This is a genomic window from Leisingera aquaemixtae (genome assembly GCF_001458395.1).
Taxonomy (GTDB): domain Bacteria; phylum Pseudomonadota; class Alphaproteobacteria; order Rhodobacterales; family Rhodobacteraceae; genus Leisingera; species Leisingera aquaemixtae.
Window position 1 is genome coordinate 56,499 of the sequence record NZ_CYSR01000020.1, and the last position, 45,240, is coordinate 101,738.

The following is a 45,240-nucleotide window of genomic DNA, read 5'->3' on the forward strand; positions in this document are numbered from 1 at the left end:
TGGCGTGCTGGCAGTGACCTCTGCCGACCGGCTGAACTCCGGCTGGACCGCCGCCCAGCGGGCGCGCTCGCGCGGCAACGCCGCGGCGCAGTCCCATGCCGAAACCCTGATGGGTGCCCTGCCGCCGCACTGCAAGCTGATCACCGTGATCGACGGCCACCCCGCCACCCTGTCCTGGCTGGGCTCGGTCGCAGGCCATCAGACCATTCCGATGGGGGTGGAGCATTTCGGCCAGACCGGCACCATCGGCGACCTCTACCGCCACCACGGCATCGACGCCGCCGCCATCGTCGAAAAGGTGAATGGCCTCACCGCGGGCAAGCGGGCCGCCCGCGGCGCCTTTGCCGCGATGGCGCGCAGCTGAGGCCTGAAAAAAGCGGGGGCCATCTGCCCCCGCCCCACGCTTTTACAGAACCGCGCCGCTGAACTGCGCCAGCCCGACGCCGCTGTCCTGCAGCGCGCGGCGCACATCGGCGGCAATGGCCACCGCGGCCGGGGTGTCGCCATGCAGGCAGATGGTGTCGATCCGCGCCGGGATGCGCTTGCCGCTGGCGGTGATGATGGCGCCCTCGCGCACCATCTCGACCATCCGCCGCCCGGCCTCTGCCGGATCATGGATCACCGCGCCGGGCAGGCTGCGGTCTACCAGCGTCGCATCGTCGTTATAGGCACGGTCGGCAAAGATCTCGCAGGCGGTCTTGCAGCCCAGCTCCTGCGCGGCCTGCTGCTGCGCGGTGCCCGCCAGCACCATCACGATGATCTCCGGGTCCACCGACAGCGCCGCCTGATAGCAGGCCCGCGCCATCGCCAGATCTTCCGAGGCCATATTGGCCAGCGCCCCGTGCAGCTTCAGATGCCGCACCGCGCCGCCCGCCGCGCGCGCCATCGCCTGCGCCGCGCCCAGCTGGTAGCGCACCATGTTGCCCAGCGTCTCATGCGGCACCGACATCCGGCGGCGACCAAAGCCCTGCAGGTCGGGAAAACCGGGATGCGCGCCGATGCCGGTGCCCTTGGCCACCGCGTGTTTCATCGTCGCCGCCATCACATCCGGGTCGCCCGCGTGATAACCGCAGGCGATATTGGCCGAGGTCACGATATCCAGCAGCCCGGCATCATCGCCGAGGCTCCAGGCGCCAAAGCTTTCGCCCATATCGGCATTCAGATCGACAGTTCGGGTCATGTCATCTCCTCACAAGACATCTTCTTCACCGGCAATCGCGCCGCTGATCAGCTGATAAGACAGCAGGTTGGACATGCTGCGCGGGTCGCGGATCAGCGGGAAGCACTGGCTCCGCAGGCCCGCGCGCCGCTCCGCCTCTGCCCGCTCCAGCTCCACCGCCTCCTCCAGCGGGATAAAGCGGAAGCGCAGCTCCGCCCCCGCCGCCGCCTGCGCCAGCAAGGGCAGGTCGCAAGGAAGCACCGTGCCGATCCGGGGATAGCCGCCGGTGGTCTGGCATTCCGACAGCAGCACATAAGGCGTGCCGTCGCCGGTCACTTGGATGTCGCCGGGCACGATCACCTCAGACACCACCGTGCGCGCGCCGTCGGGGCGGAAGCCTTCGCCATCGCTCTCCATCGGAACGCCCATCCGGTTGCCGCGCGCCCCGCGGCGGAAGGCGGTGCCTTCGAACCGCTCCAGCTCCGCCTGCGGGAACAGCGCCGTCTGCAGGCTCGCCACAACCCGCACGGTGCCGCCCTCAAACCGGTTCTCCGGCGTCAGCCCCAGCCCGCTGCCTTGGCCGCCGTCCGCGCCGGTCTCCAGCACATCGCCCTGCGCCAGCGCAGCACCAATGCCCGCCGCCAGATGTGCCGAGCGCGCGCCCAGATGCACCGGCGTCTGAAAGCCGCCGCCGACGTGCAAATAGCCATAGCTGCCGCTGCGTGCCGCGCCGATCGTCAGCCGCGCCCCCGCGGGCAGCAGGTGGCTGGCGTTCCAGGCCGCGGCGGTGCCGTCGATGCTGGCCCGCATCGGCGCGCCGGTGAGGGCGATGCGCAGATCGCTGCCCGCCTGGAACTCGCCGCCCAGGCCGGCCATCTCGACCGCCGCCAGTTCCGCCCCCTGCCCCAGCAGCGCCGCACCCTCGGCCAGCGCCAGCCGGTCGGCAGCACCGCCGCGCGACACCCCGTATTCCAGCCAGCCCGGACGGCCAAGGTCCTGAACCGTCATCCCGGGTCCTGCGCGCAAAATGGTCAGCGAGCCGCTCATGACAGATCCTCCGCCCTGGCGCCGCCCAGCGGATCGCGCCGCAAGCCCTGCAGCTCCTCCGGCGTTATCGCGTTGAATTGCACCTCATCGCCGAGGCGCAGCAGGAACGGCTCCTCCGCGTCGGGGCGGAACAGGCGCACCGCGGTCTGGCCCGCGTGCATCCAGCCGGTGGGCGTCGCCACCGAAAACAGCACCAGCTGCCGGATCGCCACCGCCAGCGCGCCCTCGGGAATGCGGGTGGTCAGCTGGCTCTGGCGCGGGATGTCCCAGGCCTCCGGCAGCTCACCCAGATAGGGCTGGCCGGGGGCAAAACCGATGGTCTGCACCCGCACCCGCGCCGCCGACAAGGAGGCCACCGCCTCCGCCTCGCTCATGCCCGCAGCCGCTGCTGCCTGTGGCAGCTGCGGCGCCAGCTCGGTGCCGAACACCGCCGGAATGCGCCACAGGCGGCGCTGGCCGGGCAGCGTGGCGGCGTACCAGTCGCGCTGCGCCAGCAGCCCCTCCAGCCGCGCCCGCAAGCCCGCATGGTCCAGATGCCGCAAATCAAACCGCACATAGGCCGACACCAGCGAGGTCGAGACCTCCTCCACCCCGTCCCAGCTTCGCGCCGCCAGGGCGGCGCGGAACGCCAGGGCGGCGCGGTTGGCCGGCTCGCTCAGGCGGCTGCCAAAGCTCACCAGCATCCCGTCCACCCCCACCGTGCGGATGTCGGGGGCAGGCGGTGCTGCGCGCTCCTCAGCCATCACATCTGCTCCGGCAGGAAGGTCACGATGGACGGAAACAGCACGATCAGCACCAGCGCCAGGACCATCAGGAAGAAGAACGGCAGCGCCGCCTTGGCCACGGTCAGAATGTCCCGCCCGGTCAGCGACTGCAGCACAAACAGGTTGAACCCGACCGGCGGCGTGATCTGCGACATCTCCACCACGATCACCAGGAAGATGCCGAACCACAGCGGGTCAATCCCCGCCTCCAGCACCATCGGCATGATCACCGAAGCCGTCAGCACCACCACCGAAATCCCGTCGAGGAAGCAGCCCATGATCACAAAGAAGATTGTCAGCGCCGCCAGCAGCGTGAAGGTCGACAGGTTCAGCGAGCCGATCCACTCCGCCAGGATGCGCGGAATGCCGGTGAACCCCATCGCCACCGTCAGGAACGACGCCCCCGCCAGGATAAAGGCGATCATGCAGGAGGTGATGGTCGCCCCCATCAGCCCCTCGGTAAAGCTCTGCCGGGTGAGCGAGCCGGACTGCCACGACAACAGCAGCGCCAGCACCACCCCCACGGCCGCCGCATCGGTGGGCGAGGCGATGCCCGCATAGATCGAGCCGATCACCCCGCCGATCAGCAGCACCACCGGCACCAGCCTGCGGGCGCGTTTCAGTTTCTCGCGGAAGGTGGCGGCAATGTCCTCGGTCGGCAGCTGGCTGCGGTTCAGCAGCGCCCAGATCACCACATAGCCCACGAACAGCCCGACCAGCAGCACGCCCGGCAGCACGCCCGCGACAAACAGCCGGGCAATGGACTGCTCGGTCGCCACGCCATAGACGATCAAAATGATCGACGGCGGGATCAGCAGCCCCAGCGTGGCAGAGCCCGCCAGGGTGCCGATCACCAGCTTTTCAGGATAGCCGCGGCGCGACAGTTCGGGGATCGACAGCTTGCCGATGGTGGCCGCCGTGGCGGCAGAGGACCCCGACACCGCGGCAAAGATCCCGCAGGCAAAGACGTTCACATGCAACAGCTGCCCCGGCAGCCGGTTCATCCAGGGCGACAGCCCGGTGAACATGTCCTCCGACAGGCGCGAGCGGAACAGGATCTCGCCCATCCAGATGAACAGCGGCAGCGCCGCCAAGGCCCAGGAATTGCTGTGGCCCCACATGGTGGTGGCCATCACCAGCCCCAGCGGCGCCTCGGTGAACAGCGCCATCGCGGCGATGCCCACGCCCAAGAGGGCAAAGGCCACCCACAGGCCAGCGCCCAGGAACAGGAACAGAAGGACCAGAAGAATGATCGAAAGCGCGGCAACTGACATGATGATCCCCTATTCGCTCAGAAGATTTTCGCCCTTGCCCTCCCAGGAGGGCAGCGCGCCGCGCAGCACGGAGATCAGCTCGTCCGCCAGCGCCAGGGTGAGGATCGCAAGACCAAGCGCCACCGGCGCCTGCGGCAGCCACAGCGGCACCGACACCATGCCCGCGCTGCGGTCGCCGAACTCCAGCGATTCCAGCAAGAGCAGCCCCATGTACCAGGTGGCAAAGCCGCTCATCGCCAGCGCCAGCAGGATCACCCCCAGCTCCGCCGCGCGGTGGGCGGCGGCAGGCAAGCGGTTGGTCACCAGCGTCACCCGGATGTGGCCGCCCGCCCGCAGCGCATAGGCCAGCGCCAGAAAGGTCGAGGCGGCCAGGAAAAAGCCGGTGAAATCGGCGTAAGACGGGATCGTCAGCCCCACCCCGGTTCCGGTCAGCGCCGCCGCGATCTTGTCCGCGAGGTTCAGGCACACCTGCGCAAAAACCAGCGCCACGATGGCCACGATAAACAGTGCAGCCAGGCCCCCGGCCGCACGGTAGATGAAATCAAGCACAGGCCGCATCGCCGCCCCTCCTCCCCAGGAGACCGGACGCCGCCCCCGGCGTCCGGCCATGTTGCAATTACTGCTGGTAGGCGTTCAGCAGGGTGGCGCCGGCCTCCCCGGCCTCGCCCTTCCAATTTTCCAGCATCTCGGCGCCAATCGCGCGCAGGCCTTCCATCAGCTGCTCCGACGGCTCAACCACGGTGATACCGTTTTCCTTCAGCACCTCGATCTGGCTGCTGGTCTCGGCCCGGCTCATCTCCCAGCCGCGCGCTTCGGCCTTGGCTGCGGCCTCCAGGATGGCAGTCTGGGTCGCTTCATCCAGGCGGCGGAACGCGCGCTTGTTCACCACCACGATGTTCTTCGGGATCCAGGCCTGAATGTCGGTGTAGTGGCTCAGGAAGTCCCACGCCTTGGAGTTCACCCCGGTAGAGGGCGAGGTGATCATCGCCTCGACCCGGCCGGTGCTGAAGGCCTGCGGAATGTCCGGCACCTCAACCTGGGTGGGCGCCGCGCCCGCCAGGTTGGCGAACTGCTCCAGCGTCGCGTTGTAGGTGCGGAACTTCAAGCCCGCCAGATCCTCGACGCTGTTGATTTCCTTGGTGGTGTACAGCCCCTGCGGCGGCCACGGCACAGCGTACAGCGCCATCAGCCCCTGCTCGTCCAGCAGCCCGCCGATCACATCCTTCTGCGCCGCCCAAAGCCGCTCGGCCTCTTCATAGCTGGTCGCCAGGAACGGCAGCGAGTCGGCGCCGAACGCCGGGTTGTCATTGGCCAGAAGCGACAGGAAAAACTCGCCCGCGGGCACTTGGCCGCTGCGCACTGCCTTGCTGATTTCCGGGTGCTTGAACAGCGAACCGGCGGAATGGACCTTGATCTCCAGCCCGCCCTCGGTCGCCTCGGCCACGTCGCTGGCGAACTCAGAAATGTTCTTGGTGTGGAACGTGGCGTCCGGATAGGGCGTCGGCATGTCCCAGGTCGCGGCCAGCGCCGGCACCGACAAGCCGGCAATCAGAACGGCGGCGCCGCCCAGCAAACGGGTGATCTTCATCTTAATTTCCTCCCAAAGCGAAATATTGCAATATCGTACCCATAACGCTGATAATTTGTCAACGTTTTGCCAATGTATCCCACTAGGCCCGCACCTGGCCCGCCGCCGCCACCAGCACCACGGCCTGCTTGATCTCCTTGATACTTTACCGTTTTATGACCACATGCAGATAACACGCCGGGGTTTTATCAACAAAGAAGGGTGCAAGAATGGCCGAAAAGAAACCGGATTCCCGCCGAATCGTCTCCTCCCGCCACCTGGCCGAAGGCGAAGGCTGGGAACTGTCGGAGCTGGAATTCGGCCTGATCATCGCCTCCAACGCGTTTTCCCGCTGGATGACCCGCTGCATGGCGGCGGCCGGCCAGCCGGATCTGAACCCGCTGGAAATCCTGATCCTGCACAACGTCAATCACCGCGGCAAGGACAAGCGCCTGTCCGACATCTGCTTCCTGCTCAACATCGAGGACAGCCACACCGTGAACTACGGGCTGCGCAAGCTGCTGAAAGCCGGGCTGCTGGCCTCGGAAAAGCGCGGCAAGGAAGTGTTCTACCGCACCTCCGCCGAGGGCGCAGAGCTGTGTTCAGCCTATCGCGACGTGCGCCGTCAGTGCCTGCTGGACGGGCTGTCCGCAGCCGACCTGCCGGGCAAGGACCTGCGCGAGCTGGCCCGCAGCCTGCGCGCGCTGTCCGGCCACTACGACCAGGCCAGCCGCGCCGCCGCCTCGCTCTGAACCACGGGGCAACAGGCGGCCCCCTGCCCTACCCGGCCAGTTCCTCGAACGCGCCGGGAATCAGTTCCTCCCAGAATTCCGCCATCTGGCTGGCCAGCAGCGCCGCACCCCAGCCGCGGTTGCGGAATTCCTCGCGGTCGATCTCATCTTCCAGCCGGCTCAGGAACAGCCGCTTGTCGGCATCGCGCTGCGTTGGCGAGCGGCTGGCGGCCAGATCGCGGATCCGCTCCAGCCGCTGCGCCCTCAGCGCGCGCTCCTGCGCCTTGGCCGCATCCTCTGCCGCGGCCCTGCGCGCCGCCTCCGCTTCTGCCGCCTTGCGCGCCTCGGCCGCGGCCAGCACCTCCGGCGGCACCTCTTTCACCGCCTCCGCAGGCGCGTCCTTATAGTCGTCCCGCAGCGCCGCGCTCAGGTAACGCACCGGGCTGTCCACCCCCTTGCGCCCCTTCAGATAGCCGACCTTCTCGGCCACATAGTCCTCGCCATGCTCGGCAATCCACTGCCGCGCCAGCCGGTCGCTCACCCCCAGCGCCATCAGCTGGCCGTAAACCGCCCCCTGCCGCACCCCGGCGCCATCATCAATATCCAGCATCGCCAGCTGCGGGTTCTCCTTGATCAGGAACCGCACCTCCGCCACCTGCCGCCCCATCTTCTTGAACTCCGGCGTCAAGAGGATGTTGGAGGTCTTGTTCACCTCCGCCACCGCCGGCTTGATGATCTTGGCGTTCAGGTGCTTGAAGCTCTCGTAATAGGCGCTGCCCTCCACCCCCATCAGGCGGCGGAACAGGGCAATGTCCCACCAGCCGGTCGAGCCTGTCCGCACGAACCGGTAGCAGTTCTCATAAAGCGCCAGCGCATGGCCGCTGGTGAAGCGGCGCTGGATGTTCAGATTGATCAGGGCAAACACCTTGGGGTCGTGCAGCTTCTCCGCCAGCGCCGGGCTATAGGCGTATTCGCACACCCCGCTCTGCAGCTTGGCGTAGGACAGAAGCGAGCTGACGCCCCACTCCTGCTTGCCGTTCTCGTCCAGCATGTCCCATTCCGCCACCGTCTCCGCCAGGCTGCGCAAGGACTGTTTCAGGGTTTCCATATCGTTGGAGTTATAGCCCACCATCATGCACAGCGTCTGGGCGTCAATCTGGTGCTTGGGCTTGGAAATCAGCGCGTCATAGGCATTCAGCAGCAGCACATTGGACAGCTTGCGCTGCAGCAGCGTCAGCTTGCCCGAGACATGGATCGCGGCGACGTTCTTCTTCACCGACCCCCGGCGCAACGGCCCGGTCAGCTTGCTGTGCGGGATTTCGTCTGGATCCATCGCCCTGCCCTCTTGCCCCTGGCGGCTTGACGCTCTTGCGGGGATTCTGCTCTGCAGGGACTATGACGCAAAAGGAACCCGCGCTCAATCCCGGCTTGGGGACCCGTTTACAGGAGAAGGCCATCCCGGAAACGGGTACCTTAAGACCAGACCGGCGTTTGCAGGCCCCGGATACCGCCGAAATCCCCCGGTTTACGGCTGTTCCGGGCGCTCAAACGGCCCGATTTCGGGCCTCAGGGGCACGGGTGCCCGTCCTCCCGCGAATCGGGACCCTTGCTCCCGCAGACAGGTACCCATGCTCCTGCAAACGGGTTCCTTTGCCCCCGGATGCGGGTCCCCAAACATGTATAACCGTTTGATATAATTACGGTTATCTCCCTTAAAGACTCTAAACTGAATCAAAGATTCACAACATTTCAACCTGTTTGTGCGATAGTGATTTTCGGGGAAAAGAGACATATATTCCGCTGATTACGGACGGCAGCGGAAAACAGATGCGCTGCCAGATAATGATTCACTCTCTGCCCCGGATGTGCGACAAAACCGGTGATAACACGCCAAACAGGCGATTTTACCGAGGCACACGAGACATGGCAAAAAAACCGGACACTCCCCTGCCGCCCTATTTCAACCTGGATCCGGCAGCGGCAGCCGCCAAGCTTGGCGAGATGGTCGACACCGCCAGATTCGCCAAGGCCGCGGCGTTTGCAGGCCGCGGGCGCGATGATCTGGCCAAGCGCGGCTACGCGCCGGACGGGCGCAAACGGCTGCGCAAATTCTCCACCTGGGAGGTCTGCCGCTACCTGATCCCCGTCGCCCCCGCCCACCTGCGCCGGGTGCTGAACAAGAACCCCGACCTGCCCCAGGGCGAAGGCGCCAGCGGCTCGAAATGGTTCACCTTGGAGGAGGTGCTGAAACTGCGCGACCACTTCGCGGAGGAAGGCATCTCCACCAAGGAATACCGCCCCTACCGCCCCGAAGGCTTGCCCGCCAAGGTGGTCGCCGTCGCCAACTTCAAGGGCGGCGTCGGCAAGACCTCGACCGCCGCGCATCTGGCGATGTCCGCCGCGCTCGACGGCTACAAGGTGCTGGTGGTCGATCTCGACAGCCAGGGCTCCATGACCTCGATCCTGGGCGGCCAGGTGGCCGACGAATGGCAAACCGTCTTCCCCCTGCTCGCCCGCGACTACGCCGAGGCGGTGGAGGCCGAGAACAAGGTCCGCGCCGCCGCCGGATCCGAGCCGATCCCGCTGGACGAGACCCTGACCGAGGCGCGGGAGGTTTCGCTGCGAAACGTGGTGCAGAAAACCCACTGGCCCAACATCGACCTCATTGGCGCGCAGCTGAACCTCTACTGGGCGGAATTCCAGATCCCGGTCTGGCGCATGGGCCTGCGTAACTGGGCGCTGTGGGACGCGCTGACCAACGCGCTGGACCAGGGCGGCGCGCTGGACGATTACGACGTCATCCTGCTCGATACCCCCCCTGCCCTCGGCTACCTCACCATCAACGCGCTGGCCGCTGCCGACATCCTGATGGTGCCGCTCGGCGCGTCGTTCCTGGAGTTCGACTCCACCGGCCGCTTCTTCGACATGCTCTACTCCACCTTCGCCTCGATCGAGGATGGCGAGAACGCCGCCCGCCGCCGCGCGGGCCTGCCGGAGATGAAGTTCGAATGGGATGTGGTGCGCGCCCTGATCACCCGCTTCGATGCCAGCCAGCAGACCGACCTGGCGAATGTGATCCAGGCCTATTTCGGCGACATGATGAACGCCTACCGGCAGGACTATACCGCCCTGGTCGGCCAGGCCGGCGAGAGCGTCTCCGGCATCTACGAGGCCGACTACCGCAATTTCAACCGCGAGACCTACACCCGCGGCCGCGAGGTGTTCGACCGCACCTATGCGGAATTCAAGGAACTGCTGATCGGCAGCTGGTGGCGCGATCAGCAGATGGAGCAGCAGCAATCCCAGCAAGAGGAGACAGCAGATGGCCAGGCGCAGACAGCTTGAAACCCCCTCGCCCGAGGCGCTGAAGGAGATTGAGGCAGGCATCGACCGGGATCTGGCCCGCGGCCCCGGGCTGCGGCCGCCGATTGCCGATGTGGTGGCCGATGCCGCCCGCCATGCCGACCCCCTGCCCCAGGCCGGCCGCGAGGCCGCGGCCCGCGACCGGGCCGACGCCGAACGGCTGCGCGCGGCCGAGGAAAAGGGCCTGGTGGCGGTGGAACTGCCCATCACCGGCATCACCGCCGAGGCGCTGAACCGCGACCGGATCGTGATGGACGAGGACGAGATGCAGGAGCTGATGAGCTCTATCTCGGTCAACGGGCTGCGGCTGCCGATTGAGGTGTTCGAGCCGGCAAACCACGAGGACGCGGGCAAATACGCGCTGGTCTCCGGCTACCGCCGCCTGACCGCCTACCGCCGCCTCAACGCGCTGAGCGGCGGCCAGCGGTTCCAGACCATCCGCGCCTTCATCCGCGCCCCCGGCAGTATCGCCGAGGCGATGGTCGCGATGATCGAGGAGAACGAGGTCCGCGCAGGCCTCAGCCAGTATGAACGCGGCCGCGCCGCGGCGTCTGCGGTGCATGACGGCGTGTTCGCCACCGTCGACGAGGCGGTGGCGGTGCTGTTTCAGAACGCCTCCAAGGCCAAGCGCTCCAAGATCCGCTCCTTTGCCCTGATCCACGAGGAGCTGGGCGACATGCTTGCCTACGCCACCGGCCTCAACGAACGCCAGTGCCTGAGGCTTGCGGGCGCCTTGCGCGCCGGGTTCGCCGAAGATCTCCGCACCGCGCTGGAACAGGCCGGCGGGCGCTCGGCGGCGGATGAATGGGACGCCATGCTGCCGCTCATCGACCAGGCCGAAGGCGCGCCGCAGGATCCCAGCCGCGGCGGCCGCCCCAAGGCTGTGCAAAAGGTTGAACGCACCCGCAAGACCCGGGTGGCCCGCGGCATCACCATCGAACGGGAGCTTGGCCCGAGCGGCTATGCCATCCGCTTTTCCGGGTCCCAGGTGACGGCGGAACTGGTCGATGCGGTGATGGACAACGTGCGCCATCTGCTGGAAAACGGCTGAGCGGGCAGGGAAAGGCAGCCCGGTTTCGCAGCGAAACCCCCGGTCTTTGGCCGGGGGTTTTGTTTTGCGCGCAAGGGCCTGGGCGCCGCGCGCGGTCCGCACCCGAGGGGGAGGTTTCGCAGCGAAACCTCCCGCCCGTCTGGCACTTGGTGCGCCGCAATCCGCCAACAGGTTTCGCAGCGAAACCGCCGCCGCCGCGGACCAGCGCACTGCTGTTTTCTGTCGCGGCAGGCCGTCAGTTCGCAGCGGACCCCGCGCTGGCCGCACACTCTCCGGCCCCTTCTGCGCAGCATTGCTTGCGGAACTGGCTGGGGGTTGCGCCCTCGCGCTGGCGGAAGGCGCGCTCAAACGCGGAAACTTCCGAATAGCCCAGCCGCTCCGAGATGTCGTGCAGCTGCGCGCCCGGGGCCAGCAGCATGCGCTTGGCAATCTCCATCCGGCAGCCCGCCAGCAGCCGGGAAAACTTCTGCCCCTCATCCTCCAGCCGCCGCCGCAGGGTACGGCGCGACATGCCCAGAGCAGCGGCGATGGCGGTCTGCTCAAAGCTTTCCCGCCCGATCCGCATCAGCAGCTCGCGGCGCACCCGCACTGTCACCGGCGCCGCCCGCTCGCTTTGCCGGGCAGTGCGGACAATCGACTGCGAGGCGGTCTTGAAGGCCGGGTTTTCGCTGTCCGCCAGCGGCAGATCCAGCAGACCGGCGGAAAACACCAGCGTGTTCGAGCTGGCGGAATACTGCACCGGGCAGCGCGGCCCGGCGCTGCTGCGGCTGTGCAGGGCGCTTGATTCGTGCTCCAGCGACAGCAGCTCCGGCCGCCAGTCCGGACCGGTGGCAGAGCGGATCAGGCTGTGGAATACCGACAGCGTCAGCTCCGCATCCTGCTGCCGCGGCCAGATGCTGGTGTCGAGGATCCGGTAGGTCAGCCGGGCGGTGTCCCCGCGCACCGTCAGCCGCAGTTCCGAATCGCTTTGCACCATCGGAAAGGCATTGCGGAACAGCGCCAGCGCGGCCCCCAGCGTCGGCGCCTGCAGGATATATTCCCCAAGCGTGCCGAGGTTTTGCAGGTTGAAGACCGAGCCGACCCGCCAGCCGAAATCCGGCAGGCCAAGCTGTTCGGAAGCATGCTCGCAGAAGTCGACGAATTTCTTCAGGTTGATCTCGCCCTCCAGGTCCCGCGGCCCGATTCCGGCGTTGCGGGAAATCGTCGCGGCATCGCCGTTCATGAACTCGACGGCCCGCAGCGGGTCATTCAAAGTGGAGGCGGAAATCCGGGGCTGATAGTTGTGTGGCATCGCGCAGTTCCTCAGGATTGCTCCAGAATACCGCAAAAATCTGCCATTCGAGAAAAAATGCCGCAGTCCGGGCCGGCGCTGCTGATTCTGTCCGGAAATGTCGGGTTGTTGTCCGGAAGTGTCCGCCACAAGCGGCGGCCTTCGCGGCACGTTGGCTAAATGGCACCTCAAATTGGCACCTTTGATATCGCGATCGCAGGCGGCGGCCCTTCCGGGTCGGTGGCGGCGGTCCTGCTGGCGCGGGCCGGGTTGCGCGTGGCGCTGGCCACCCTGCCGCCGCGCGGGCCGCGGTATGAGGGGATGTCTGCCCGCGTCGCCGCGATTCTGGCGCGGCACCGGCTGCCGCTGGCCGGGATTGGCCCGGCGGCACAGCGGCATGTCGGCTGGGGCGGGTTTCAGGGCGGCCAGAACAGCGAGCATCCGGCAGACCGCAGCGCCTTTGACGCCGGGCTGCTGGAGGCGGCGCGGGCCGAGGGCGTCAGCGTTATCCATGGATCGGTGTCCAGCGTGCGGCCGGAAGCAGGTGAAATCCGGCTGGCCGATGGCACATGCCTGTCCGCCCGGCTGCTGTTTGAGGCCCGCGGCCGCCGCGCGCCGCGCCAGCCGGGGGAAATGCAGCGGACTGAACTGGCCGGGCCGGACACGATTTCGGTTGCCGGATTTGTGCCGCCGCAGGCGGGAGATATGGAGACACCACGGATCGAGGCGCGGCCCGGCGGCTGGGTCTGGTCGGTGCCGGTGGACCGAGACCGGCTGTGGCTGCAGGCGGTGGGCGCTGCGTCTTCTCTGGGGCAGGCACGCGGCAAGACGGCGGTGGCGGCGCTGTGGGAGAGCGTGCTGGCAGAAACCCCGCTGCCCCGCCATCCAGTTGTCCATGCGATTGCGCCGCGGCTGGCGGCGCCGGATCTGGATCCGCGCTGCCCGCGGCTGGGCGATGCGGCGGTGGCGCTGGACCCGTTGTCGGGGCACGGGATGTTCTGGGCGGTGTCCTCGGCGCTGATGGCGGTGCCGGTTGCGCGGGCGCTGCTGGCGGGGCAGGCGGGTCTGGCCCGCGCGTTCTACCGCAACCGGGTGGCAGAGACGTTCTGGCGGCAGGCGCGGGTTGGGCGGGACTTCTACCGCGCGGCGGGGCTTCAGACGCCGTTCTGGCAGCAGCGCGCCGCCTGGCCGGACGAGGCGCCGGCGCATGACACGGATATCCGCCCGCATGTGGCCAGACGGGTTGTGGTGCAGGACGGGTATCTGGCCCGGCGCGAGGTGCTGATCACCCGCGATGCCCCCGGCGGCGCGGCCTTTGCCGCCGGGCAGGAGATCGTGCCGCTGCTGCGCCGCCTGAACGGCCAGCCGCTGCCGGACGCGGACCGCTTTCACAGCGCACTTCTGCCCGAGGCCCCGCCGCAGGCGGCGCGGGCGATCCATCAATGGCTTTTGTCACAAGGCTTCACCGAGGGGGCGCAGATCCCCTGGGACACTGCAAACAGGGAGACTGATCCATGCAACTACGACCCCGCGGCCTGACGGCTGCACTTCTGATATCAGCGGCGGGCGCGGTGCCGGCGCTGGCCAGCGAGGAGCTGCTGAAAAACACCTGCTCCACCTGCCACACGGCAGAGGAGAACGGGCTGAGCCGGATCAGCGGCCAGCGCAAGACGCCCGAGGGCTGGATGATGACCCTGGTCCGGATGCAGCAGGCGCATGGGCTGGAGATCAGCGCAGAGGACCGCCGCGCCATTGTGCAGCATCTGGCGGACACGCAAGGGCTGGCGCCGTCCGAGGCCGCGCCGTTCCGCTATGCGCTGGAGAAGGACCCGAACGCGCAGGAGAGCTTTGACGAGCCCTTTGCCTCGATGTGCGCGCGCTGCCACACCGGCGCGCGGGGGCTGCTGCAGAACCGCACGGCAGAGGAGTGGGCGCTGCACATGGACTTCCATGTCGGCCATTTCCCGACCATCGAATACCAGGCGCTTGGCCGCGACCGGGAGTGGTACAAGATCGCCCGGACCGAGATTGCAGGCTACCTGGCGGAGCAGAACCCGCTGGAGACCGCGGCCTGGACGGACTGGCAGGCGGCGGACAAGCAGCCGGTGGCGGGCGATTGGGTGGTGATGACCGACCTGCCCGGCATCGGCGAGGCCTATGGCAAGCTGACGGTCAGCGGCGATGCCTCGCCCTATCAGGTCAGCGGCGAGTTCGTGACGGCGGATGGCACCGCGCATCCGGTGTCGGGGCAGATGAACCTTTATACCGGCTATGAATGGCGCGCCAATCTGGACATTGGCGGCACCGCCTACCGCCAGGTGCTGGCGCTGTCGGAGGATGGCAACAGCCTGCAGGGCCGCCAGTTCGACCGCAGCAACGACGCCCTGGGCGCGCCGCTGAGCGGTGCGCGGGACGGGGCAGGCAGCGTCATCCTGGGCACGGTTCCCTCTGCCGTTCCGGCGGGGGAGGCGCAGGTGCAGGTGGTTGGCACCGGGCTGGACGGGCTGGACAGCTCTGCCGGTGAGGCGGCTGCGAACACCTATGGTGCGGCGCTGACGCTGGCGGCCGAGGGCAATGGCGTTGTCACCTTCAGCACAGGCGGGGCAGAGGGGCAGGTCGCCCATTACACCTCGCTCGACAGCCTGAAGGTGGAGCCGGAATTCACCATCGCCCGCGTCGGCGGCGGCAGCGAGGAAGGCCCGGCGGCGGTGCCCGCCTATTTCAACGCGGTTGGCATGTGGAACGGGCCTGACGGCGAGGCCGGGACCGAGGATGACGTGCGCGTCGGTAGGGTTGAGGCGCAATGGACCGTGGCCAACGCGCATGAGCACGCAGCCCACATGAAAGACACTGAATTTGCAGGCGAAATGCAGGCAAGCGGCATCTTTGCGCCGGCGGTTGCCGGCCCCAACCCGGACCGCCCCTTTAGCGCTAACAATGCGGGCGAGCTGACCGTGCAGGCGGAGGCGATGGGCCAGCAGGCGGAGGCGATGCTGATCGTCACCGTGCAGCGCTTCATCGACCCGCCGATCCGCTGAGACAGGGGAGAGAGACCATGAAAGACTTTCACTATCAGCCGGCCAATGCGCACCGTGTTGAGGTCGAAGGGCGGGAGGTTCTGTTCCATGTGCCGACCACCTCGATCTTCGAGATGGACGGGGTGGACCGCGATATCCTCGACTATGCGGCGCAGGCGCAGGCGTTCTCGATGGACGAGTTCGAGGCGCGGTTTGCGGCCGAGGATGCGGCGGCAAGGCTCGACGGGCTGGTGCGGCTGGATATCGTCAACGACGGCCGCCCGCTGCAGCCGGAACGGCCGCCGATCGAGATCGAGACCTTCCCGCTGACGACCATCGTTCTGAACGTCAACACCGGCTGCAACCTGGCTTGCTCCTACTGCTACAAGGAGGATCTGGCGGTGCCGTCCAAGGGCCAGAAGATGGCCTTTGACACCGCGCGGAAGTCGGCGGAGATGCTGCTGGCGGAGAACCCGGACCGGGACAGCTACAACATCGTGTTCTTCGGCGGCGAGCCGCTGTCGAACCTGCCCTTGATCCGGCAGGTCGTGGAGTGGGCCGAGCCGCATTTTCAAGCACTTAGCAAGGAGGTGAACTTCAGCCTGACGACCAATGCAACGCTGCTGACCGAGCCGGTGATTGACTGGCTGGACGCGCACCGCTTTGGCCTGACGGTTTCGATCGACGGGCCGAAGGCGCAGCACGATCTGAACCGCAAGACGGTGGGCGGCAAGGGCACCTATGACACGGTGGCCGCCAAGGCGCGGCTGCTGCTGTCGCGGTACAAGTCCAAGCCGGTGGGCGCCCGAGTCACCCTGACGGCGGGGATCACCAATATCGTGGAGATCTGGGACCATCTGATCAACGATATCGGCTTTGCCGAGGTCGGGTTTTCGCCGGTCACCTCGGGAGACATGGATGCCTTCAACCTGAATGGCGCCGAGCTGCTGGAGGTGTTCGAGGGGATGAAATCCCTTGGTAGACTCTATGTCGAGGCAGCGCTGGAGGGGCGCAACATCGGCTTTTCCAACATGCATCAGATGATGAACGACCTCTATGAGGGGCGTTCCAAGGCGCTGCCCTGCGGCGCCGGGGTGGGGATGCTGGCGGTCAATCACGACGGCGCGCTGAACCTCTGCCACCGGTTCACCGGATCGGAAATGGACCAGTTCGGCACCGTCGATGAGGGCATCAAGCGCAAGGAGCTGTCGGGCTTCATCAAGGCGCGCTCTGACCGGACCGAGAAGGGCTGCGCCACCTGCCGGATCCGCAACCTGTGCGCGGGGGGCTGCTATCACGAGAGCTATGCCCATTTCAGCGACCCGATGATGCCGACCTATCACTACTGCGACCTGATGCGCGACTGGATCGACTTTGGCGTCGCCGCCTATGCCCGGCTGATCGCCCAGGCGCCGCAGTATTTCCACCAACATGTTGCGCCGAGGAGGGCGTTTGGAAAATGAAACCGCTCAATCAGAAAGCCGAACGCGTTCAGCAGGCTGCGTCCCAAGGCCAGATGGAAGAGGTCCGCGCGATGCAGACCGTGACCGCAGGTTGTGCCACCACCTTCGATCCGGGCTGGGAGGTCGACCCCTTTGGCGGCCTGGCTGCCCTGTGCCAGCCGATGGAGGCGGATCTTTACGGCTGCTCCGACCCCTGCTGGTGGCCCGCGCAGGTGCCCGACATCATGGTCAACCACCCGAACTGGGACGAGGGCGCGCCCAATGCCGCCAAGGACTGGCGCGCGCTTGGCGCCACCTATCCCACCGATGCCGAAACCTGAGGAGACCCGCATCATGAAATCCGCGCTTTTTGCTGCTGCCGCGCTCTGCGCCACAGCTCTGCCGCTGGCCGCCGGCGACCTTCTGGTGACGGTGGCCCGGCCCTCCAACCTCTATGTTTTTGACGCTCAGGACCGTTCGGTCAAAGCGGACTGCGATCTGGGGGCGAATGTGACGCCGGGCGTCATTGCGATGTCGCCGGACAACCGCATCGCCTATGTGCTGCTGAACCACTGGCAGGACGTTGTGGGTGTCGATATCGAAACCTGCGAGAAGGTGTTTCACGCCGCCCAGTCCGAGGGCGACGTGACCCGCCGCTCGCTGGCCTCGCTGGCGGTGTCCAAGGACGGCAGCCAGATCTATACGGTGCGCAATCCGGTGCGCAAGAAGACCGACCGCTACGAGGTGATGCAGCCGGAGTTTGCCGTCTATGACGCGGGCGCCGGGCTGGAGGCCAAGCCGTCCGCCACCTTTGAGGCGCCGCGCCGGTCCACCCTGATGGCGAGCGACCGAAACGGTCAGGTCTATGTCGCAGGGCACGAGATCTACCGGGTGGACCCCTCCAACGGCGCGACCGAGGTGGCGATTGCCAATGCCAGCTGGGACCGCCCCACCTACAGCCCGCCGGATGTGCTGGCGTTCTGGCCCACCGGCAGCCAGAACGACGAGATGCTGCTGATGTACACCGCGGCGGTGTTCACCGACGAAACCCAGCAGGAGATGGCGGATTTTGTCTGGGGGTATCAGTCTGTTGACCTCACCACCGGGGAGACGGAGATCGCCGATTTTGCGTCCTTCGAGGTGCTGATGTTCTCCGCCGTGCGCAGCGCGACCGATCCCAAGCACCTTTATGGCGTCTATACCCAGCTGTCCAAGCACAACCTTGAGACCAAGGAGTTGGTGAAGCGGGTGGACCTGCCGCACACCTACTACGTCATCAATGTGTCCAGCGACGGGAAAGAGATTTATGTCGCGGGCACCAATGAAGACATCGGCATCTATGACAGCGAGACGCTGGAGCGGGTGGGCGAGATCCGGATGCCGTCGGGCGGGGATATGTCTGTCTCCACCCTGCATGTCGTGCCGCAGGGATGACCGGGCCTGCTGCCAAACTCTCCCCCCAGCCGGGCGGCGGTGCTGCCGCCCGGGCCGCCTGGCCGCGCCTGCCATCACGTGCGGGCGCGGCGCTTTTCACGCCCGCCACGGCTGCCTGGCTGCTGCCGCTGCTGCGGCCGCACCGGCGGCGGCTGGCAGTGCTGTTGCTGATCAGTTTTGCTGCGGCCGCGATTGGATTGCTGCCGCCCTATATCAGCAAGCTGGTGATCGACCGCGGGCTGATGGCGGGGGATGCGGCGCAGCTGGTGGTCTGGTCTGCGGCGCTGTTTGCGGTTGGCCTGCTGGCAACCGGAACCGGCGCGCTGAGCAATATCCTGCACATGCGCGCCTCTGTCCGGATGCTGGCGCGGATGCGGCAGCGGCTGCTGTCACGGCTGGCCGGAAAGCCTGCCGGGTGGTTTGCCAGCCAGCGCGCGGGTGAGCTGCTGGCGCGGGTGGATGGCGACGCGGCGGAGGTGCAGAAATTTGCGTTCAACGCGGTCCTGGGCGGCTCCTCGGCGCTGATCCGGCTGGTTGGCGGCTCGGCGATGCTGATGGTGCTGGACTGGCGGCTGGGGCTGCTGACGGCGCTGCTGGCGCCTGCGGAGCTGGCCTTTCTGATCTGGGCGCGGCCCCGGACAGAGCGCCACGCGGCGGCGGTGCGCGAGAGGCAGGGGCGGTATGCGGCGGGGCTGTCGGAGACGCTGTTCGGCCTGCCCGCGTTGCAGGCCGCCCGCGGAACGGCATGGGCTGAGCGGCGCAGCCTGCGCGATCATGCCGGGCTGAGCCAGCGGCTGATTGCGCAGAACCTGTGGGGCGAGTTCACCCGTGCGGTGCCGGTGCTGCTGTCGGCCTTGACCCGGTCGGCGATCTTTCTGGCGGGCGGCCTGATGGTGATTCGGGGCGAGTGGCCGCTGGGCTCACTGATCGCGTTCGTGGCCTACATGGGGTTCATGACCGGGCCGATGCAGTCGCTGCTGGGCCTGTGGCACGCGCAGGTGCGGGTCAAGGTAGCGGCGGCGCGGCTGGATGCGGTGATGCAGGCGGATGGCCCTGCCCGGGCGGCCGGTTTTGAGCCTGCCGGCTATGACCTGCGGCTGTCGGGCGTCACCGTTTCCCGCGGGGCGGCGGCGCCGTTGGGGCCGCTGACCCTGACCATTCCCGAAGGGGCCAGGGTGGCGCTGAGAGGGGCGAGCGGGGCGGGCAAGACCTCCTTGCTGGCGGTTCTGTGTGGGCGGGCGCAGCCCCTGGCCGGGCGTGTCACTTTGGGCGGCGCGGACCTGAGCCTGCTGGGCGGGGCCGGTTTGCCAGCGCGGGTCGCCTATGCCGGGCAGCGGCCGTTTACCCTGCGGGCCAGCCTGCGGGACAACCTGTTCCAAAGCCGCGCGTTCTGGGCCAAGCCTGAGTCCGAAGCGCAGGTCTGGGCGCTGCTGGAGCTGTTTGGCTTGGCAGACAGGTTCCGCGGGGCAGGGGGGCTGGACACCATGCTGGGCGAGAGCGGGCTGACCCTGTCGGGCGGTGAGCGGCAGCGGCTGTGCCTGCTGCGGGCGTTGCTGCAGCCCTTTGATATCCTGATCCTGGATGAGGCGCTGTCGGAGGTGGATCCCGCCACTGCGGCCCGCATCCTGGCCCATGTCGACGCGGCGTTCCCCCAGGCCACCCGCATCCTGACCGCGCATGGCGGCGCGGCGGCGGGCGGGGATTTCGATATGGAGATCGACCTGACGGAGGGGGCGGTATGACCCGCGCGCCGCTGATTGCGCTGATTGACGGGCCGCTGGCGGCGGATGCGCCGGGGCTTGTTGCCCGCATGGACCTGTGCGCGCTGCACCCGCGGGCCGCCGAAAGCCCGGCGGCGCTGCACGCCAGCCACATGGCTGCCGCCATCCGGGCCAATGCCCCCGCCGCCCGCATTTTGGGGCTCAGCATCTTTCCGGGGCGGCTTGCCACCTCGCTTGCCACCGTGGCGGAGGCGCTGCGCCGGGCTGCGGAGTCGGAGGCGGCGATCGTTCACTGTTCCTTTGGCCACGGTGAGGCCAGCCCAGTGCTGGCGGAGGGCGTGGCGGCGGTGCTGGCTGAAGGCAAGCTGCTGGTGGCCTCCGCCCCGGCGCGCGGCGCGCCGGTCTATCCGGCAGGGTGCGACGGCGTTCTGTCCGTTCAGGGCGATGCGCGCTGCACGCCCGGCCAGTGGTCGCTGCTGGACCTGCCGGGGGCGCGGTTCGGCGCCTGTCCGGGCGGTCCCGGCGCGCCGGTGCGCGGCGCCAGCCTGGCAGCGGCGCATTTCACCGGGCTGCTGGCCCGGGCCTGCGCGCAAGGCGGGATCGGGGAGATGCTGCGGACTCCGGCCTTCACGGGCCGCGAGCGCATCGGGGCAGGGGGGCCGCACGCCGCATGATCTGCTTTGACAACTGGAACAGTACCCTGCGGGCCAATTGCGGCCATTACTATGCGACACCGGAACGGGAGGCCGGGGTGTGGGCGGGATCGTTCGGCCTGCGCCGGCGCAGCGGTGTGGATGTGGCCGAGATCCGCTGCCCGCCGGCCCGCATCGAGCGCACCCGCAAGGGCATCCTGCGCGATGATCAGGAGCATTTCTTTCTGCTGCACCAGCTGGAGGGCGAGACCGGCATCCAGCACGCGGGCCGCGAGACGCTGCTGCAGCCGGGGGAGTTGCTGCTGCTCGATTCCACCCGCGCGGCAGAGCTGCGCGTCAGCGGCCGGCCTGCGGCGTTCCGGTCGGCGCATCTGCCGCGGGCACTGGTGCTGGAGCGGCGCCGGGAGATACCCGCGGCGGGCTGCAAGATCGCGCCGCCGCATCCGCTGCACGCCAGCCTGTGCGGGCTGCTGGAGGGGACCGGCGGGGAGAACAGCGCGGGATATCTCTTTGATCTGGTGCCGCTGGCCTTTGCCGCCGTCGCGCGTGGGGGAGCCGGAAGCCTCGGCAGCCGCGGGCACCGGTTCCGGCTGGTGCGCGAGACGCTGGAGCTGCTGAGCGGCGATCCGGGGTTGACTGTTGACAGGCTGGCCGCGCGCACCGGGCTGTCGCGGCGCCAGCTGCAGCGCGAGTTTCAGGAGAACGGCACCACCTTCACCGACTGCCTGACCCGCGCCCGGCTGGCCGCGGTCGCGGGCAAGCTGCGCCATGCGGCGCGTCAGGGGGCGCGGGTGCCGATTGCGCAGATCGCCTATGGTGCGGGGTTTGGCGATATCTCCCACTTCAACCGCACCTTCCGCCAGCAGTTCGGCTGCTCGCCGCGCGGGTTCCTCAGCACCTGCGCTTTCAGCGGATCTTTGGCGCAGGACGCAAACTCTTTGGCACCGCTGCCCAAGACCCCGCCGCCGGGGCGTGGTTGTCTTTTGCGATCAAACCCGGCTGACGGATAAACAGGGAGAACGGCAATGGATTATGGCATGCTGATCAACGGCGAACAGGTTTCGGCGGAGCGCATGATCGAGGTGATCAACCCGGCAACGGAGGAGGTGTTCGCCCGCGTGCCGCATGCCTCTGAAGCACAGATGAACGCGGCGGTGGCCGCTGCCAAGGCAGCGCAGAAAGCTTGGGCGGAAACCCCGATGGTCGAACGGCGCGCCAAGGTGGAGGCGCTGGCCGCCGCCATCGGCGAGGAGGCGGACGAGCTGGCGCGGCTGATCACCATGGAACAGGGGAAACCGCTGCCCGAGGCGCAGGGCGAGGTGGCCTGGTCGCAAGGATACCTGGCGCATACTGCGACGCTGGAGCTGCCGGACCGGGTGATCCAGGACGACGCGGAGTTCCGGATCGAGACCCGGCACAAGCCCTTGGGCGTGGTGGCGGGCATCATCGCCTGGAACTTTCCGCTGCTTTTGTGCTGCTGGAAGATCGGGCCTGCGCTGATGGCAGGTAATGCCATTGTGCTGAAACCCGCGCCTACCACCCCGGTTGCGGCGCTGAAGCTGGGCGAGATCTGCGCCCGGATCTTCCCGGCGGGCCTTGTGAACATCATCACCGACGCCAATGACCTTGGCCCCAAGCTGACGGCGCATCCGGATGTGGCCAAGATCGGCTTTACCGGCTCCTCCGAGACCGGCAAGCGGATCATGGCCAGTGCCGCGGACACGATGAAGCGGGTGACGCTGGAGATGGGCGGCAACGACCCGGCCATCGTGCTGCCGGATGTGGATGTGAAGGCGGCTGCGGAAAAGGTCTATGGCGGGGCGTTCCTGAATGCCGGGCAAGTTTGCCTGGCGGTGAAACGGGCCTATGTGCACAGCGATATCTACGAGGACTTCTGCGCCGAGCTGGTGGCCCTTGCCGAACAGGCGGTGGTCGATGACGGCATGAAGCAGGGGACGACCATCGGCCCGATCCAGAACAAGGCGCAATTCGACAAGATCAAGGGCTTCCTGGAGGACGCCCGCGCCTGCGGCAAGATCATCGCCGGCGGGACGCCCAAGGACGGCCCCGGCTATTTCGTGCCGCCCACCATCGTGCGCGATGTGACCGACGGCCAGAAGATCGTCGACGAGGAGCAGTTCGGCCCGGTCCTGCCGGTGATCCGCTTTGACGATATCGACGATGTGATCGCGCGGGCCAATGCCTCCGATTACGGGCTGGGCGGGTCGGTGCATTCGGGCGATACTGCCAAGGCAACCGAAATCGCCGGGCGCATCGAATCCGGCACCATCTGGGTGAACCAGCAGTTGAACATCGGTCCGCATATCCCGATGGCCGGTTTCAAGGGCTCTGGCTTGGGGGTGGAACAGTCGGTCGAGGGGCTGGCGGAATATACCCAGATGCAGGTGATCAACGTCGCCCGCGGCTGATCGCGTTTGACCCTTGCCCGGGCTGCCGTCGCGGCGGCCCGGTCCGTTTATCCAGCAGAGGACGGCCATGACTGACCTGCACCCTGATCCTACCGCCCCGATTGACGGCCTGTCGCATGTGCGGGGGCCGAATGAGCCGCCGCTGCAGCATATCACCATCCCGGCGCTGCTGCGGCAGGCGGTGGAGCGGCATGGCAGCCGCGAGGCGCTGGTGTTCCCGGATGCGGGCATCCGGATGACTTATGCGGAGCTGGCGCAGCAGGCGGATGAGCTGGCGGCGGGGCTGCTGGAGCTGGGGGTCGTCAAGGGCGACCGGGTCGGCATCTGGTCGCCGAACCGCTGCGAATGGGTGCTGACCCAGTTCGCCACCGCCCGGATCGGCGCCATTCTGGTGACGATCAACCCGGCCTACCGGCTGGCGGAGCTGGAATATGCGCTGAACAAGACCGGCTGCAAGGTGCTGATCGCGGCGGAAAGCTTCAAGAGTTCCAACTACCTGGGCATGATCCGCGAACTGGCGCCAGAGCTGGCTGACGCCGCCCCCGGCCAGCTGGCGGCGGTGCGGCTGCCCGCCCTGCGCCATGTCGTGGTGATGGCGGCGGATCCCGGCCCCGGCGTTCTGCCCTTTGAAACCTTGCAGGAGATGGGCGCGGGTGCGGACGCCGCCGCGCTGGACGCGCTCAGCGCGGACCTGACACCGGAGGAGGCGATCAACATCCAGTTCACCTCCGGCACCACGGGACTGCCCAAGGGGGCGACGCTGACGCATTTCAACATCGTCAACAACGCCCGGTTCGTCACCAGCCGCATCAAGCTGACGCAGGCCGACCGGCTGCTGGTCCCGGTGCCGCTGTACCATTGCTTTGGCATGGTGATGGGGGTGCTGGGGGCGGTGTCCAAGGGGGCGGCGATGATCTTCCCGGGTGAGGCATTTGAACCCGCCGCGGTGCTGGAGGCCGCCGCCGCGGAACGCGCCACCGCGCTTTATGGCGTGCCGACGATGTTTGTCGCCATGCTGCAGGAGCTGGACCAGTCACCCCGCGATGTGTCCTCCCTGCGCACCGGCATCATGGCCGGCGCGCCGTGCCCGATTGAGATTATGCGGCGGGTCAACCGCGACATGCATATGCAGGAGGTGACGATCTGCTATGGCATGACCGAAACCGCGCCGGTGTCCTTTCAGAGCTTTACCTCTGATCCGGCAGAGAAACGCTGCACCACCGTGGGCCGGGTGCATCCGCATCTGGAGGTGAAGGCGGTGGACGGCGAGGGCCGCACCGTGCCCGCGGGGGGGCGGGGCGAGCTGGTGGTGCGCGGCTATTCGGTGATGCAGGGCTATTGGGACGACCCCGCCGCGACGGCGGAGGCGATCCGGGACGGCTGGATGCGCACCGGCGATCTGGGCACGTTTGACGATCAGGGGTTCTGCAGCATCACCGGGCGGGTGAAGGACATGATCATCCGCGGCGGCGAGAACATCTATCCGCGCGAGATCGAGGAGTTCCTGATCCGCCATCCGGACATCGCGGATGCGCAGGTGTTCGGGGTGCCGGACGACAGGTTCGGCGAGCAGGTCTGCGTCTGGGTGGTGCCTGCGGCGGGCGCCAGCCTGGAGGAAGAGGCCGTGCGCAGCCATTGCCGCGGCCAGATCGCCCATTTCAAGATCCCGCAGCATGTGCGGATCGTGGCGGAGCTGCCGATGACCGTCACCGGCAAGCCGCAGAAGTTCCGGATGCGGGACGAAATGGTGCGGCAGCTGCAGGCCGGCTAAGGCAGGATCAGGACGGCAGCGTCTCCAGCAGGGCGCGGGTTTCCGGCATTTGCTGCAGGCTGGCGGCAATGCGGGCGCGCCAGGCCGGGCCGCGCTCCATCGCGGTTTCATACGCCTCGGCCAGATCATCGGGGCGCTCGGCGTGCAGCACCTCGATCAGGAAGGCGGCCTGGGCCCGGTCCTTGCGCGATTTCAGCGCATCGGCGCCGCCGCGGCGGCGGTCGGCGACGATCAGCTTGTGAATGGCAAAGCGTTCGGGCCGGGGGATCTGGATCAGCACGCCGGAGCGGTAGAGCAGGGGCGCCTGCAGCGGTTCGGCAATCAGGTAGTTGAGGAAATGCAGGCTTTGGGCGCTGACGCCGAGGGCGGGCAATTCGCGCAGGCCCTCCTGATCGCTGAACGACGGGGTGAGGAATTCCACCAGGGTGCGGCGGTCGGTCTGCCGCCAGCGCCAGACCTGGCCTTTTTCGGTGGAGGGCAGGGGGTCGAATTTCAGTTCCGAGAAGACATCGGCCAGCGGGGCGTCGACACTGTCCTGCAGCACCAGCGATAGCCGCTCGAAACTGGCGATGTCGATGTCGTCGGTCATCGCCGCCTGGTCGAAGGTGATGCGCACGCCCAGCTCGCCCTCGTAGCAGCGGAAGGCCTGGGTGCCGACCAGGGTGCCGCCCAGCCGGAACACCCCGGCGCGGGCCATGGCGGAGATCACCTGGCCGCTGCCGGCGTCCGCCATAAGATAGCCCTCGGCGCGCAGGGTGCGCATCAGGCGGGCGCGCTCGCGGCTGGCCTGTTTCTCGGCCTCGGCGATCGGTTTCTGGCGCTCCAGCCGGCTGCGCAGTTCCTCCGTGTCTTCGCCGATGTAGCGGTCCACGGTTTCGGTGCCGATCCGGTAGTGGTCGTACCAGTAGCGCTTGCGGCCGATGGTCTTGAGTTTGGGGGCGCCGCGCAGGCCGGAGACGGCGCTGTCCTTGAGCGAGCGCAGAAGATCGGTCCAGGCGGCGGTGCCGGCGGCGGAGTGGTGGTGGATCACGGGGCTGCCCCACAGAAAATTATTTGTGGGGTATGTATAGCCGGTTTTCTTACCCTACGAAATATTTTTTGTGGGGTAGGGGTGGCGGGAAGCGGGCGGGGCTGGTGATTCTGCGCTCTGCGGCAATTGTCTTGGGGTTTGCGGCGCGGGGCGCTATACAATTGAACCATGACAATCTGGTATCCCGATCCCGCTTCGCTGGCCACGCCGCTGCACAGCAGCCTGGCCGCCGCCATCGCCAAGGCCATTTCGGACGGGCGGCTGCCCAAGGGCACGCAGCTGCCGACCCACCGCAAAATGGCGGAGGAGCTGCGGCTGAGCGTGCACACCGTCAGCAAGGCCTATGAAAGCCTGCGGCGGCAGCGGCTGATTGACGGGCAGGTGGGGCGCGGCAGCTATGTGCTGGACCCGGATACGTCCAATGACCAGCCGTTCCAGCTGAGTTCGGAGAAGGGCGGCGGCTTTGATCTGTCGATCTCGCGCCCGCTGTTTTCGCAGCAGCATGCGGAGCGGTTTCAGCAGGCGCTGAAGGAACTGCCGGAGGCGCTGGACCCGAGTTATTACCTGTCCTGCCGCCCCAATGTCGGCCATGACGCGCACCGCGCCGCGGGGGCGGAGTGGCTGAGGATCTGCGGGCTGGAGGTGCCTGCGGAGCGGATCATCATGACCAACGGCGCCAGTCACGGAATGTCGGCGGCGCTGTCGGCACTGACCCGGCCGGGCGATACGGTGGTGTCGGACAAGATCACCCATCACCTGCTGGTGTCGGGATGTTCCTACCTTGGGCTGAACCTGGCCGGGCTGGAGACGGACGGCGATGGCATCCTGCCCGACGCGCTGGAGCGCTATTGCCGGGAGCAGTCGCCCAAGGTGCTGTTTTTGCTTCCCTCCCTGGCCAACTCCACCGCCGGGATGATGCCGGAAGAGCGCCGCCGGGCGCTGGTGGGGATTGCCCGCAAATATGATCTGCACATCATCGAAAACGATGCCTTCGGCCCGGTGGCGCAGGACCGCCCGGTGCCGGTTTCGGCGCTGGCGCCGGAGCGGTCGATTTACCTGACGACCTTCACCAAATGCACGGTGTCGGGGCTGCGCGCGGGCTACCTGGCAGCGCCGGAGCATCTGCTGCCGGCGCTGACCGGGCGGATTGTGGTGTTCGGCTGGATGGCGACGCCCCTGATGTGCGAGCTGGCCACCCGCTGGGTGCAGGACGGCACTGCGCTGGAGCTGGCCCAGTGGCAGCGCCGGGCGCTGGCGGAGCGGTATGCCATTGCCGAAGACGTGCTGCAGGGCTGGGACTGGCAGGGGCATCCGTCGGCGCTGCACCTGTGGCTGCCGCTGACCGCGGGCTGGACCACCGCCAGCTTTGTCTCCTACGCGCAGGAGCTGAAGGTGGCGGTCGCCCCTGATGCGCCGTTCCTGACCCCCAAGACCCCGCCGCAGAACGCGGTGCGGGTCTCGCTGGGCAGCGTGCAGGATCAGGACCGGTTCCGGCAGGCGCTGGAGCTGATCGGCGGGATGCTGGGCCGTCCGCCGGAGGGGATTGCGCCCTTCACATACTGATTGTCCTGCAACAATAAAAAAATTGACATGCAGTACAATTCCTCTCAAGTCTGTCGCAGCGGTGCGCAGGCACCGGTGAGACTTGGGAGGAAATCATGGCTCAGACAGTCACATTCAGCTTCGCCGCCCTGGCAGCGGCGGGGATTGCCCTGGCGGGCAGCGCGGCGCAGGCGGACACCTGGCGGTACGCCTTTGAGGAGGCGATGACCGATGTGCAGGGCGTCTATGCGCAGAAGTTCAAGGAAGAGATCGAGGCGAACTCGGATCACGAGATCCAGCTTTTCCCCTATGGCACGCTGGGCGAATCCGCCGACATCATGGAGCAGACCCAGGACGGCATCCTGCAGTTCGTCGACCAGTCGCCGGGTTTCACCGGCTCCTTGATTCCCGAGGCGCAGGTGTTCTTTGTGCCCTATCTGCTGCCAACCGATCAGGACCACCTGGCGCGCTTCTACAAGGAGAGCAAGGCGATCAACGGTATGTTCAAGCCGCTCTATGCCGATCAGGGGCTGGAGCTGTTGAACATGTTCCCCGAGGGCGAAGTGGCGATGACCACCAAGACGCCGGTCACGACCTGCGCCGATCTGGACGAGGTGAAATTCCGGGTGATGACCAACCCGCTGCTGGTCGAAAGCTACAAGGCCTTTGGCGCCACCCCGACGCCGCTGCCGTGGGGCGAGGTGTACGGCGGTTTGCAGACCAATGTGATCCAGGGGCAGGAGAACCCGACGTTCTTCCTGTACTCGACCAAGATCTATGAGGTCACCGATTACATCACCTATGCCGGCCACAACAATTTCACCACCGCGGTGATGGCCAACAAGGATTTCTATGACGGGCTGAGCGCCGAGGATCAGCAGCTGGTGCAGAACGCGGCGCAGGCGGCCTATGACCACACGGTGGTCTACCAGCAGGAGGCGGCAGAGACCGAGCTGGCCAAGATCATGGAGGCCAAGCCGGAGATGCAGGTGACGGTGCTGACCGACGAGCAGCGCAGCTGCTTCAAGGAGGCGGCGGCTGAGGTTGAGGCCAAGTTCATCGAGATGACCGGCGACAGCGGTGCCGCGATCCTGGAGCAGATGAAGGCGGATCTGGCGGCCACCGCCAACTGACGCCTGCATGGCGCGTGCTGCTGAGCGGGGGCTGCCCGCTCAGCCAGCCGCAGACCTTGGGAGAACGGAATGCACCAGACACATGACTCCGCGCTGCCCGGTTTCCTGGGGGTGATCGACAGCGCCATCAGCCGCACCGAGTCGTTCCTGCTGGCCGCCGGCGTGCTGCTGATGGCCGCCAATACCGTGGCCAATGTGGTGGGGCGGTTCGTGCTGGGCAATTCCATCTTCTTCTCCGAGGAGCTGAACCGGATCCTGATCATCCTGATCACCTTTGCCGGCATCAGCTATGCGGCGCGCAATGCCCGCCACATCCGGATGTCGGCGGTTTATGACCTGCTGCCGCCGCACCTGCGCAAGGTGATGGTGGTGGTGATTTCGGTGATCACCGCGGGCTTCATGTTCCTGCTGTGCTTTTACGCGGTGAAATACATCGGCTCGCAGGCGTCGCGCGGGCGGGTGCTGCCGGCCTTGCAGATCCCGGTCTGGGTGATCCTGGTCTGGGTGCCTGCGGGGTTCTTCATGACCGGCGCCCAGTACCTGCTGACCGCGGTGCGCAACCTGACGTCCCCCGGCGTCTACCTCTCGACCCATGTGCAGGAGGGGTACGAGGACACGGAAGAAATCGAGATCTGAGGACGGACCCATGGCTGCAACTATTTTCCTGACCATGATTGTCCTGCTGCTGCTGGGCTTTCCGATGATGATCCCGCTGATTGCCGGCGCGTTCATCGGCTTTCTGATGCTGTTCGGCGATCTGGCCCGGACCGAGACCATGGTGCAGCAGATGCTGGCGGGCATCCGGCCCGCGTCGCTGATTGCGGTGCCGATGTTCATCTTTGCCGCCGACATCATGACCCGCGGCCAGTCGGCCGGGCGGCTGATCAATGTGGTGATGGCCTATGTCGGGCACATCCGCGGCGGGCTGGCGATTTCAACCGCAGCCGCCTGCACCATGTTCGGCGCGGTGTCGGGATCGACCCAGGCGACGGTTGTGGCCATCGGCTCGCCGCTCAGGCCGCGGATGCTGAAAGCCGGGTACAAGGACAGCTTTGTGCTGGCCCTGATCGTCAATGCCAGCGACATCGCCTTTCTGATCCCGCCCTCCATCGGGATGATCATCTACGGGGTGGTTTCCAGCACCTCGATTGCCGAGCTGTTCATTGCGGGCATCGGGCCGGGGCTGCTGATCCTGCTGCTGTTTTCCGCCTATGCCTATATCTATGCGGTGCGCAACAATGTGCCGGCAGAGCCCAAGGCCACCTGGGGCGAGCGGTTTCAGACCATGCGGCAGGCGCTGTGGCCGATGGGGTTTCCGGTGATCATCATCGGCGGCATCTATGGCGGCGTGTTCAGCCCGACCGAGGCGGCGGCGGCCTGTGTGCTTTATGCGCTGATCCTGGAGGTGATGGTGTTCCGCTCGATGTCACTGGCGGATGTGTATGAGACCGCCAAGTCGACCGGCCTGATCACCGCCATCGTGTTCATCCTGGTGGGGGCAGGGGCGGCGTTTTCCTGGGTGATCTCCTTCGCGCAGGTGCCGCAGCAGATCCTGGGCGCCATCGGCATTGCCGAGATGGGGGGCATCGGGGTGCTGTTCGTGATCTCCATCGCGTTCTTCATCGGCTGCATGTTCGTTGATCCCATCGTGGTGATCCTGGTGCTGGTGCCGGTGTTTGCGCCGGTGGTGAAATCGGTGGGGCTGGATCCGGTGCTGGTCGGCACCATCATCACGCTGCAGGTCGCCATCGGATCGGCCACGCCGCCGTTCGGCTGCGATATCTTCACCGCCATCGCCGTGTTCAAGCGCCCCTATGCCGAGGTGGTGCGTGGCACGCCGCCGTTCATCCTGATGCTTCTGGGCGTGTCGGTGGCGCTGATCTTCTTCCCGCAGATTGCGCTGTTCCTGCGCGACCTGGCGTTTGCCAAGTAGGGGGCGCGGCGATGTTCACATCAGTTCTGGTGCCCTTTGACGGCTCGCAAGGCGCAGAGGCCGCGCTGGCCAAGGCGGCGGAGCTGGCGCAGCTGTGCGGCGCCGCGCTGACGCTGCTGACGGTCTACCGCCACCATTCGCTGCTGGAGGCCTCGATGCATATGGTGCGCCCCGATCAGCCGGAGGATTTGGACGAGATCATGCGCAGCCGCGCCCGGGAAGTGGCCGAGCGCGGCAAGGCGCTGGCGCGGGCGGGCGGCATCGACGCCCCGCGCGCCTTTGTCAAAGCCGGGCCGGTGGCGCGCACCATCACAAGCTTTGCCGGGGAGCACGAGCATGACCTCATCGTGATCGGCAGCCGCGGCCTTGGCTCTTTGGAGGGCGTCCTGCTGGGCAGTGTCTCCCACAAGGTGACGAGCCTGGCGGAAACCCCGGTTCTTGTTGTTTAGGAAAGCGAAAATGGCTCTTGATATCCATGCCACGCCGTCGCGCGTTGCGGCCCGGCTGGACGACCGCCCGGTGCCCAAGCGGATCGCGCTGATCGCACTGGCGACCGATCACACGTCGGAGCGCGACTTTGCCCGGATCTGCGACCCGGACCGGGTTGGCGTTTATGTGAACCGGATCGAATTCGAGAATCCGACCACCCGGGAAACGCTGCTGCAGACCGGCCCGCGGCTGAGCGCGGCGGCGGCGCAGATCCTTCCGGGGGAAGCGGTGGATGTGGTGGCCTATGGCTGCACCGCGGCCTCGATCGTTCTGGGCAATGAGGCGGTCGCCGGGTATCTCAACGCGGCCAAGCCGGCCACGCCCTGCGTCACCCCCAGCTCTGCCGCGTTTGATGCGTTTCAGGCACTGGGGGCCAGGCGGGTGTCGCTGCTGACCCCCTACAGCCCCGAAGTCACCGATGAGATGGCGCAGTATTTCGACGCGCACGGGCCGGAGGTGGTCAGTGCCGCCTGTTTAGGGCTGACCGACGACCGCCGGATGGCGCGGATTTCCGAGGACAGCATCATCGAGGCCGGGATTGCTGCCTGTGATGCGGGCGCGGAGGCGCTGTTTTTGTCCTGCACCGCGCTGCGGGCCGCGCCGTGCGTGCAGCGGATCGAGGACCGGCTGGGCAAGCCGGTTGTCAGCTCGAACCAGGCGATGGTCTGGCGCTGCCTGCGGCTGGCGGGGATCACGGATGCGGTGCCGGGCTATGGCCGGCTGTTCGAACTCTAATCAGGCAAGACAGGTGCAATGACTGAGAAAATCACCCTTCAGGACAGCTTTCAGGCCCGGGCGCGGATCGCCGGGCGGGTCCGGCAGACGGCGATGGTGCCTTCTCCTGCGCTCAGCGCGCGGTGCGGCGGTGCGGTTTCGCTGAAGCTGGAAAGCAGCCAGATCACCGGCAGTTTCAAGCTGCGCGGCGCCACCAATGCGGTGTTGTCGCTGAGCGGGGAACAGCGCGCGGCGGGGGTCGTTGGCGTCTCCACCGGCAATCACGGGCGCGGGCTGGCCTATGCGGCGGCGCAGGCCGGGGTGCGCTGCATCATCTGCATGTCGGAACTGGTGCCGCAGAACAAGGTCGAGGGCATCAAGTCCCACGGCGCCGAGGTGCGGATCACAGGCCGCTCGCAGGATGATGCGCAGGTGGAGGTCGACCGGCTGGTGGCCGAGGGCATGACCATGCTGCCGCCCTTTGACCACCGCGATATTATCGCGGGGCAAAGCACCGTTGCGCTGGAGATGCTGGAGCAGGCGCCGGATCTGGAAACCGTGCTGGTGCCCTTGTCGGGCGGCGGGCTGATCTCCGGCGTGGCGATGGTGATGAAGGCGGTGAACCCGGCGATCCGGGTGATCGGCGTCAGCATGGCGCGCGGCGCGGCGATGCACGCCAGCCTGCAGGCGGGCAAGCCGGTGCAGGTCGAGGAGCTGCCGACGCTGGCGGATTCCCTGGGCGGCGGCATCGGGCTGGACAATGCTTATACCTTTGAAATGACCAAGGCGCTCGTTGATGATGTGGTGCTGGTCTCCGAGGCGGAGATCGCGGCGGCCATCCGGCACGCCTATTTCGAGGAGCGGCTGGTGATCGAAGGCTCCGGCAGTGTCGGCATTGCCGCCCTGCTGGCGGGCAAGATTGAGCATCCGGGGCGCTGCGCGGTGCTGGTGAGCGGCCAGAACATCGGCATGGATCTGCACAAGCGGATCATTGATGGTGAAGATGCGGATGCGGCGGCAGAGGCCGGGGGAGGTGCCAATGCCTGACATCAGGATTCTGACGGAGGCGGAGCTGCGCGGCCTGGTGCCGCTGGACGGCGATGCGGTGGACTGTGTGGAGCAGGGCTTTACCACGCTGGCGGGCGGCGGGGTGGAGATGCCGCCGATCATGACGCTGCTGGTTCCGGATCACAACGGCGAGGTCTGCGTGAAAACGGCCTATGTGCCGGGGGTCGAGAGCTTTGCCATGAAGATGAGCCCGGGGTTTTTCGATAATCCCAAGCTTGGGCTGCCCAGCACCACCGGGCTGATGGTGGTGTTTTCCAGCCGGACCGGCCTTTTGGAGGCGCTGCTGCTGGACAATGGATACCTGACCGATGTGCGCACCGCCGCCGCCGGAGCGGTTGCGGCGCGCCATCTGGCGCGGGAGGATGCAAGGCGCGTCTGCATCATCGGCGCAGGCGTGCAGGCGCGGATGCAGCTGAAGGCGATGACCCTGGTGCGCGGCGTTGACAGTGCCGTGATCTGGGCGCGGGACACCGCCAAAGCAGAGGCCGCCGCGGCCAGCCTGCGCAGCGAGCTGGGGATTGACGTCACCGCGGCCACTGACGCCGCGGCGGCGGTTTCCTCGGCGGATATTGTCGTCACCACCACGCCCGCACCCGCGCCTGTCATCAAGGCAGATTGGCTGCAGCCCGGCCAGCTGGTGATCGCCATGGGATCGGACCAGGCGCACAAGTGCGAGCTGGAGCCGGCCTGTCTGGCGAAAGCGGATCTTTATGTGCCCGACAGCCAGGCGCAATGCGCCGTCAAGGGCGAGCTGCGCAGCGCTATCGCTGCGGGGCTGATCCCCGAAGACCGACGCTTTGCCGAACTGGGCGGGATCACCGCGGGCAAGGCCGCAGGCCGCCGGTCCGCCAGTGATCTGATCATTGCCGACCTGACCGGCACCGGTGTGCAGGACACCGCCATCGCAACCCTTGCAGGCTCCCGCGCTGAGGCGGCGGGGGCAGGCGCCACTTTCACCAGCTGACCAACCAGGAACCACGCATATGGCAGACCCCAAGCTGTATTTCTCCCGCGCTGAATATCAGGCGCGTCTGGACAAGACCCGGGCCGAAATGTCCCGCCGCGGGCTTGATCTTCTGATCGTCACCGATCCGTCGAACATGAACTGGCTGACCGGCTATGACGGCTGGTCCTTCTATGTGCATCAATGCGTTGTCGTCAGCCTGCACGGCGAGCCGGTCTGGTACGGCCGCGGGCAGGACGCCAATGGCGCCTTGCGCACCTGTTGGATGGATCCGGCCAATATCATTGGCTATCCGGACCATTACGTGCAGTCGACCGAGCGGCACCCGATGGACTATCTGTCGGCGCAGCTTACGGACCGCGGGCTGGACGGCGGCGTGATCGGCGTTGAGATGGACAATTACTATTTCACCACCGCCGCCTATGCATCGCTGCAGAAGCACCTGCCGGATGCGCGGTTCGGCGATGCCAACGTGCTGGTCAACTGGCAGCGGGCGGTGAAGTCCGAGGCCGAGCTGGCCTATTTGCGGCAGGCGGGCAAGATCGTGGAGCGGATGCACCAGCGGATTTTTGAGCGTGTCGAGCCGGGGATGCGCAAATGCGATCTGGTGGCGGAAATCTATGACGCTGGGCTGCGCTATGACGCGGACTTGGGCTTTGGCGGCGATTACCCGGCCATTGTGCCGCTGCTGCCCTCCGGTTCCGACGCCGCCGCGCCGCATCTGACCTGGGACGATCTGCCGATGAAATCCGGCGAGGGCACGTTTTTTGAGATCGCGGGCGTGGTGCACCGCTATCACTGCCCGCTGTCGCGCACCGTGTTCCTGGGTAAACCGACGCAGACCTTCCTGGATGCGGAGAAGGCGGTGCTGGAGGGCATGGAGGCGGGCCTCGAGATGGCCAAGGCCGGGAACACCTGCGAGGACATCGCCAAGGCGTTTTTCAAGGTGCTGAAGACCTACGGAATCGAAAAGGACAACCGCACCGGCTATCCGATCGGCGTTTCCTACCCGCCGGACTGGGGCGAGCGCACCATGTCGCTGCGGGCGGGTGACACCACTGTGCTGCAGGAAAACATGACCTTCCACTTCATGACCGGCCTCTGGATGGAGGACTGGGGCTTTGAAATCACCGAAAGCATCCGCATCGGGGAAAACGGGCCGGAGTGCCTGTCCGATGTGCCGCGCAAGATGTTCGTGAAGGACTGAGCCATGAAGCCAAATCCGATTTCCCCCACCATCCCGCTGGACCGGGACGGGGTGCACCATGGCTATCTGAAGCTGCCCTACAGCCGCGATGACTCGGCCTGGGGTTCGGTGATGATCCCGCTGACGGTGATCAAGAACGGCGAGGGGCCGACGGCGTTGCTCACAGGGGCCAACCACGGCGATGAATACGAAGGCCCGATTGCCCTGCAGGAGCTGGCCGCCACTACCCGCGCCGAAGATGTGACCGGCCGGCTGATCATCGTGCCGGCTTTCAATTACCCGGCGTTCCGGGCGGGCACCCGCACCTCACCCATCGACAGGGGCAACCTGAACCGCGCGTTCCCGGGCCGCCCGGACGGCACCGTGACCGAGAAGATTGCCGACTACTTCCAGCGCACGCTCTTGCCGATGGCGGATCTGGCGGTGGATTTCCACTCCGGCGGCAAGACGCTGGATTTCGTGCCCTTCGCCGCCGCGCATATCCTGGAGGACAAGGACACGCAGGAGGCCTGTTTTGCCGCGATGAAGGCGTTCAACGCGCCCTATTCGGTGGAGCTGTTGGAGATCGACAGCGCGGGCATGTACGACACCGCGGTGGAGCAGATGGGCAAGGTGCTGGTCACCACGGAACTGGGCGGCGGCGGATCGTCCACCGCGCGGGGCAATGCGATTGCCAAGAAGGGGCTGCGCAATGTGCTGATCCATGCGGGCATCCTGCACGGGCAGATGCAGATGGACGAAACCTTCCGCCTCTCGATGCCGGACGATGACTGTTTCCTGTTCAGCGAGGGCGACGGGCTGTTTGAGATCATGGCCGATCTGGGCGCACCGGTGGCCAAGGGCGACCTGCTGGCGCGGGTCTGGCCGCTGGACCGCACCGGCCAGCCGCCGGTGGAATACCGCGCGCGGCGCGCGGGGCTGGTGATCAGCCGCCACTTCCCCGGCCTGATCAAATCCGGCGACTGCGTGGCGGTTGTCGGCGTCTCCGGCGGCTGATAGGGCGGAAGGCATGCAACTGGACCAGCGCGACCTCGACATTCTGCGCGTGCTCTCCACCGAGGGGCGCATCACTAAGGCCGCGCTGGCCGACCGGATCGGCCTGTCGCCGACGCCCTGCTGGGACCGGCTGAAGAAGCTGGAGCAGGCGGGGCTGATCGAGGGCTACGGCGCCCGCATCAACCTGCGCAAGCTGGCGCCGCATGTGACGGTGTTTGTCGCGGCGGAAATCGCCGACCACACCGCCGCCAGCTTCCGCGCGTTTGAGGCGGCGATGCAGCGCTATGACGAGGTCACCGCCTGCTGGGCGCTGGGGGGCGGGTTCGACTACCTCTTGCAGATCGTCACCCGCGACATCGACGCCTATCAGCGGCTGATCGACGAGATGCTGGACGCCCGCATCGGCCTGTCGCGCTATTTCACCTATGTGGTGACAAAGCCGGTGAAGGGCGCGGGCGCGCCGCCGCTCGATGTTCTGCTGGGGCAGGGGTGAACCCCGCGCCAAAGCACCTGCCTGGCAGCTGTTTCTTCTGCACCGCGCCTGAACTTCAGTCACTTCCTCTGCTGCGGACAGGCACACTCCTCTGCAAGACGTGAGGAGGACAATCATGACAGAGACCGCTCTCTCTGCCCGTGCGGACATTGCCGACAAGGCTCTGGTGCGCTCTTTTTCCTACATCGGCGGCAAGTGGCGCGCTGCGGGCAATGGCGAGACCTTTCCGGTCAGCGACCCGGCCGATGGCACCGAGCTGGGCCATGTGGCGAGCCTGACGGCAGAGGACTCCTCTGCCGCGGTGGATGCGGCGCAGGCGGCGTTTGCGGGTTGGGCAGGGCTGCTGCCGCAACAGCGCGCGGCGATTCTGCGGCGCTGGTATGCGCTGCAGCTGCAGCACAAGGAAGACCTCGCCCGCATCATGGTGCTGGAACAGGGCAAGCCGCTGTCGGAGGCGCGCGGCGAGATTGATTACGGCGCGGCCTTTGTGGAGTTCTATGCCGAGGAGGCCAAGCGCCCGAATATCGAAGGCGTCACCAGCCACTTGCCGGACGCCGAGGTCGAGCTGTGGCGCGAGCCGGTGGGGGTGGCGGCGCTGATCACGCCGTGGAACTTCCCCTCGGCGATGCTGACGCGCAAGGCGGCGGCGGCGCTGGCCGCGGGCTGCACCGTGGTGGCGCACCCCTCCGCTGAAACTCCGTTCAGTGCGCTGGCGCTGGCGGAGCTGGCAGAGCGCGCGGGCTTTCCGCCGGGGGTGTTCAACGTGGTGACGGGCAAGGCCGCCACCGTGGTGGAGCCCTGGACCGCTGACCCGCGGGTGCGGGCGCTGTCCTTCACCGGCTCCACCGAAGTGGGCAAGCTTTTGTACCGCCAGTCCGCCGGGACGGTAAAACGGCTGGTGATGGAGCTGGGCGGCCATGCGCCGGTGATCGTCTTCAAGGGCTGCGATCTGGACAAGGCCGTCCGCGAAACCATCAAGGCGAAATTCGCCACCTCCGGGCAGGATTGCCTGGGCGCCAACCGGATTTTTGTCGAGCGGGCGGTGTATGCCGAGTTCTGCACCAGGTTTACCAAGGCCGCGCAGGCGCTGACCCTCGGGCGGGGGATGGAGGATTGCGACCTCGGCCCGCTGATGAATGAAAAGGCGGTGCAGAAGCAGGAGGCGCATGTGGCGGACGCGCTGGCCAAGGGCGCAACGCTGGCCTGCGGCGGCAGGCGGCATCCGCTGGGGCCGCTGTTTTTTGAACCAACCGTGCTGACCGATGTGCCGGCGGAGGCGCTGATCATGTCGGAGGAGACCTTTGGCCCGGTGGCCCCTATCACCCCCTTTGACACCGAGGAGGAGGTGGTGGCGCGCGCCAATGACAGCGAATACGGGCTGGTGGCCTATGTCCACAGCCACGATCCGCGGCGCATCTACCGCCTCAGCCGGGCGCTGCAATACGGCATGGTGGCGGTGAACCGCACCAAGGTGACCGGCGCGCCGATCCCGTTTGGCGGCACCAAACAATCCGGCCTGGGCCGTGAAGGCGCGCGGCTGGGGATGGAGGAATTCACCGAGGTCAAATATGTCTGCCGCGACTGGGCGTGACAGACAAAAATCTTCGAAGATTTTTGCCAAGAATTTTCAAAAATTCTTGGCCGCAGAACGCAAATGGAAGGAAAATCCGATGCTGAAGAACGACCAGCTTGACCAGTGGGACCGCGAGAACTTCTTTCACCCCTCCACCCATCTGGCCCAGCACGCCCGCGGCGAAAGCCCGAACCGGGTCATCAAGACCGCCTCCGGCGTGTTCATCGAGGACCGCGACGGCAACAAGCTGCTGGATGCCTTTGCCGGGCTTTATTGCGTGAACGCGGGCTATGGCCGCCAGGAAATTGCCGAGGCCATCGCAGATCAGGCGCGGGAGCTGGCCTATTACCATTCCTATGTAGGGCATGGCACCGAGGCCTCGATCACGCTGGCCAAGATGATCCTGGACCGGGCGCCTGCGAACATGTCCAAGGTCTACTTCGGCCTCGGCGGCTCGGACGCGAATGAGACCAACGTTAAGCTGATCTGGTATTACAACAATATCCTGGGGCGGCCGGAGAAGAAAAAGATCATCTCCCGCTGGCGCGGCTACCACGGGTCCGGGCTGGTTACCGGCTCGCTGACCGGGCTGGAGCTGTTTCACAAGAAGTTCGATCTGCCGGTGGACCAGGTCATTCACACCGAGGCGCCTTACTATTACCGCCGTGCGGATCTGGACCAGAGCGAGGAACAGTTCGTGGCCCATTGCGCCGCCGAGCTGGAAGCGCTGATCGAGCGCGAGGGCGCGGATACCATCGCGGCCTTCATCGGCGAGCCGGTGCTGGGCACCGGCGGCATCGTGCCGCCGCCCGCGGGGTACTGGGAGGCCATTCAGGCCGTGCTGAGGAAGCATGACATTCTGCTGGTGGCCGATGAGGTTGTGACCGGGTTCGGGCGTCTCGGCTCCATGTTCGGCTCGGACCATTACGGGATCGAGGCGGATATCATCACCATCGCCAAGGGCCTCACCTCGGCCTATGCGCCGCTGAGTGGCTCCATCGTCTCGGACAAGGTGTGGAAGGTGCTGGAGAAGGGCACCGACGAGAACGGCCCGATCGGCCATGGCTGGACCTATTCGGCGCACCCGATCGGGGCGGCGGCGGGGGTTGCGAACCTCAAGCTGATCGATGAGCTGAACCTTGTCAGCAATGCCGGTGAGGTGGGGGCCTATCTGAACGCCACCATGGCAGAGGCGCTGGCGGGCCATGCCCATGTGGGCGATGTGCGCGGCGAGGGGATGCTGTGCGCGATGGAGTTCGTGAAGGACAAGGACAGCCGCACGTTCTTTGATGCCGCCGACAAGATCGGGCCGCAGATCTCGGCCAAGCTGCTGGAGCAGGACAAGGTGATCGCGCGGGCCATGCCGCAGGGCGATATCCTGGGCTTTGCGCCGCCGTTCTGCCTGACGCGGGCAGAGGCCGATCAGGTGGTTGCGGCCACTGTGCGGGCGGTTCAGGCCGTGCTGGGCTGACCCTGCCGCAACAGGGCTGCGTCCCGGCCTGCGCCGGGGCGCGGATCAGCTGCCGATCAGGCGGGCGCTGGTGTCCTCTGCCGTGTCGCCCTCTGCCATGCGGGCAAAGGCCTGGCGCCAGCCCTCGGCCAGTTCGGGCAATTGCGCCAGTGCCGCGGCCTCCTGCGCGGTGGCCTTGCAGCTGAGGCGGAGGCGGGTGACGCGCGCGACGCTCCAGTCCGGGTGCAGGCGTTCGATCAGGGTGATGGCGCTGCCGGCCTCGGCCTGGCCCGTTTCAAGAACGCGATAGTAGCAGCCGGTGCGGCCGGTTTTCTGGAACAGATAGGCCATCTTGGGGTTGCCGGTGTGCTGGCTGACCTTCCAGCAGGGCTGGCGGCCCTGGCGGATCTGCACCACCGCCGTGCCCAGCCGCAGGATGTCGCCGATGCAGAGATTGGTCTCTGTCATTCCCAGCGCCGCGATGTTTTCGCCAAAGGCGGCGGGAACGGTGCCCTCCGGAATCTGGCCCTCGGCCATCCACTGCGGATAGTGGTCCGACGGGTAATGGTGGATCGCCTTGTCGGGGCCGCCGTGATTTTGCGGGTCGGCCTGGGCGTCGCCGGTGAAGCCCAGTTCGGAGATCTGCTGCAGACCGTCCGCGCGGGTCTTGCCGATGGCGGAAGGCGGGCGGCCGGGCCAGCGCGCGGCAACAGAGCCGAGGAACAGCCCGGCGATGCGGGACGCGGGGGGCGTTGGGGTCATGCGGGCACCTGTTCGTGGCAGATCTTGCGGGTGTCTTCGGGCGACAGCGGCTCCGCCAGCAGACGGCAGAAGCCGCCCGGTCCGTCCGGCGCGAAATGCCTGCAGGCGCGGCAGAGACCGAACGGCTGGCCGCCGTTTTGCGCGATCATGCGGCCCAGGATCTGTTCCAGCGCCGCCTGCAGCGCGGTCCGGTCCGCCGGGGGCAGGGCCGCCGCGGCGTCTGCCAGGGCACGGGGCAGGGCGGTCGCCTCTGCGCCGCTGGCGGTCAGGGCAAAGCGGATCACCCGCTTGTCGGTGTCGCAGCGCTCCTCCTCAACATAGCCCTTCTGCGCCAGTGCCTTGAGCGTTTGCGAGACGGTGCCGCGGGTGCTGCCAAGGTAGGCGGCCACATGCGAGGGGCTGCGGGAAAACCGGTTGGCGCGGGAGAGATAGTCCAGCGCCGCCCGCTGCGCCGGGTTCAGCTCAGCCGCCCAGCTTTCGCCGGCGTCGAGGCGGGCGAGGCGGCTGATCAGCTCGGGGATGCGGGCGGTGTGATCCATCCGCAATAGATAGCGAGTCGAAATGAATTGCGCAAGCCAGCCACTGCCGCACCGGCCTAGCGGGTGTGCCGGAAGGGTTGAGGCAGATCATTTCCGGTCCGCAGCCGCGTGTGGCAGACTGCGCCGGGAGAGGAGGGCGGCTGTGGCGGATCCTGTCTTTACCATGAAGGGTGTGACCAAGGTTTATGACACCGGCGGCGCCAAGGTGCATGCGCTGGCGGGCGTCGATCTGGAGCTGCCCGGCGGCGAGCTGGCGGTGCTGCTGGGTCCCTCCGGCAGCGGCAAGTCGACCTTGCTGAACATCCTGGGCGGGCTGGACCATGTGACGGACGGGCGGGTCTGGTTCCGCGATCTGGAACTGACCGCGATGCGCGACCGGGAGCTGACCCGCTACCGGCGCGACCATGTCGGGTTCATCTTTCAGTTCTACAATCTGGTGCCCAGCCTGACCGCGCGCGAGAACGTGCAACTGGTCACCGATGTGGCGCGCGATCCGATGCCCGCCGCCGAGGCGCTGGAGCTGGTGGGGCTGGGCCACCGGATGGACCACTTCCCGGCGGAGATGTCGGGCGGCGAGCAGCAGCGGGTGGCGATTGCCCGCGCCATTGCCAAGCGCCCCGGGGTGCTGCTGTGCGACGAGCCGACCGGCGCGCTGGACAGCAAGACCGGCATTCAGGTGCTGGAGGCGCTGCACCAGATCAACCGCGATTTCGGCACCGCAACGGTGGTGATCACCCATAACGCCGACATCCAGAAGATCGCGCACCGGGTGATCTACTTCCAGGACGGGCGAATCAGCCGCATCCAGGAAAACATCGAGCGGCTGGCGCCCGCGGACATCAGCTGGTGAGCCATGCAAGCGCTGGACCGGAAACTGCTGCGGGATTTCAAACGGCTCTGGGTGCAGGCGCTGGCGATTGCCATGGTGCTGGCCTGCGGGGTTTCGATCCTGCTGACGGCGGTGGGCATGTACCAGGCGCTGCAGGGCACGCAGGAGGCCTATTACGGGCGCAACCGGTTTGCCGATGTCTTTGCCACCGCCCGGCGGGCGCCGGTCAGCCTGCTGCCGGAGATTGCCGCGGTGGAGGGGGTGCTGGCGCTGGAGGCGCGGGTCAGCGGTTTTGCCAACCTCGACATGCCGGGACGGGCCAAGGGTGCGGTGGGGCGCATCCTGTCGCTGCCGGAGAGCGGCCCGCCGCAGCTGAACCTGCCGGTGCTGCGCAGCGGCCACTGGCCGCAGCTGCCGGGGGAGGTTGCGGTGAACGCGCCCTTTGCGCTGGCCAACGGGCTGGTGCCGGGGGACCGGTTCCTGGCCACTCTCGACGGCCGCCAGCGGCAGCTGACGGTGACCGGCACCGCGCTGTCGCCGGAGTTCATCTATACGCTGGGGCCCGGTGCGCTGATGCCCGACAACCTGTCCTTTGGCGTCCTATGGATGCTGCGGGAGGAGGCGGAGGCCGCCTATGACATGGCGGGCGCCTTCAATGACCTGACGCTGAAGACCGCGCGCGGGGTGCAGGAAGAGGAGGTGATCGCGCGGCTGGATGAGCTGCTGGAGCCTTATGGCGGACAGGGGGCCGTGGGGCGGGCGCAGCACAGCTCGCACGCCATTGTCGATGCGGAGATCAGCCAGATGAAAGGCACCGCGATGGTGCTGCCACCGATCTTCTTTGGCATCTCGGCGTTTCTGGTCAGCATGGTGATGAGCCGGATCGTGGCGCTGGAGCGCAGCGAGATCGGCTTGCTGAAGGCGGTGGGCTATTCCGATGCGGAGGTCTGCCTGCACTACCTGATGCTGGCGGCGCTGGTGGCGCTGGCGGGGATTGCGATCGGCTGGGCCGCGGGCACCTGGCTGGCGCAGCTGCTGGCCCGCCAGTATGCCTTCTACTTTGACTTTCCGTTCCTGATCTACCGGGTGTCGCCCTGGGCCTATGCGCTGTCGGCGCTGGCGGCGCTGCTGACCACCACCGCAGGGGCGGCGCGCGCGGCGCTGCGGGCGGCGCGGCTGGCGCCGGCGGTGGCGATGCAGCCGCCCGCGCCGCCGCGGTTCAAGCATTCGGCGGCGGACCGGCTGATGCGGCGCCTGCGGCTGTCGCAGCCTGTCATCATGATCCTGCGCAGCTTGCTGCGCTGGCCGCTGCGCAGCGCGATGACGGGGCTGGGGCTGGCGCTGGCGGTGGCATCTGTGGTGGCCTCGTCCTTCTTTGCGGATGCGCTGGATGAGATCATGGACACGGCGTTTTACCAGAGCAACCGGCAGGATGCGGTGGTGATGTTCACCGATGATCAGCCGGAAAGGGTGCTGGAGGAGATCCGCGCCCTGCCCGGTGTTCTGCAGGCGGAGGGGCAGCAGTATGCGGCGGCCATCCTGCGGCACGGGCCGCGGATGAAGCGGGTGACGATCGAGGCGCGGGTGCCGGACCCGGATCTGAGCCGGGTGGTGGCCAGCGACGGCAGCGTCGCCAATGCAGGCCCCGGCGGCATCCTGCTGAGCGAGCGGCTGGCGGAGCAGCTGGGCGCGGTGCCGGGAACGCTGGTGGAGGTGCAGTTCACCAGCGGGCGGCGCGAGACCCGGCAGCTGCCGGTCACCGGCACGGTCAAGCAGTATTTCGGGCTGGGTGCCTATATGGATCACGCCAGCCTGAACGCGCTGTTCCGGCAGGCGCCGCAGTATTCCGCCGCCAGCATCGCCATCGACCCCAGCCGCCAAGACGCGCTGTTCACCCGGCTGAAGGCGCTGCCCGCAGTGGCCGGGGTGCCTGTGATGACGGACATGCGCCGGTCGTTCCGGGAGGTCATCGCGCAGCAGGTGATTGTGATGAACATGGTCTACATCACCATTGCGGTGCTGATCACCATCGGCGTCGCCTACAATGGCGCCCGCATCCAGCTGTCGGAGCGCGCCCGCGAGCTGGCCAGCCTGCGCATTCTGGGGTTCTCGCGCCGCGAAGTGTCTTTCATCCTGGCGGGGGAGATGATGCTGCTGGCGGTCCTGGCGCAGCCGCCGGGCTGGCTGATCGGTGCGGCGATCGCGCGGCTGGCGGTGGAGAACTTTTCCAGCGACGTTTACACCATCCCGCTGGTGCTGGAGCCTGCCGCCTTTGCCGGCGCCAGCCTGATCGTGCTGGCGGCGGCGCTGTGCTCGGTGCTGATTGTGAGGCGGCGGCTGGACCGGATGGACCTTGTGGCAGTGATGAAAACCAGGGAGTGACCCGATGCATCTGAACCTGCGCAGCCTGCTTTTGTACGTGACCGGCGGCGGTGTGCTGGCGGCGCTGCTCTATGTGGCGTTCCGCGAGGAGCCGGTGGCGGTGGACCTGCATGAGGTAACGCGCGGCCGGATGGAGATCACCATTGATGCCGATGGCGAAACCCGGGTCCGCGACCTGTTCGAGGTGGCGGCGCCGATTGCGGGCACTGCGCGGCGGTCGCCGGTGCGGGCGGGGGACCGGGTGACAGCGGGCGAAACCCTGGTCGCCATTGTCGAGCCTGCGCGGCCGCATCTGCTGGATGCGCGCACCCGGGCGCAGGCGCAGGCAACGCTGCGGGAGGCGCAGGCGGCGCTGCATGTGGCGCGCGCTGATCTGCAGAAGGCCATCGAGGACCGCATCCTGGCGCAAAGCCAGTTTGAGCGGGTGAAGGCGCTGGCGGAGCGCAATGTCGCCTCGCTGACGCGGCTGGAGGACGCCACCCAGCGGCTGGCGGTGGCCGCCGCGGGGGAGGAGGCGGCGAGCGCAAGGGTGGACATGTCGCAAAGCACCCTGGCGCGGGCGCAGGCGGCGCTGATCCTGCCCGAAGCGGGGGCGGAAGTGCCGGACAGCTGCTGCATCCGCATCACCGCGCCGGCGGACGGGGTGGTGCTGTCGGTGGTCACCATCAGCGAACGCCCGGTGCTGCCGGGGGATCTGCTGGTCACCATCGGCGATCCGCAGGATCTGGAGCTGGTGGCCGATCTCTTGTCCTCGGACGCGGTGCGGCTGGCGCCGGGCGCCCGCGCCAGCATCGAACGCTGGGGCGGGCCTGGACCGCTGGAGGCGGTGCTGAACCGGATCGAGCCGGTGGCGCGCACCAAGGTTTCGGCGCTCGGGATCGAGGAGCAGCGGGTGGATGTGTTCTTTGACCTGGTGACACCGAAGGCGCAGCGCACCAGCCTGGGCGAGGGGTTTTCGGTCTTTGCCCGCATCATCGAATGGGAGGCGGAGGACGTGCTGCGGATCCCGGTCAGCGCGCTGTTCCGGGACGGCGGCGGCTGGGCGGCCTTTGTGGCGGCGGACGGGCGCGCCGCGGTGCGCCCGCTGACGCTGGGGCGGCGCAACGGCCAGGTGGCTGAGGTTCTGGCGGGGCTGGAGCCGGGCGAGCGGGTGGTCCTGCACCCAGGCGAGGCGGTCGCGGACGGGGTTCTGATCACCGAGCGCTGAGGCCGGCTGCCGGGCGACACATAGCTTTGCCATTTGCGGCAGAACCGTTCCTTTTTCCGTGTCTCCAATATCCCCGCTCGCGCCTCCTGTTCCGCCAGTGGCGAAGCCTTCCCTGATTTTGACTTCGGAAGACCTCGTGTCTTCCGGAGGGCAAAGCAGGGTGGGCGCAGCCCGGACTGCGGCCGGACGGTGATCTGACACCCGCGAAATGACAGGATGCGCCGGAGCGGTGAAAT

The 45,240-nt window shown here is 67.1% G+C and carries 41 protein-coding genes (1 of these 41 cut by a window edge); 30 read left to right on the top strand and 11 right to left on the bottom strand.

What is annotated here, in order from left to right:
* Nucleotides 1-364 carry the 3' portion of a thiamine pyrophosphate-binding protein gene (locus PHA8399_RS08290; protein ID WP_058285684.1) on the top strand. Its footprint begins 2,033 nt before the window's first position, so the window shows 364 of its 2,397 coding nt (coding positions 2,034-2,397); the start codon falls outside the window, past its left edge; its stop codon occupies nt 362-364.
* Between the two features lie 42 nt (nt 365-406).
* On the opposite strand, the gene PHA8399_RS08295 is transcribed toward PHA8399_RS08290, so the two are convergent.
* The 6 genes from PHA8399_RS08295 to PHA8399_RS08320 are packed head-to-tail and all read right to left on the bottom strand — an operon-like array spanning nt 407 to nt 5,832.
* Entirely contained in the window at nt 407-1,180 is a 774-nt protein-coding gene (locus tag PHA8399_RS08295; protein ID WP_058285685.1) for a LamB/YcsF family protein, read from the bottom strand.
* A 9-nt stretch (nt 1,181-1,189) separates the two neighbouring features.
* Nucleotides 1,190-2,206, bottom strand: coding sequence for a 5-oxoprolinase subunit C family protein (locus PHA8399_RS08300; RefSeq protein WP_058285686.1), 1,017 nt, complete (start codon nt 2,204-2,206; stop codon nt 1,190-1,192).
* Nucleotides 2,203-2,949: a 5-oxoprolinase subunit B family protein gene (locus tag PHA8399_RS08305; RefSeq protein WP_058285687.1), complete on the bottom strand. Its 747-nt coding sequence runs from the start codon at nt 2,947-2,949 to the stop codon at nt 2,203-2,205. Before PHA8399_RS08305 ends, PHA8399_RS08300 begins: the two co-directional genes overlap by 4 nt.
* On the bottom strand, nt 2,949-4,244 hold the full coding sequence (locus PHA8399_RS08310; protein ID WP_058285688.1) for a TRAP transporter large permease: 1,296 nt from the start codon (nt 4,242-4,244) through the stop codon (nt 2,949-2,951). Before PHA8399_RS08310 ends, PHA8399_RS08305 begins: the two co-directional genes overlap by 1 nt.
* Before the next feature lie 9 nt (nt 4,245-4,253).
* Entirely contained in the window at nt 4,254-4,802 is a 549-nt protein-coding gene (locus PHA8399_RS08315) for a TRAP transporter small permease (protein ID WP_058285689.1), read from the bottom strand.
* A 58-nt stretch (nt 4,803-4,860) separates the two neighbouring features.
* On the bottom strand, nt 4,861-5,832 hold the full coding sequence (locus PHA8399_RS08320; protein WP_058285690.1) for a TRAP transporter substrate-binding protein: 972 nt from the start codon (nt 5,830-5,832) through the stop codon (nt 4,861-4,863).
* A 209-nt stretch (nt 5,833-6,041) separates the two neighbouring features.
* Here PHA8399_RS08320 and PHA8399_RS08325 point away from each other — a divergent pair, with 209 nt between their 5' ends.
* Complete coding sequence (locus tag PHA8399_RS08325; protein WP_027234624.1) at nt 6,042-6,563, top strand: winged helix DNA-binding protein; 522 nt, start codon at nt 6,042-6,044, stop codon at nt 6,561-6,563.
* A 28-nt stretch (nt 6,564-6,591) separates the two neighbouring features.
* Here PHA8399_RS08325 and PHA8399_RS08330 read toward each other — a convergent pair whose 3' ends face one another.
* Entirely contained in the window at nt 6,592-7,875 is a 1,284-nt protein-coding gene (locus tag PHA8399_RS08330) for a replication initiation protein (protein ID WP_058285691.1), read from the bottom strand.
* 590 nt (nt 7,876-8,465) lie between these two features.
* On the opposite strand from PHA8399_RS08330, the gene PHA8399_RS08335 reads away from it, so the two are divergent.
* Both PHA8399_RS08335 and PHA8399_RS08340 read left to right on the top strand, forming a co-directional pair.
* On the top strand, nt 8,466-9,887 hold the full coding sequence (locus tag PHA8399_RS08335) for an AAA family ATPase (RefSeq protein ID WP_058285692.1): 1,422 nt from the start codon (nt 8,466-8,468) through the stop codon (nt 9,885-9,887).
* Complete coding sequence (locus tag PHA8399_RS08340; protein WP_058285693.1) at nt 9,865-10,956, top strand: ParB/RepB/Spo0J family partition protein; 1,092 nt, start codon at nt 9,865-9,867, stop codon at nt 10,954-10,956. The genes PHA8399_RS08335 and PHA8399_RS08340 overlap by 23 nt, the downstream gene beginning before the upstream one ends.
* Before the next feature lie 235 nt (nt 10,957-11,191).
* Here the strand turns inward: PHA8399_RS08340 and qhpR are convergent, their stop codons facing one another.
* Nucleotides 11,192-12,247: an AraC-like transcriptional regulator QhpR gene (gene qhpR / locus PHA8399_RS08345; protein ID WP_058285694.1), complete on the bottom strand. Its 1,056-nt coding sequence runs from the start codon at nt 12,245-12,247 to the stop codon at nt 11,192-11,194.
* A 159-nt stretch (nt 12,248-12,406) separates the two neighbouring features.
* Between qhpR and qhpG the strand changes: the two genes are divergently transcribed.
* The 10 genes from qhpG (at nt 12,407) to PHA8399_RS08395 (ending at nt 24,693) form a co-directional block, all read left to right on the top strand.
* Nucleotides 12,407-13,765 (top strand): flavin-dependent monooxygenase QhpG, encoded by a 1,359-nt coding sequence (qhpG, locus tag PHA8399_RS08350; protein ID WP_244270180.1) that lies wholly within the window; start codon nt 12,407-12,409, stop codon nt 13,763-13,765.
* A complete protein-coding gene (gene peaA, locus PHA8399_RS08355) occupies nt 13,741-15,264 on the top strand; it encodes a quinohemoprotein amine dehydrogenase subunit alpha (protein ID WP_058285695.1) in 1,524 nt (507 codons plus the stop codon). The genes qhpG and peaA overlap by 25 nt, the downstream gene beginning before the upstream one ends.
* A gap of 17 nt (nt 15,265-15,281) precedes the next feature.
* Complete coding sequence (peaB, locus tag PHA8399_RS08360) at nt 15,282-16,706, top strand: quinohemoprotein amine dehydrogenase maturation protein (RefSeq protein WP_058285696.1); 1,425 nt, start codon at nt 15,282-15,284, stop codon at nt 16,704-16,706.
* Complete coding sequence (gene qhpC / locus PHA8399_RS08365) at nt 16,703-17,026, top strand: quinohemoprotein amine dehydrogenase subunit gamma (protein ID WP_058285697.1); 324 nt, start codon at nt 16,703-16,705, stop codon at nt 17,024-17,026. Before peaB ends, qhpC begins: the two co-directional genes overlap by 4 nt.
* A 13-nt stretch (nt 17,027-17,039) precedes the next feature.
* Nucleotides 17,040-18,119 carry a quinohemoprotein amine dehydrogenase subunit beta gene (gene peaD, locus PHA8399_RS08370; protein ID WP_058285698.1) on the top strand — a complete coding sequence of 360 codons (1,080 nt, stop codon included), beginning with the start codon at nt 17,040-17,042 and terminating at the stop codon, nt 18,117-18,119.
* Nucleotides 18,116-19,861, top strand: a complete 1,746-nt coding sequence (locus tag PHA8399_RS08375; protein WP_058285699.1) for an ABC transporter ATP-binding protein — start codon at nt 18,116-18,118, stop codon at nt 19,859-19,861. Before peaD ends, PHA8399_RS08375 begins: the two co-directional genes overlap by 4 nt.
* Nucleotides 19,858-20,514 (top strand): S8/S53 family peptidase, encoded by a 657-nt coding sequence (locus PHA8399_RS08380; RefSeq protein WP_058285700.1) that lies wholly within the window; start codon nt 19,858-19,860, stop codon nt 20,512-20,514. The genes PHA8399_RS08375 and PHA8399_RS08380 overlap by 4 nt, the downstream gene beginning before the upstream one ends.
* The gene (locus PHA8399_RS08385; protein ID WP_082649495.1) at nt 20,511-21,503 is read left to right on the top strand and encodes a helix-turn-helix domain-containing protein; all 993 of its coding nucleotides are present in this window, start codon (nt 20,511-20,513) and stop codon (nt 21,501-21,503) included. The genes PHA8399_RS08380 and PHA8399_RS08385 overlap by 4 nt, the downstream gene beginning before the upstream one ends.
* A 15-nt stretch (nt 21,504-21,518) precedes the next feature.
* On the top strand, nt 21,519-22,922 hold the full coding sequence (locus PHA8399_RS08390) for an aldehyde dehydrogenase family protein (protein ID WP_058285701.1): 1,404 nt from the start codon (nt 21,519-21,521) through the stop codon (nt 22,920-22,922).
* 67 nt (nt 22,923-22,989) lie between these two features.
* On the top strand, nt 22,990-24,693 hold the full coding sequence (locus PHA8399_RS08395; protein WP_058285702.1) for an AMP-binding protein: 1,704 nt from the start codon (nt 22,990-22,992) through the stop codon (nt 24,691-24,693).
* A 7-nt stretch (nt 24,694-24,700) separates the two neighbouring features.
* Here the strand turns inward: PHA8399_RS08395 and PHA8399_RS08400 are convergent, their stop codons facing one another.
* Nucleotides 24,701-25,723, bottom strand: a complete 1,023-nt coding sequence (locus tag PHA8399_RS08400; RefSeq protein ID WP_058285703.1) for a nucleotidyltransferase family protein — start codon at nt 25,721-25,723, stop codon at nt 24,701-24,703.
* 168 nt (nt 25,724-25,891) lie between these two features.
* Here PHA8399_RS08400 and ehuR point away from each other — a divergent pair, with 168 nt between their 5' ends.
* The 13 genes from ehuR to PHA8399_RS08465 all read left to right on the top strand — a co-directional run bounded on the left by ehuR (nt 25,892) and on the right by PHA8399_RS08465 (nt 39,306).
* On the top strand, nt 25,892-27,286 hold the full coding sequence (gene ehuR / locus PHA8399_RS08405; protein WP_058285704.1) for a MocR-like ectoine utilization transcription factor EhuR: 1,395 nt from the start codon (nt 25,892-25,894) through the stop codon (nt 27,284-27,286).
* A 95-nt stretch (nt 27,287-27,381) separates the two neighbouring features.
* Complete coding sequence (locus PHA8399_RS08410; RefSeq protein WP_058285705.1) at nt 27,382-28,398, top strand: TRAP transporter substrate-binding protein; 1,017 nt, start codon at nt 27,382-27,384, stop codon at nt 28,396-28,398.
* A 69-nt stretch (nt 28,399-28,467) separates the two neighbouring features.
* On the top strand, nt 28,468-29,034 hold the full coding sequence (locus tag PHA8399_RS08415) for a TRAP transporter small permease (RefSeq protein WP_058285706.1): 567 nt from the start codon (nt 28,468-28,470) through the stop codon (nt 29,032-29,034).
* Between the two features lie 10 nt (nt 29,035-29,044).
* Nucleotides 29,045-30,331 carry a TRAP transporter large permease gene (locus PHA8399_RS08420; protein WP_058285707.1) on the top strand — a complete coding sequence of 429 codons (1,287 nt, stop codon included), beginning with the start codon at nt 29,045-29,047 and terminating at the stop codon, nt 30,329-30,331.
* Nucleotides 30,332-30,342: 11 nt separating this feature from the next.
* Nucleotides 30,343-30,780 (top strand): universal stress protein, encoded by a 438-nt coding sequence (locus tag PHA8399_RS08425; protein ID WP_058285708.1) that lies wholly within the window; start codon nt 30,343-30,345, stop codon nt 30,778-30,780.
* Between the two features lie 10 nt (nt 30,781-30,790).
* Nucleotides 30,791-31,555 (top strand): ectoine utilization protein EutA, encoded by a 765-nt coding sequence (gene eutA, locus PHA8399_RS08430; RefSeq protein ID WP_058285709.1) that lies wholly within the window; start codon nt 30,791-30,793, stop codon nt 31,553-31,555.
* 18 nt (nt 31,556-31,573) lie between these two features.
* Nucleotides 31,574-32,581 carry a hydroxyectoine utilization dehydratase EutB gene (gene eutB / locus PHA8399_RS08435; RefSeq protein WP_058285710.1) on the top strand — a complete coding sequence of 336 codons (1,008 nt, stop codon included), beginning with the start codon at nt 31,574-31,576 and terminating at the stop codon, nt 32,579-32,581.
* A complete protein-coding gene (gene eutC, locus PHA8399_RS08440; protein ID WP_058285711.1) occupies nt 32,574-33,566 on the top strand; it encodes an ectoine utilization protein EutC in 993 nt (330 codons plus the stop codon). Before eutB ends, eutC begins: the two co-directional genes overlap by 8 nt.
* Before the next feature lie 19 nt (nt 33,567-33,585).
* Nucleotides 33,586-34,773: an ectoine hydrolase DoeA gene (gene doeA / locus PHA8399_RS08445; RefSeq protein WP_058285712.1), complete on the top strand. Its 1,188-nt coding sequence runs from the start codon at nt 33,586-33,588 to the stop codon at nt 34,771-34,773.
* 3 nt (nt 34,774-34,776) lie between these two features.
* Complete coding sequence (gene doeB, locus PHA8399_RS08450; protein ID WP_058285713.1) at nt 34,777-35,769, top strand: N(2)-acetyl-L-2,4-diaminobutanoate deacetylase DoeB; 993 nt, start codon at nt 34,777-34,779, stop codon at nt 35,767-35,769.
* Between the two features lie 13 nt (nt 35,770-35,782).
* Entirely contained in the window at nt 35,783-36,262 is a 480-nt protein-coding gene (locus PHA8399_RS08455) for an Lrp/AsnC family transcriptional regulator (protein ID WP_027234599.1), read from the top strand.
* Between the two features lie 115 nt (nt 36,263-36,377).
* Complete coding sequence (locus tag PHA8399_RS08460) at nt 36,378-37,853, top strand: NAD-dependent succinate-semialdehyde dehydrogenase (protein WP_058285714.1); 1,476 nt, start codon at nt 36,378-36,380, stop codon at nt 37,851-37,853.
* 79 nt (nt 37,854-37,932) lie between these two features.
* Complete coding sequence (locus PHA8399_RS08465) at nt 37,933-39,306, top strand: aspartate aminotransferase family protein (RefSeq protein WP_058285727.1); 1,374 nt, start codon at nt 37,933-37,935, stop codon at nt 39,304-39,306.
* A 45-nt stretch (nt 39,307-39,351) separates the two neighbouring features.
* Here PHA8399_RS08465 and PHA8399_RS08470 read toward each other — a convergent pair whose 3' ends face one another.
* Both PHA8399_RS08470 and PHA8399_RS08475 read right to left on the bottom strand, forming a co-directional pair.
* Nucleotides 39,352-40,047 carry an MOSC domain-containing protein gene (locus tag PHA8399_RS08470; RefSeq protein ID WP_058285715.1) on the bottom strand — a complete coding sequence of 232 codons (696 nt, stop codon included), beginning with the start codon at nt 40,045-40,047 and terminating at the stop codon, nt 39,352-39,354.
* Complete coding sequence (locus PHA8399_RS08475; protein ID WP_058285716.1) at nt 40,044-40,586, bottom strand: MarR family winged helix-turn-helix transcriptional regulator; 543 nt, start codon at nt 40,584-40,586, stop codon at nt 40,044-40,046. The genes PHA8399_RS08470 and PHA8399_RS08475 overlap by 4 nt, the downstream gene beginning before the upstream one ends.
* Before the next feature lie 142 nt (nt 40,587-40,728).
* Between PHA8399_RS08475 and PHA8399_RS08480 the strand changes: the two genes are divergently transcribed.
* From PHA8399_RS08480 to PHA8399_RS08490, 3 genes are read left to right on the top strand one after another with little or no spacing between them, the layout of a single operon-like run.
* Nucleotides 40,729-41,436: an ABC transporter ATP-binding protein gene (locus PHA8399_RS08480; RefSeq protein ID WP_058285717.1), complete on the top strand. Its 708-nt coding sequence runs from the start codon at nt 40,729-40,731 to the stop codon at nt 41,434-41,436.
* Between the two features lie 3 nt (nt 41,437-41,439).
* Nucleotides 41,440-43,797 carry an ABC transporter permease gene (locus tag PHA8399_RS08485; RefSeq protein ID WP_058285718.1) on the top strand — a complete coding sequence of 786 codons (2,358 nt, stop codon included), beginning with the start codon at nt 41,440-41,442 and terminating at the stop codon, nt 43,795-43,797.
* 4 nt (nt 43,798-43,801) lie between these two features.
* Nucleotides 43,802-45,004 carry an efflux RND transporter periplasmic adaptor subunit gene (locus PHA8399_RS08490; protein ID WP_058285719.1) on the top strand — a complete coding sequence of 401 codons (1,203 nt, stop codon included), beginning with the start codon at nt 43,802-43,804 and terminating at the stop codon, nt 45,002-45,004.
* Nucleotides 45,005-45,240: the final 236 nt, after the last annotated feature.

What these genes read in the sequence shown, in the direction of transcription:
- PHA8399_RS08295 (WP_058285685.1), bottom strand. Translation starts at nt 1,180, where the DNA reads ATGACCCGAACTGTCGATCTGAATGCCGATATGGGCGAAAGCTTTGGC.
- PHA8399_RS08300 (WP_058285686.1), bottom strand. Translation starts at nt 2,206, where the DNA reads ATGAGCGGCTCGCTGACCATTTTGCGCGCAGGACCCGGGATGACGGTT.
- PHA8399_RS08305 (WP_058285687.1), bottom strand. Translation starts at nt 2,949, where the DNA reads ATGGCTGAGGAGCGCGCAGCACCGCCTGCCCCCGACATCCGCACGGTG.
- PHA8399_RS08310 (WP_058285688.1), bottom strand. Translation starts at nt 4,244, where the DNA reads ATGTCAGTTGCCGCGCTTTCGATCATTCTTCTGGTCCTTCTGTTCCTG.
- PHA8399_RS08315 (WP_058285689.1), bottom strand. Translation starts at nt 4,802, where the DNA reads ATGCGGCCTGTGCTTGATTTCATCTACCGTGCGGCCGGGGGCCTGGCT.
- PHA8399_RS08320 (WP_058285690.1), bottom strand. Translation starts at nt 5,832, where the DNA reads ATGAAGATCACCCGTTTGCTGGGCGGCGCCGCCGTTCTGATTGCCGGC.
- PHA8399_RS08325 (WP_027234624.1), top strand. Translation starts at nt 6,042, where the DNA reads ATGGCCGAAAAGAAACCGGATTCCCGCCGAATCGTCTCCTCCCGCCAC.
- PHA8399_RS08330 (WP_058285691.1), bottom strand. Translation starts at nt 7,875, where the DNA reads ATGGATCCAGACGAAATCCCGCACAGCAAGCTGACCGGGCCGTTGCGC.
- PHA8399_RS08335 (WP_058285692.1), top strand. Translation starts at nt 8,466, where the DNA reads ATGGCAAAAAAACCGGACACTCCCCTGCCGCCCTATTTCAACCTGGAT.
- PHA8399_RS08340 (WP_058285693.1), top strand. Translation starts at nt 9,865, where the DNA reads ATGGCCAGGCGCAGACAGCTTGAAACCCCCTCGCCCGAGGCGCTGAAG.
- qhpR (WP_058285694.1), bottom strand. Translation starts at nt 12,247, where the DNA reads ATGCCACACAACTATCAGCCCCGGATTTCCGCCTCCACTTTGAATGAC.
- qhpG (WP_244270180.1), top strand. Translation starts at nt 12,407, where the DNA reads ATGGCACCTCAAATTGGCACCTTTGATATCGCGATCGCAGGCGGCGGC.
- peaA (WP_058285695.1), top strand. Translation starts at nt 13,741, where the DNA reads ATGCAACTACGACCCCGCGGCCTGACGGCTGCACTTCTGATATCAGCG.
- peaB (WP_058285696.1), top strand. Translation starts at nt 15,282, where the DNA reads ATGAAAGACTTTCACTATCAGCCGGCCAATGCGCACCGTGTTGAGGTC.
- qhpC (WP_058285697.1), top strand. Translation starts at nt 16,703, where the DNA reads ATGAAACCGCTCAATCAGAAAGCCGAACGCGTTCAGCAGGCTGCGTCC.
- peaD (WP_058285698.1), top strand. Translation starts at nt 17,040, where the DNA reads ATGAAATCCGCGCTTTTTGCTGCTGCCGCGCTCTGCGCCACAGCTCTG.
- PHA8399_RS08375 (WP_058285699.1), top strand. Translation starts at nt 18,116, where the DNA reads ATGACCGGGCCTGCTGCCAAACTCTCCCCCCAGCCGGGCGGCGGTGCT.
- PHA8399_RS08380 (WP_058285700.1), top strand. Translation starts at nt 19,858, where the DNA reads ATGACCCGCGCGCCGCTGATTGCGCTGATTGACGGGCCGCTGGCGGCG.
- PHA8399_RS08385 (WP_082649495.1), top strand. Translation starts at nt 20,511, where the DNA reads ATGATCTGCTTTGACAACTGGAACAGTACCCTGCGGGCCAATTGCGGC.
- PHA8399_RS08390 (WP_058285701.1), top strand. Translation starts at nt 21,519, where the DNA reads ATGGATTATGGCATGCTGATCAACGGCGAACAGGTTTCGGCGGAGCGC.
- PHA8399_RS08395 (WP_058285702.1), top strand. Translation starts at nt 22,990, where the DNA reads ATGACTGACCTGCACCCTGATCCTACCGCCCCGATTGACGGCCTGTCG.
- ehuR (WP_058285704.1), top strand. Translation starts at nt 25,892, where the DNA reads ATGACAATCTGGTATCCCGATCCCGCTTCGCTGGCCACGCCGCTGCAC.
- PHA8399_RS08410 (WP_058285705.1), top strand. Translation starts at nt 27,382, where the DNA reads ATGGCTCAGACAGTCACATTCAGCTTCGCCGCCCTGGCAGCGGCGGGG.
- PHA8399_RS08415 (WP_058285706.1), top strand. Translation starts at nt 28,468, where the DNA reads ATGCACCAGACACATGACTCCGCGCTGCCCGGTTTCCTGGGGGTGATC.
- PHA8399_RS08420 (WP_058285707.1), top strand. Translation starts at nt 29,045, where the DNA reads ATGGCTGCAACTATTTTCCTGACCATGATTGTCCTGCTGCTGCTGGGC.
- PHA8399_RS08425 (WP_058285708.1), top strand. Translation starts at nt 30,343, where the DNA reads ATGTTCACATCAGTTCTGGTGCCCTTTGACGGCTCGCAAGGCGCAGAG.
- eutA (WP_058285709.1), top strand. Translation starts at nt 30,791, where the DNA reads ATGGCTCTTGATATCCATGCCACGCCGTCGCGCGTTGCGGCCCGGCTG.
- eutB (WP_058285710.1), top strand. Translation starts at nt 31,574, where the DNA reads ATGACTGAGAAAATCACCCTTCAGGACAGCTTTCAGGCCCGGGCGCGG.
- eutC (WP_058285711.1), top strand. Translation starts at nt 32,574, where the DNA reads ATGCCTGACATCAGGATTCTGACGGAGGCGGAGCTGCGCGGCCTGGTG.
- doeA (WP_058285712.1), top strand. Translation starts at nt 33,586, where the DNA reads ATGGCAGACCCCAAGCTGTATTTCTCCCGCGCTGAATATCAGGCGCGT.
- doeB (WP_058285713.1), top strand. Translation starts at nt 34,777, where the DNA reads ATGAAGCCAAATCCGATTTCCCCCACCATCCCGCTGGACCGGGACGGG.
- PHA8399_RS08455 (WP_027234599.1), top strand. Translation starts at nt 35,783, where the DNA reads ATGCAACTGGACCAGCGCGACCTCGACATTCTGCGCGTGCTCTCCACC.
- PHA8399_RS08460 (WP_058285714.1), top strand. Translation starts at nt 36,378, where the DNA reads ATGACAGAGACCGCTCTCTCTGCCCGTGCGGACATTGCCGACAAGGCT.
- PHA8399_RS08465 (WP_058285727.1), top strand. Translation starts at nt 37,933, where the DNA reads ATGCTGAAGAACGACCAGCTTGACCAGTGGGACCGCGAGAACTTCTTT.
- PHA8399_RS08470 (WP_058285715.1), bottom strand. Translation starts at nt 40,047, where the DNA reads ATGACCCCAACGCCCCCCGCGTCCCGCATCGCCGGGCTGTTCCTCGGC.
- PHA8399_RS08475 (WP_058285716.1), bottom strand. Translation starts at nt 40,586, where the DNA reads ATGGATCACACCGCCCGCATCCCCGAGCTGATCAGCCGCCTCGCCCGC.
- PHA8399_RS08485 (WP_058285718.1), top strand. Translation starts at nt 41,440, where the DNA reads ATGCAAGCGCTGGACCGGAAACTGCTGCGGGATTTCAAACGGCTCTGG.
- PHA8399_RS08490 (WP_058285719.1), top strand. Translation starts at nt 43,802, where the DNA reads ATGCATCTGAACCTGCGCAGCCTGCTTTTGTACGTGACCGGCGGCGGT.